The sequence below is a fragment of the Pseudomonas sp. 382 genome, assembly GCF_002759075.1.
GTDB lineage: Bacteria > Pseudomonadota > Gammaproteobacteria > Pseudomonadales > Pseudomonadaceae > Aquipseudomonas > Aquipseudomonas vlassakiae.
Genome location: NZ_PEMX01000005.1, coordinates 114569 through 172239, shown reverse-complemented (window position 1 = coordinate 172239; position 57671 = coordinate 114569). Strand labels below are relative to the sequence as shown.

Here is a 57671-nt window from a genome sequence, read left to right as displayed (position 1 = left end):
TTCCCAGTAGCGCTGCGCTTCTTCAGGGCTGATTTCGCGAAAATACACATGGGTACCGACGCATGCTTCTTCCCAACGCGTTCCATCGGTCACGGCCACGGCCGTGATCACCTGATGGCGGTCGCCGGAAAGCTTGGCGAGCATGGCCAAGGCGTCGTCACGGTCACGCGGTTTACCGAGGATTTCTCCGAGAGAAGACACCACCGTGTCAGCCCCCAACACCACGCCTGGTCCGTCCAGCCTGGCGAAACCGGCGGCAGCCTTGGCACGCGCCAAGCGCAAGGCATAGTCTGGAATGCCTTCGCCGGGCAGTGGCGTTTCATCGATGGGCGCACTGACAACAGTGAACGGCACGCCGATCTGGCCGAGCAGTTCACGCCGGCGCGGTGAGCCGGAGGCGAGGTAGAGTGGTTTCATCTGGACATCTCCCTGTCAGTGGCAGCGCCGTCAGTTGATGCGCAAACGTCGGCGCAGGTCGCGCAGGGCGAAGCTGATCCATGGCCAGAGCAAGGCACTGATCACGGCCGGCCAGACCAGCGCCAGGGTTGGCAGGCGATTGCCGGTGAGCGCACTGAGCCACAGCTGGATCAGCTGGGCGATACCGAAGATCACCAGGATCACCAGGCTCTGCTGCCACAGCGGGAACATGCGCAGGCGCTGCTGCAGCGACAGCACGAGGAACGTGATGAGCGTGAGGATGAGCGCGTTCTGCCCCAGCAAGGTGCCGTACAGTACGTCCTCGGCCAGCCCCAGAATGAAAGCGGTGGTCATGCCAACCTTGCCTGGCACGTTCAAGGTCCAGAACGACACCAGCATCGCCAGCCACATGGGCCGGAACACTTCAAGGAACTGCGGCATGGGTGAAACGCTGAGCAGCAGGCCGATGGCGAACGTCAGCCAGATGACCCAACCGTGATTACGGCGCGACTTGGCCATCATTGTCTCCGGGGATGGGCGGGGGCCGCAGGCGCGGCGGCAGGGCTGCCGGGCGCTGCAGCCGGGGGCGCTGCAGCCGGGGCCGCAGGCGCCTGACCCGTAGCGGCCGGCCCGGCTGGCTGTGCCGGGGCTGGGGCAACTGCCGGCTGCTCGGCATTGGCAGCAGGTTGGCCAGTGCCCTTGCGATCGGCCTCTTCCTGGGCGATGGCTGCTTCGGTGGCACGCTGCTCCGGTGTACGGCGGTCACTGAACACCAGCAACATGTAGCGGCTGCGGTTGAGCGCGGCGGTTGGAATGGCGCGGACGATGGCAAACGGCTGGCCGGAATCGTGGATCACTTCGTTGACCGTGGCCACCGGGTAGCCGGCCGGGAAACGCTGGCCCATGCCAGAGCTCACCAGCAGGTCACCTTCCTTGATGTCGGCGGTGTCGGCGACATGGCGCAACTCGAGACGCTCCGGGTTGCCGGTGCCGCTGGCGATGGCGCGCAGGCCGTTGCGGTTGACCTGCACCGGAATGCTGTGGGTCGTGTCGGTCAACAGCAGGACCCGCGAGGTATACGGCATCAGCTCGACCACCTGGCCCATCAGGCCACGGGCATCGAGTACCGGCTGCCCCAGGAACACACCATCGCGCTCACCCTTGTTGATCAGAATGCGGTGGGTGAACGGATTGGGGTCGACGCCGATCAGCTCGGCCACTTCGACCTTTTCGTTGACCAGCGCCGAGGAGTTGAGCAACTCACGCAAGCGCACGTTCTGCTCCGTCAGGGCCGCCAGCTTCTGCAGGCGCCCTTGAAGCAGCAGGGCTTCGGTCTTGAGTTTTTCGTTTTCAGCGATCAGCTCGGTGCGGCTGCCGAACTGGCCGGCCACGCCTTGCCACATCCGCTGCGGCAGGTCGGTGATCCAGTACGATTCCATGAGCACCAGGCCCATCTGGCTGCGCACCGGCTTGAGCACGTCGAAACGCGCGTCGACAACCATCAGCGCGACCGACAGCACTACCAGTACCAGCAGGCGAACGCCCAGCGAAGGGCCCTTGGAGAAAAGCGGTTTAATGGGCCGTTCCTCGTGGACGACTCAGGAGGTCATTGGACATGGGACAACGCACCAGCCTGGTTGCGGGTTGACGGAAACGACGCCGCGATGGACGCCAGCCAGCGCATACAGGTAGCACTGCGCGTGCTACCTGTAAACCGGGCTTTCGAAAGCAGCGGGGGATCACTCGCTGGAGAGCAGGTCCATCGCGTGCTTGTCCATCATCTCCAGGGCGCGACCACCGCCACGGGCGACACAGGTCAGCGGGTCTTCGGCGACGATCACCGGCAGGCCGGTTTCCTGCGCCAGCAGTTTGTCGAGGTCACGCAGCAGCGCGCCACCACCGGTCAGCACCAGGCCGCGCTCGGCGATGTCGGAGGCCAGCTCCGGCGGCGATTGCTCCAGGGCGCTCTTGACCGCCTGGACGATGGTCGCCAGGGATTCCTGCAGGGCTTCCAGGACTTCGTTGGAGTTCAGGGTGAAGGCGCGTGGTACGCCCTCGGCCAGGTTACGGCCGCGCACGTCGACTTCGCGCACCTCGCCGCCCGGGTAGGCGGTGCCGATTTCCTGCTTGATACGCTCGGCGGTGGATTCGCCGATCAGGCTGCCGTAGTTGCGGCGCACATAGGTGACGATGGCTTCGTCGAAGCGGTCGCCGCCAACCCGGACGGACTCGGCATAGACCACGCCGTTCAGCGAGATCAGTGCGATTTCGGTGGTGCCGCCACCGATATCGACGACCATCGAGCCACGGGCTTCTTCGACCGGCAGGCCGGCACCGATGGCAGCGGCCATTGGCTCTTCGATCAGGAACACTTCACGGGCACCGGCACCCAGGGCCGACTCGCGAATGGCGCGGCGCTCTACCTGGGTCGATTTGCACGGTACGCAGATGAGCACGCGTGGGCTCGGCTGCAGGAAGCTGTTCTCGTGAACCTTGTTGATGAAGTACTGCAGCATTTTTTCACAAACGCTGAAGTCGGCGATGACGCCGTCCTTCATCGGACGAATGGCAGCAATGTTGCCAGGCGTGCGGCCCAGCATGCGCTTGGCTTCGGTACCGACGGCGACGACGCTTTTCTGGTTGCCGTGGGTACGGATGGCAACAACCGAGGGCTCATTCAGGACGATACCGCGCTCACGCACGTAAATAAGGGTGTTGGCAGTACCCAGGTCGATGGAAAGATCGCTGGAAAACATGCCACGCAGTTTCTTGAACATGGGAAAGTGACCCTGGGGAAAGCGTGGGTAAAAAAGTGCGGCAAACTCTAACAATGGCAGGGATTTTGGGCAAGGAGCCAATATGTTAAATTGGCTGTTTTTCCGAGCACGCCAGCAGATGATCGCGGCCGTTGGACCGCCAAAATGCTGACATGTTCCTCACCGCGGACCCTATTCGGTTCTTTGTTTCCCCTGGAGATCACCATGGCGCTTGAACGCAGCGACGTGGAAAAGATTGCCCATCTGGCCCGTCTGGGCCTGAATGAAGGCGAACTGCCACGCATTACTGACGCCCTGAACAGCATTCTCGGCCTGGTCGACCAGATGCAAGCGGTCGACACCAACGGCATCGAGCCCCTGGCCCACCCCCTGGAGGCCAGCCAGCGCCTGCGTCCCGACCAGGTCACCGAAAGCAACCAGCGCGACGCCTACCAGGCCATCGCGCCAATGACCGAAAGCGGTCTGTACCTGGTTCCGAAAGTCATCGAGTAAGGGATAGAGCCTGCCATGCATGAATTGACCCTGGCCGAGATCGCCCGCGGACTCGCCGACAAGTCGTTTTCCTCCGAAGAGCTGACCGGCGCCCTGCTGGCGCGCGTCAAGCAGATCGACCCACAGATCAACAGTTTCATCAGCGTCACCGAAGAGCTGGCCCTGGGCCAGGCGCGTGCTGCCGACGCCCGTCGCGCCGCTGGCGAGAACGGTGCACTGCTCGGCGCACCGATTGCCCACAAGGACCTGTTCTGCACCCTCGGCGTGCGCACCAGCTGCGGCTCGAAGATGCTCGACAACTTCAAGGCACCGTACGACGCGACCGTGGTCGCCAAGCTGGCCGAAGCCGGCATGGTCACCCTGGGCAAGACCAACATGGACGAGTTCGCCATGGGTTCGGCCAACGAATCCAGCCACTACGGCGCGGTGAAGAACCCGTGGAACCTCGAGCACGTACCCGGCGGTTCGTCGGGGGGCTCGGCCGCTGCCGTGGCCGCACGCCTGCTGCCGGCCACCACCGGCACCGACACCGGCGGCTCGATCCGCCAGCCGGCGGCACTGACCAACCTCACCGGCCTCAAGCCGACGTACGGTCGTGTATCGCGCTGGGGCATGATCGCCTACGCCTCGAGCCTCGACCAGGGTGGCCCGCTGGCACGTACCGCCGAAGACTGCGCCCTGCTGCTGCAAGGCATGGCCGGCTTCGATGCCAAGGATTCCACCAGCATCGACGAGCCGGTGCCGGACTACAGCGCCGCCCTCAACGGCTCGCTGCAGGGCCTGCGCATCGGCCTGCCGAAGGAGTACTTCGGTGCCGGCCTCGACCCGCGCATTGCCGAGCTGGTCCAGGCCAGCGTCAAGGAGCTGGAAAAGCTCGGTGCGGTGGTCAAGGAAATCAGCCTGCCGAACATGCAGCATGCCATTCCGGCGTACTACGTGATCGCACCAGCAGAAGCCTCCTCCAACCTGTCGCGCTTCGACGGTGTGCGCTTCGGCTACCGCTGCGAAGAGCCGAAAGACCTGACCGACCTGTACAAGCGTTCCCGTGGCGAAGGCTTCGGTACCGAAGTGCAGCGCCGCATCATGGTCGGCACCTACGCCCTGTCGGCCGGCTACTACGACGCTTACTACATCAAGGCGCAGCAGATCCGCCGCCTGATCAAGAACGACTTCATGGCCGCCTTCGCCGAGGTCGACCTGATCCTCGGCCCGACCACGCCGAACCCGGCCTGGAAGCTTGGCGCCAAGAGCAGCGACCCGGTCGCCGCCTACCTGGAAGACGTCTACACCATCACCGCCAACCTGGCGGGCCTGCCAGGCCTGTCGATGCCAGCCGGCTTCGTCGATGGCCTGCCGGTCGGCGTGCAGCTGCTGGCACCGTACTTCCAGGAAGGCCGCTTGCTCAACGTCGCGCACCGTTACCAGCAAGTCACCGACTGGCACACCCGCGCCCCTAACGGCTTCTGAGGAATTCACACATGCAATGGGAAGTTGTGATCGGGCTGGAGATTCATACCCAGCTGTCCACCCAGTCGAAGATCTTCTCCGGCAGCGCCACCACCTTCGGCTCCGAGCCGAACACCCAGGCCAGCCTGGTTGACCTGGGGATGCCAGGCGCACTGCCGGTGCTGAACCAGGAAGCCGTGCGCATGGCCTGCATGTTCGGCCTGGCGATCGATGCCGAAATCGGCAAGCGCAACGTATTCGCGCGCAAGAACTACTTCTACCCGGACCTGCCCAAGGGCTACCAGATCAGCCAGATGGACCTGCCGATCGTCGGCAAGGGCCACCTGGACATCGCCCTGGAAGACGGCACCATCAAGCGCATCGGCGTCACCCGTGCCCACCTTGAGGAAGATGCCGGCAAGAGCCTGCACGAAGACTTCAGCGGCTCTACCGGCATCGACCTGAACCGCGCCGGCACGCCACTGCTGGAAATCGTCTCCGAGCCGGACATGCGCAGCGCCAAGGAAGCCGTGGCCTACGTCAAGGCTATCCACGCGCTGGTGCGCTACCTGGGTATCTGCGACGGCAACATGGCCGAAGGCTCGCTGCGCTGTGACTGCAACGTGTCGATCCGCCCGAAAGGCCAGGCCGAATTCGGCACCCGCTGCGAGATCAAGAACGTCAACTCGTTCCGCTTCATCGAGCGCGCGATCAACAGCGAGATCCAGCGCCAGATCGACCTGATCGAGGACGGCGGCAAAGTGGTGCAGGAAACCCGCCTGTACGACCCGAACAAGGATGAGACCCGCTCCATGCGCAGCAAGGAGGAGGCCAACGACTACCGTTACTTCCCCGACCCGGACCTGCTGCCGGTGGTGATCGAGGACAGCTTCCTCGAAACCGTCCGCGCCGGCCTGCCGGAGCTGCCACCGCAAAAGGTCGAACGCTTCCAGAGCCAGTACGGCCTGTCGGCCTACGACGCAAACGTGCTGGCTTCCAGCCGCGAACAGGCGGATTACTTCGAAGAAGTGGCGAAGATCGGTGGCGACGCCAAGCTGGCCGCCAACTGGGTCATGGTCGAGCTGGGCAGCCTGCTGAACAAGCTGGGCATCGAGATCGACCAGGCGCCGGTCAGCGCCGCACACCTGGGTGGCATGCTGCTGCGCATTCGCGACAACACCATCAGCGGCAAGATTGCCAAGACTGTGTTCGAGGTAATGGCAGCGGGCGAAGGCGATGCCGACAGCATCATCGAAAGCAAGGGCCTCAAGCAGGTGACCGACACCGGTGCGATCGACAAGATGCTCGACGAAGTGCTCGCTGCCAACGCCGAACAGGTCGAACAATATCGTGCCGCTGACGAGGCCAAGCGCGGCAAGATGTTCGGCTTCTTCGTCGGCCAGGCGATGAAGGCCTCCAAAGGCAAGGCCAACCCGGGGCAGGTGAACCAATTGCTCAAGGCCAAGCTCGAAGGGTGATTGTTTTACCCCTCTGAATCTTGCGAGGGCTTCGCCCTCGTTCGCGGGCACGCCCGCTCCCACAGGTGCAGCGCCGCTATCACATGCGGCGATATACCTGTGGGAGCGGGCGCGCCCGCGAATGGCCATATAGGAGAGCACCTGACTTGCTAAAACGTTCCCTCGGCACCCTGGCCCTGTTCTCCTTCCTGGCCGGCTGCGCCAGCCACGACATCGACCCCCGCGGTTACAACGAAACCGGCACCGCGTCCTACTACGGCTCGCGCCACCACGGCAAACGCACTGCCAGCGGCGAACCGTTCAACCAGCACGGCCTCACTGCCGCCCACCGCAGCCTGCCATTCGGCAGCCGCGTGCTGGTCACCAACCTGGCCAACGATCGCAGCGTGGTGGTCCGCATCAACGACCGCGGCCCGCATACCCGAGGCCGACTGATCGACCTGTCACGTGCTGCAGCAGAAAAAATCGGCATGCTCCGTAGCGGAACGGCGCGCGTCCGGGTACAAGGTCTGAGCGATTGACCTGCCACCTGCCCTGACTGGAGCCCCATCATTTTCGACCTGGCCACCCTCCCCACCTTCAGCCTGCTGCAAATGGGCGCTGCCCTGCTGCTGCTGATCGCCGGTGCCGAACTGCTGGTGCGTGCGGCGCTGCGCCTGGCCGAACGCCTGCGCGTGCGCCCCTTGATCATCGGCCTTAGCCTGGTGGCCTTCGGCAGTACCGCACCGCAGTTGACCGTGAGCCTGCAAGCCGCCTATCAAGGTGCGCCCGACGTGGCCGTGGGCAGCGTGATCGGCAGCAACATCTTCAACGTACTGGTCATCCTCGGCCTGGCCGCGCTGATCATTCCACTGCGGGTATCGCGCCAGCTGGTGCGCCTGGACATCCCGCTGATGATTGCCGCCAGCGCCCTGGTCTATGCGCTCTGTGGCAATGGCCACCTGGGCCGGGCCGAAGGGTTGCTGTTGCTGCTCGCCCTGGCGGGCTACCTGGCCATGCTCTGGCACCAATCGCGCCATTATGCCCGCACCTATCCGGCCCAGGATGCCAGCGCAGCGCGCGCTGGGCGCTTCTGGTCCGGGGCGCTGCTACAGGTGCTGTTCGGCCTTGGCCTGTTGAGCCTGGCCGGCCACCTGCTGCTGGAGGCGGCCATTGAAGTGGCCACCGATCTCGGACTGTCCGAGCGGGTCATCGGCCTGACGGTGGTCGCCGTGTGTACATCCCTGCCCGAGCTTGCCGCCGCGCTGATTGCCGCCATTCGCGGCGAGCGGGAGATTGCCGTCGGCACGGTGATCGGCAGTAATCTGTTGAACTTGCTGGGTGTGCTCGGCCTGACCGCACTGATAACACCCGAGCCGCTGACCATCTCGCCCAATGCGCTGGCATTCGACCTGCCGGTGATGCTGGGTGTCGCGGCCCTGAGCCTGCCGGTGTTCTATTCGGGCTACCGGATCACCCGCAGCGAGGGGCTGGTATTCCTCTGCCTGTACCTGGTCTATGGCCTGCATGTGGCAGCCTTCACCATGGGCATGCCACTGGCCGGGCGGCTGGAGCGGTTGATGCTGTTCTATGTGCTGCCGGTGCTGGGCACGGTGTTGCTGTACACCACCGCCCGAGCCTGGCGCAGGCAGCACTGACAGGCCAGGCCTGCTTTGACTATCTTCCCTGCCGAGCCTTCTTCAACTTGAAGGCCACCCACAGCACTGCAATCCACGCAGGGATCAGCATCACCGAGATGCGGATCGGCGGGGTCAGGTACATCACCACCAGAATCAGCACGATGAACGCCAGGCACAGGTAGTTGGTCAGCGGGTGCCCCCAGCTCTGGTAGAACGGGTTGACCCCGGCCGCCAACTTGGCCTTGCGGAACTTCAGGTGGGTGATGCTGATGCTGGCCCAGTTGATCACCAGCGCCGACACCGCCAACGCCATCAGCAGGCCGAACGCCTCGCCAGGCATCAGGTAGTTGATCAGCACGCACATGCCGGTCGCAAAGGCTGAAACAGCCAACGCCGTCAGGGGCACGCCGCTGCGGCTGACCTTGAGCAACTGGCGCGGCGCATCACCTTGGCTGGCCAGGCCGAACAGCATGCGACTGTTGGCGTACACACAGCTGTTGTACACCGACAACGCAGCGGTCAACACCACGATGTTGAGGATGGTCGCCACCAGGTCGCTGTCCAGTTCGTGGAAGATCATCACGAACGGGCTGCCGCCTTGCACCACCTTCTGCCAAGGGTACAGCGACAGCAGCACGGCCAGGGCACCGATGTAGAAGATCAGGATGCGGTAGACCACCTGGTTGGTTGCCTTGGGGATGCTCTGGCGCGGGTTGTCGGCCTCGGCGGCGGTAATGCCGACCAGCTCCAGGCCACCGAAGGAGAACATGATCACCGCCAGCGCCATCACCAGCCCGGTCACACCATTGGGGAAGAACCCGCCGTACTGCCACAGGTTGGCCACGCTGGCATCCGGGCCGCCGTGGCCGCTGGCGAGCATCCAGGCGCCGAAACCGATCATGCTGACGATCGCTACCACCTTGACCAAGGCGAACCAGAACTCCATTTCGCCATAGACCTTCACCTGGGTGAGGTTGATCAGGTTGATCACCACGAAGAAGATCGCCGCCGTGGCCCAGGTCGGGAACGCCGGCCACCAGTACTGCACATAGATACCCACGGCCGTGAGCTCGGCCATGCCGACCAGCACGTAAACCACCCAATAGTTCCAACCGGAAACGAACCCGGCGAACTCGCTCCAGTATTGGTGGGCGAAGTGGCTGAAGCTGCCGGCGACAGGCTCCTCGACCACCATCTCTCCCAATTGGCGCATGATGAAGAAAGCCATCAGACCGGCGATGGCGTAGCCCAGCAAAACGGCGGGACCCGCCAGCTGGATGGTCTGGGCGATGCCCAGAAACAGCCCGGTACCGACGGCGCCACCCAGCGCAATCAGCTGGATATGGCGATTCTTCAGCCCGCGCTTCAGCGGCTCGGGCGTGCTCTGGTCTTGCATGAAGTGTCCTTTGGCTCAGTGAGGCAGTGTTGTTGCTGTTGTTTTGCAGTCAAGGATCTAGATCCATCCGCCCCACTGCAAGATGAAAATACCAATATTGGTGGTGATCGCCGCCATTAACGTGGTTATCACGATGATCGAGGCCGCCAGTTCATGGTTGCCGTTGGCGGCGCGAGCCATGACGTAGCTGGCCGCCGCCGTCGGGCTGCCGATGTAGAGGAACAGGATGCCCAGCTCGGCCCCCCGGAAGCCGCACAACCAGGCACCCAAGGTGCCGATCAGCGGCAGCAGGACCATCTTCACCAGGCTCGCATCGATGGCCAGCCTGCCGCTGTCGCGCAGGGCCGCCAATGACAGGGTGCCACCGATGCAGATCAGCGCCAGCGGCAGGGTCATCTGCGCCAGGTAGTCGCCAGACGTCAGCAGCCAGTTCGGCAGCGGCACCTGGCCGTAGGCCAAGGGCGTGGCCACCAGCACACTGATGATCAGCGGATTGCTCAGGATGCTCTTGCAGATGCTCCACGGGTCGGACTTGAGGTCCGGGCTGTACACCGCCAGCACCACCGCCGACAGGGAGTTGTACATGAGGATCACCAGCCCGGCGAGCACCGCCCCCAGGGAGATGCCGTAATCGCCATAGAGGCTCGCAGCCAGGGCCAGGCCGATCACGCCGTTGTTGCCGCGGAACGCACCCTGGGTGTAGATGCCACGGTCGGCCAGAGGGCTGCGCCAGATGGCCATGCCCCAGGCCACGGCAAAGCCGACCAGGGTGGCGACCACGAAGTAGAGGATGACCCTGGGCTGTACCGCGGTGGCCAGGTCGGCGTGGTAGATGCCCAGGAACAGCAACGCTGGCATGCAGACGTTGAACACCAGCTGCGAGGCGACGCGGTTGAAGTTGTCGTCGATCAGGTGGATACGTTTGAGCAGCACGCCCATGAACAGCATGGCGAAGACGGGGGCCGTGATGTTCAACGTCTGGATAAGAAGGGCGAGCATGCGCAAGCGGTCCTGATGGGGTTGCCGTTAGGCGGCTAATGATACGCCAACGCGTCAGGAATTGCGGGGATCGAGCAGGACTTTAAACATGTTTCTGACTCTTCGCGGGCACGCCCGCTCCCACAGGGGATATGCGACCCTTGTGGGAGCGTGCATGCCCGCGAAGAAGCCAACGTCGGATCAGCGCCGAACGGGGCGCTTCTGCAGTTTGCGCTGCAGGGTGCGACGGTGCATGCCCAGCGCCCGCGCAGTAGCGGAGATATTGCCCTCGTGCTCATTCAGCACGCGCTGGATGTGCTCCCACTGCAGGCGGTCCACCGACATCGGGTTTTCCGGCACCAGCGAGTCCAGGTCGGCATGTTCCGACAGCAGTGCCGCCAGTACGTCGTCGGCGTCGGCCGGCTTGCACAGGTAGTTGCAGGCGCCGCGCTTGACCGCCTCGACGGCGGTGGCGATGCTCGAGTAACCGGTCAGGATCACCACGCGCATCTCCGGGTCCAGCTGCAGCAGCTTGGGCAGCAGCACCAGGCCCGAGTCGCCTTCCATCTTGAGGTCCAGCGTGGCGTAGTCCGGCAGGTCCTGCTGGGCCAGAAGCAGGCCTTCCTCGGCAGAGCTGGCAGTGCTCACACGGAAACCGCGGCGGCTCATGGCCCGGGCCATGACCCGGGTAAAGGTGGCGTCATCGTCCACCAGCAACAGGTGCGGCAGCTCTTCGCCTTCGACCTGGTTTTCTTCGCTCATCATTCATCTCCTCGCTTGCCATGGGGCAGGCGCAGTTCGGTCAGGGTGCCACCCTGTTCATGACTATAGAGTTTCACCGAACCGCCCGCACGGGTCACGCTGGCCTTGCTCAAGAACAGGCCCAGGCCGAAGCCTTTGCCTTTGGTGGTAATGAAGGGTTTGCCGATTGCTTCGGCGATGGCCGGCGGTACACCGGGGCCATGGTCGCGGATGCTGATCAGGATGTCCTGGGCGTCCCAGTCCAGGGTGACCTGCAGGTCATCGGGGCAGGCATCGGCGGCATTGTTCAACAGGTTCAGCAGCGCCTGGGTCAGGTCCGGTGGCGGCGTCAGGCGCGGTACCAGGCCGTCGCGCAGGCGCTGGAAGCGGTAGCTGGCCTCCGGGCGCATCAGGTGCCAGCGGTTCAACGCTTCGTCGAGCCAGGCGGTGACGTCCTGTTCGACCACCGCCAGACGGCGGTTGGCCTCGGCGGCGCGCACCAGTTGCTGCAGGGTTTCCTTGCACAGCTTGACCTGGTCCTGAAGGATCTGCAGGTCTTCCTGAAGCAGTGGGTCGGTGTGGTCCTGGCGCATTTCATTGAGCAGCACGCTCATGGTCGCCAAGGGTGTGCCCAGTTCGTGGGCCGCGCCGGCAGCCTGGGTGGCCACGGCCAGCAACTGTTCGTCACGCAGGCTTTCTTCGCGGCGCTCGGAGCGCAGTTGCTCCTGACGGCGCAGCTCTTCGGCCATGCGCGCGGCAAAGAAGGTGATCACGGCGGCGGCCAGGGCGATACTCAGCCACATGCCGTAGACCTGCATCTTGTCCCGCGCCATCGGCAGCCCCTCGAGCGGGTAGAACTGCACCAGCAGCAGGCTGTAGGCGGTCAGGGCGATGCCCGATAGGATCAGCGAATACAGCCACGGCAAGGTCACCGCAGCGATGGCCAGCGGCACCAGGTAATAGGACACGAACGGGTTGGTCGAGCCACCCGAGTAGTACAGCAAGGCACTGTGGATCAGCAGGTCGCAGGCCAGCTGCAAGGCATATTCGGTCTCGGTGACCGGCAGCGACAGGCGCAGGCGCAGGGCGGTGAAGGCGCAGAGCAGCGACGACAGGGCCAGGGTAGCAGCCAGCGAAAGCCACGGCAGCGGCAGCAGGTCGGTCCAGTAGGCGACGCCCACGGAGCCTGCCTGGGCGGCCAGGACCAGAACGCGAATGACAGTCAGGCGCCAGAGGTTCTGGCGTGTTGCGGACAACGGTTGTGCGGCGGCGAGCATGCGCTCTCCCGATGTGTGCTCCAGTAAAATCGGCTGGAGTATACCGAAGCCGGGCGCCCCACTGCAGCGATGCGGCAAAGCGCCACACTTTGTCACATGTTCATGGTGGCACTTTTGAACCAGCTACACGGGTTCCGGTCTGAAGGGCCATGCGTGGAAAGGATGACCTCAACCCACGCCTATCATTGCCAAGGAGTAACACATGCACATTCCACGTCGCGGCGCGGCCCTGATCCTGTCCTGTGGCCTGCTCGCCAGCCTGCCGGCCCTGGCGGCCGACGAACCGCGCTACAACCAGGTATCGCTGCGCGCCGAAGTCAGCAAGGAAGTGGCGCGCGACCTGATGGTCGTGACCCTCTACAGCGAAGCGCAGAATACCGACCCCGGCAAGCTCGCCAAGCAAATCACCGAAACCATGAACAAGGCCGTGCAGCAGGCGCGCCAGGTCAAGGACGTGAAAATCAGCCAGGGCAGCCGCAACAGCTACCCGGTGTATGACAGCAAGGGGCAGAAGATCACCGGCTGGCGTGAGCGCGCCGAGCTGCGCCTGGAAGGTGCCGATTTCCCGGCCCTGTCCCAGCTCACCGCCGACCTGCTGCAGGACCTGAAGATGGGCAGCATGGACTTCTCCATCGCCCCGGCCACGCGCAAGGCCAGCGAAGACGAGCTGCTCAAGGATGCGGTCAATGCATTCAAGGCCCGCGCACAGCTGGCCACCGAGGCACTGGGCGGCAAGGGCTATAAAGTGGTCAGCCTGAATCTGAACAGCTCCGGTTACCCGCGCCCTTACCTGCGTAGCGCGCCAATGGCGATGATGGCCAAAGGTGCGGACGAGGCGGCGCCTGCGCCGGATATCGAGGCGGGTACCAGTGAAGTCAGCATGAATGCCGATGGCCTGATCGAAGTGCAGATGCAGTAAGAGACTGGCAAGACCCTGTGGGAGCGGGAGTGCCCGCGAAGAAGCCACCGCGGTGGATGGCACGGGCTTCGCCCGTGTTCGCGGGCAAGCCCGCCCCACAGTGATCGCGTCAAATCATGAATTTGGGAATTTTCCTACGCACTATATAAGTGCGTCCTACATACTTTACGCCCCTGAAACATCCAGCAAAAAGCCATCATTTCGCCCGCGCAAACGTTCAACTTCGCTGAAAGTTATACGAATGCGACATCCATGTACGCTCGTACTACTTTTCTGACGCCAACTATCCTTCTCCCTGTTGCATTGGGAATACCCCCTGCATAAGTATCCGCAGGTCGGCTCACGAGGCCACCTCAACCCCAAAAATGACAACAATGAGGCCACCATGCTCAAACACGCAGTCATTCCGTTCCTGCTAGGTGCAGGCTTGCTCGCCGGTGCTCCACTGGCCCAGGCCGCGTCCAGCCTGGTGTTCTGCTCCGAAGGCAGCCCGGCCGGCTTCGACCCGGGGCAATACACCACAGGAACCGACTTCGACGCCTCGGCCGAGACCGTGTTCAACCGCCTGTCCCAGTTCGAACGCGGCGGTACCGCGGTAATCCCGGGCCTGGCGACCAGTTGGGACGTGGCCGACGAGGGCAAGACTTATACCTTCCACCTGCGCGAAGGGGTGAAGTTCCACACCACCGACTACTTCAAGCCGACCCGCGAATTCAACGCCGACGACGTGCTGTTCACCTTCAACCGCATGCTCGACAAGAATCACCCGTTCCGTAAGGCCTACCCCACCGAGTTCCCTTACTTCACCGACATGGGCATGGACAAGAACATCGCCAAGGTGGAGAAGCTTGACGATCACACGGTGAAGTTCACCCTCAATGAAGTGGACGCCGCGTTCATCCAGAACCTGGCCATGAGCTTCGCCTCCATCCAGTCCGCCGAGTACGCCGGGCAATTGCTCAAGGACGGCAAGGCCGCCGACATCAACCAGAAGCCGATCGGCACCGGCCCGTTCGTGTTCAGCAAGTACCAGAAGGACGCGCAGATCCGCTTCAAGGGCAACAAGGACTACTGGAAGCCCGAAGATGTGAAGATCGACAACCTGATCTTCGCCATCTCCACCGACGCCTCCGTGCGCATGCAGAAGCTGAAGAAGAACGAGTGCCAGGTTACCCTGTTCCCGCGGCCGGCCGACATCGAGCCGCTGAAGGCCGACAAGAACCTGCAGATGCCCCAGCAGGCCGGCTTCAACCTCGGCTACATCGCCTACAACGTGATGGACAAGATCAAGGGCAGCAACGAGCCTAACCCGATGGCCCGGCTGCAAGTCCGCCAGGCACTGGACATGGCCGTGGACAAGAAGAAGATCATCGAATCGGTCTACCAGGGCGCGGGCCAGCTGGCAGTCAACGCCATGCCGCCCACCCAGTGGTCGTATGACACCAGCATCAAGGACGCACCGTACGACCCCGAGAAGGCCAAACAACTGCTCAAGGAAGCCGGCATCAAGGAAGGCACCGAGATCACCCTGTGGGCCATGCCCGTGCAGCGCCCCTACAACCCCAACGCCAAGCTGATGGCCGAGATGCTGCAGTCCGACTGGGCCAAGATCGGTATCAAAGCGAAGATCGTCAGCTACGAGTGGGGCGAGTACATCAAGCGCTCCAAAGGCGGCGAACAGGGCGCCATGCTGATCGGCTGGAGCGGTGACAACGGTGACCCGGACAACTGGCTCGGCACCCTGTACGGCTGCGACGCCGTCGACGGCAACAACTTCTCCAAGTGGTGCTACAAGCCCTACGACGACCTGATCAAGCAGGCCAAGGCCACGTCCGACCAGGCCAAGCGCACCGAGCTGTACCAGAAGGCCCAGCACATCCTCAAGGAACAGGTGCCGATCACTCCGATCGCCCACTCCACGGTCTACCAACCGATGAGCGCCAAGGTGAAGGACTTCAAGATCAGCCCGTTCGGGTTGAACAGTTTCTACGGCGTCAGCGTGGATAAATAGGGTAGCTCCCCGCACCCGCCCTCGACGGCGGGTGCGCCTCACCACCAAGCATTTCGTGCCCCCTCCGACGCTACCCGCGACGGAGTCGGGAAACTGTTGCCGTCATTCGTACCCCGAAGCGGCTTGAACAGCTGGAAAAGGAATCGCCATGCGCCACGTCACTCGCCTTTCGACCCTGCTCGCCCTTGGCCTGCTGAGCCAGGCCCCTGCCCTTCAGGCCAAGAACCTGGTGTTCTGCTCCGAAGGCAGCCCGGCCGGCTTCGACACCGCCCAGTACACCAGCGCCACCGACAACGACGCCGCCGAGCCGATCTACAATCGCCTGGTGGAGTTCGAACGTGGCGGCACCGCCGTGCACCCGGCGCTGGCGACCCAGTGGGAAGTTTCCGAAGACGGCCTGCGCTACACCTTCCACTTGCGCCCCGGCGTGAAGTTCCATGCCAACAAGGCCTTCACGCCGAGCCGTGATTTCAATGCCGATGACGTGCTGTTCACCTTCAACCGCATGCTCGACAGGGACCAGCCGTTCCGTAAGGCCTACCCCACCGAATTCCCATATTTCGTCAGCATGGGACTGGACAAGAACATCACCCGGGTCGAGAAGACCGACCCCATGACCGTGGTGTTCACCCTGAACAAGGTCGATGCCGCGTTCATCCAGAACCTGGCGATGAGCTTCGCCTCGATACTCTCGGCCGAGTACGCCGAAACGTTGCTGGCCAGCGGGCGCCCCAGCGACATCAACCAGCAACCGATCGGCACCGGGCCGTTCGTGTTCCAGCGTTACCAGAAGGATTCGCAGATCCGCTTCAAGGGCAACCAGGAGTACTGGGCGCCTGATGAAGTGAAGATCGACAACCTGGTGTTCTCGATCAATACCGACCCATCGGTGCGCATCCAGAAGCTGCGCCGCAACGAATGCCAGGTCACCCTGCACCCGCGCCCGGCCGACCTGCCGGCGCTCAAGGCCGACGGCAAGCTGCAGGTCATGCAACAGCCCGGCTTCAACCTCGGCTATATAGCCTATAACACCCAGCACCCACCGTTCGACCGCCTCGAAGTGCGCCAGGCCATGGACATGGCGGTGAACAAGCAGGCCATCATCCAGGCGGTGTACCAGGACTCCGGCCAGTTGGCAGTCAACGCCATGCCGCCAACCCAGTGGTCCTACGACAACAGCCTCAAGGACGCGCCGTACGACCCGGAAAAAGCCAAGCGGTTACTGCAGCAGGCAGGGGTCAAGCCCGGCACCGAGATCACCCTGTGGGCCATGCCGGTACAGCGCCCTTACAACCCCAACGCCAAGCTGATGGCCGAGATGCTCCAGGCCGACTGGGACAAGCTCGGCTTCAAGGTGCGCATCGTCAGTTACGAATGGGGCGAATACCTCAAGCGCATGAAGAGTGGCGAACACGACATCGCCCTGATCGGCTGGACGGGCGACAACGGAGACCCGGACAACTGGCTCGGCACCCTCTACAACTGCGACGCCATCGGCAGCAACAACTATTCGCTGTGGTGCGACCCGCAATACGACCGCCTGGTCAAGCAGGCCAAGCAGGTGACCGACCGCGAGCAACGCACGGCGCTTTATCAGCAGGCCCAGCAGCGCCTCAAACAGCAGGTGCCGATCACCCCGGTAGCGCATTCCACGGTGAACCAGCCGTTGAGCATCAAGGTGGCCGATTTCAAGGTCAGCCCGTTCGGGCGCAATGACTTTTCCGGTGTGAGTGTTGATTAGGCGTTAACCAGGGCCGGCCTCTTCGCGGGCTCGCCCGCTCCCACAGGAGCTCCTTAGGTTCGGAATTAGCGCCGTACCTGTGGGAGCGGGCGTGCCCGCGAAGAGGCCGGCATAGCCAACAAAAATCCCCCGATTTTGCCCGGCAACCCCGGGCAACCCTGGCAACACCGCAGCAAGCAACCCGGCCCACAAGGCCAGGTGATAACTAAAAGAACAGAAAGGGAGCTTTAACTTTGAGACTATTCACCTTGACCGCTTTGGCCTTATCCATCGGCACCTTTTCCGCCGTGACAGAGGCCGACACCCAGAGCCAGGACTACATCCCGTTCAGCCTGAAATCCAGCAGCGAACAGGACCAGGCCAACGGCTTCATCGACGGCCAGAGCCTGTCCGGCAGCACCCGCAACTGGTATGCCCACGAACGTGCCACCCGCGCACCGCTTTGGAAGTACTACAAGGGCGACGGCACCCGCCACGACACCCATAGCCGCGACAACTGGGTGCAGGGCACCATCCTCAACTACAGCTCGGGCTTCACCCAGGGCACTGTCGGCTTTGCCGTCGAGGCCGCCGGCTACAACGCAATCGCCCTGCAACAGGGCCGCGCCGCGATCGCCGGCCCGAACAACCGGACGCTCACCCACAGCGACGGCGACCCGGTCGGCCAGTGGAGCAAGATGGGCCTGGCCAACGTCAAGGCGCGTGTCTCCAATACCACCCTCACCGTCGGCCGCCAGTCAGTGGACACGCCGATGATCGCCTACATCGGCAACCGTGCGTTGCCGTCGAGCTTCCAGGGCGCATTCCTGCACAGCGCCGAATTCGACAACCTGTCGCTCGACCTGGGTACCTTCGACCGCGTTTCGCCACGCACCGAACAGAGCCTGAGCAAGTTCCGCAGCGAATATGGCGCCACCGGCGTCGAGACCGACCGCGCCAGCACCGCCGGGGTCAATTACCAGCCGTTCAAGAGCCTGACCACCAGCCTGTACGCCACCAAGGTCGACGACTTCTGGAACCAGTACTACTTCGGCGCCAGCCATGTACTCGGCGACAACGCCGTGCTCGCCCTGACCACCGGCCTGAACTACTACAAGACGGTGGACGAAGGCAGCAAGAAGATGGGAGAGATCGACAACGACACCTACAGCCTGTCGTTCGGCCTGACCCACCAGGCGCACACCCTCACCGCGTCGTGGCAGCAAGTCAACGGCAACGAGTATTTCGACTACCTGCACGAAACCAACGGCATCTACCTGGCCAACTCGCTGCTGTCGGACTTCAACGGCCCCAACGAGAAATCCCTGCAGATCTCCTACGTGCTGAACATGGCGCCGTACGGCGTACCGGGCCTCAAGTTCAACCTGTACAACGCCCGTGGCTGGGGCATCGACGGCACCCATTACCGGGGCACCGCCTATGACGTCAACGGCCTGGATGGCGAAACCCACTACGAGTGGGGCATCGGCACCAGCTATGCCGTGCAGAGCGGGCCGTTCAAGGACACCAGCATCCGCGCCACCTACACCGCCCACCGCGCCAGCAAGGCGCAGGCCGATGGCAGCCTCGACGAGTTCCGCTTGGTGACCACCATTCCATTCAACATTCTTTGACCGATGGCGCCATGGCCCGCTTCAACCCGGGCCGTGGCGGCTACGCTGGAATCATTGCAAGCAGGGAGTTTCCATGACATCGCTACCGCTCCGCGCTGCCCTGGCAGCGGTCATCCTGGGCGCCGCCGGCAACCTCGCGGCCAAGCCGCTGGTGGTGTGCACCGAAGCCAGCCCGGAAGGCTTCGACATCGTCCAGTACACCACGGCAGTCACCGCCGATGCCTCGGCCGAGACGGTGTTCAACCGTCTGGTCGACTTCAAGCCTGGCACCACCGACATTCAGCCGGCCCTGGCCGAACGCTGGGACATTTCAGCGGACGGGCTGACCTACACCTTCCACCTGCGTGAAGGGGTGAAGTTCCACAGCACCGACTATTTCAAGCCAACCCGCGAGTTCAACGCCGATGACGTGCTGTGGAGCCTGAATCGACAGCTCGACCCAAGCCATCCGTGGCACGACAAGACCAGCGTCGGCTACCCGTACTTCGAGAGCATGGCCTTCAAGGAATTGCTCAAGTCGGTGACCAAGACCGACGACCACACCGTGGTGATCACCCTGACCCGCCCGGAAGCCCCCTTCCTGCGCGACATGGCCATGGCCTTCACCTCGATCTATTCCGCCGAATACGGTGACCAGTTGCTCAAGGCTGGCAAGACCGGCGACCTCAACAGCAAGCCGATCGGCACCGGCCCATTCATTTTCCAGCGTTACAACAAGGACGCCCAGGTCCGCTACAAGCCCAACCCGGACTATTTCCGCGGCAAGCCGCCGGCCGATGCGCTGGTGTTCGCCATCGCCACCGACAGCAACGTGCGCCTGCAGAAGCTGCGTGCCAACGAATGCCAGGTGGCGCTGTATCCCAAGCCCGATGACGTACCGCTGATCAAGGACGACCCGACACTCAAGGTCGACGAAATCGAAGCTTTGGTCACCGGCTACATTTCGATGAACACCGAACACAAGTACCTGAGCGACGTGCGTGTGCGCAAAGCCATCAACATGGCCTTCGACCGCCAGACCCACGTCGATCAGCTGTTCGGCAAGGGCAACGCACTGGTCGGCGTGAACCCCTACCCCCCCACCATGATCGGCTACAACACCGAGAACAAGAACCCGCCCCGCGACCTGGCCAAGGCCCGCCAGCTGCTCAAGGAGGCTGGCGTGCCGGAGGGCACGGTGATCACCCTGTTCACCCGCAACGGCGGCGGCCCGACCAACCCCAACCCGCGGCTTTCCGCGGAAATGCTCCAGGCAGACCTCAAACAGATCGGCCTGAAGCTGGACATCCGCGTGATGGAATGGGCCGAGATGCTGCGCCGCGCCAAGAAGGGTGAGGCGGACCTGGTCTCCACCGGCTGGGCCGGCGACAACGGCGACCCGGACAATTTCCTCAGCCCGCTGCTCAGTTGCGATGCCGCCAAAAGCGGCGAGAACTATGCACGCTGGTGCAACCCTAAGTTCCAGGAACTGATCACCCGCGCCCGCGAGGTGATCGACAGCGACCAACGCGCCAGGCTCTATGCCGAGGCTTTGAAGGTGTACGATGACGATCAACCCTGGATCAGCATGGCCCATCCGAAGATGTTCACCGCCATGCGTGACAACGTGGAGGGCTATGTGATCAACCCTCTGACCAACAACAACTTCGCCACCACCCGGGTGAAGTAGAACAACAACGACCGCCGGGGCCCCACACGGGCACCGGCGGCACTGCCCTGACCGGCTGATGAGGTAACCCCGACAATGTTGAGTTTTATTGCCCGGCGCCTGGGCCTGCTGATACCGACCTTCTTCGGTATCACCTTGCTGACCTTCGCGCTCATACGCCTGATCCCCGGCGACCCGGTGGAAGTCATGATGGGCGAGCGCAGGGTCGACCCCGAAATGCACGCCCTGGCCATGGAGCGCCTGGGCCTGAACAAGCCACTGCCGGTCCAGTATCTGGACTATGTCGGCAAGCTGGCCCAGGGCGACCTCGGTGAATCGCTGCGCACCCGCGAGAGCGTGTGGACCGAGTTCCTCACCCTGTTCCCCGCCACCCTGGAGCTGGCCATGGCCGCCCTGCTGTTCGCCGGCATCGTCGGCCTGCTGGCCGGGGTGATCGCCGCGCTCAAGCGCGGTTCGCTGTTCGACCACGGGGTGATGGGGATCTCCCTGGCCGGCTATTCCATGCCGATCTTCTGGTGGGGCCTGATCCTGATCATGTTCTTCTCGGTGAGCCTGGGCTGGACCCCGGTGTCGGGGCGTATCGACCTGCTTTACGACATCGAGCCGAAGACCGGCTTCATGCTCATCGACACGCTGCTCAGCGACGAGGAAGGCGCGTTCAAGGACGCGGTGATGCACCTGATCCTGCCGGCCATCGTGCTCGGCACCATCCCCTTGGCGGTGATCGCCCGCATGACCCGCTCGTCGATGCTCGAAGTGCTGCGCGAGGACTACATCCGCACCGCCCGCGCCAAGGGCCTGTCGCCGGCCCGCGTGGTGTTCGTGCATGGCCTGCGCAACGCGCTGATCCCGGTGCTGACCGTGTTCGGCCTGCAGGTCGGCACGCTGCTGGCCGGCGCCGTGCTGACCGAAACCATCTTCTCCTGGCCGGGCATCGGCAAATGGCTGATCGAAGCCATCGGCGCCCGTGACTACCCCGTGGTCCAGAACGGCATCCTGTTGATTGCCTGCCTGGTGATCCTGGTCAACTTCGTCGTGGATATCCTCTACGGCCTGGCCAACCCACGCATCCGTCATCAGCGCTGAGGCCTTCCATGACTAGCCCGATTCCGAAATCCGTCGCACCGGCCAGCCCGGTGGACCAGAGCCTGCTCTACCCTTCACCGTACAAAGAATTCTGGCAGGCCTTCTCGCGCAACAAGGGCGCGGTAATGGGCCTGGCCTTCATGTGCCTGGTGGTGTTCTGCGCGTTGTTCGCACCGTGGGTCGCCCCCCATGACCCGAGCGAGCAGTACCGCGACTTCCTGCTGACCCCGCCGGTGTGGCTGGAGGGCGGCAGCTGGCAGTTCATCCTCGGCACCGACGAACTCGGCCGCGACCTGCTGTCACGGCTGATCCAGGGCGCGCGGCTGTCGCTGCTGATCGGCCTGTCGTCGGTGGTGATGTCGCTGATCCCGGGGATCCTGCTGGGCCTGCTGGCCGGGTTCTTCCCGCAGGTCCTCGGCCCGTCGATCATGCGCCTGATGGACGTGATGCTGGCCCTGCCGTCGCTGCTGCTGGCGGTGGCCATCGTCGCCATTCTCGGCCCAGGCCTGATCAACACGGTAATCGCCATCGCCATCGTGTCCTTGCCGTCCTACGTGCGCCTGACCCGCGCTGCGGTGATGGGCGAACTGAACCGCGACTACGTTACTGCCGCTCGCCTGGCCGGTGCCGGGCTGCCACGGTTGATGTTCGTCACCGTGCTGCCCAACTGCATGGCACCGCTGATCGTGCAGGCGACCCTGAGCTTCTCCTCGGCAATCCTCGACGCCGCCGCGCTGGGTTTCCTTGGCCTTGGCGTGCAACCGCCAACGCCCGAGTGGGGCACCATGCTGGCCTCGGCCCGTGACTACATCGAGCGCGCCTGGTGGGTGGTGAGCCTGCCGGGTCTGACCATTCTGCTCAGTGTGCTGGCAATCAACCTGATGGGCGACGGCCTGCGCGATGCGCTGGACCCGAAACTCAAGAACGCCGCCTGAGGAGAACGCCATGTCACTGTTGCAGATCAACAACCTGAACGTGCGCTTCGGCGACACCGATGCCGTCCCCGTGGTCGATGGCCTGGACCTGGCGGTGGACGCCGGTGAGATCCTGGCCATTGTCGGTGAGTCCGGCTCGGGCAAATCGGTCACCATGATGGCCCTGATGGGCCTGATCGACGCCCCTGGGCGCATCACCGCCGATTCGCTGACCTTCGACGGCACCGATATGCTCAAGCTCAGCGGCCGCCAGCGGCGCAAGGTGGTGGGCAAGGACATCGCCATGGTCTTCCAGGACCCGATGACCGCGCTCAACCCCAGCTATACCGTGGGCTACCAGATCGAGGAAGTCCTGCGCCAGCACCTCGGCCTGAAGGGCAAGGCTGCACGCCAGCGGGCCCTGGAGCTGTTGAAGAAAGTGGAAATCCCGGCTGCGGAAAGCCGCCTGGACGCCTACCCGCACCAGCTCTCCGGCGGCATGAGCCAGCGCGTGGCCATCGCCATGGCGATTGCCGGCGAACCCAAACTGCTGATCGCTGACGAACCGACCACCGCGCTGGACGTGACCATCCAGGCGCAGATCATGGAGCTGCTGGTCAACCTGCAGAAGGAGCGCAACATGGCGCTCATCCTGATCACCCACGACCTGGCCGTGGTTGCCGAAACTGCCAGGCGCGTATGCGTGATGTACGCCGGCCAGGCCGTGGAAGTGGGCCAGGTACCGGAGCTGTTCGACGTGCCCGCCCACCCGTACAGCGAAGCGCTGCTGGCGGCGATCCCCGAGCACAGCGTCGGCGCCGAGCGCCTGGCCACCCTGCCCGGCATAGTTCCCGGCCGCTATGACCGCCCGGTTGGCTGCCTGTTGTCGCCGCGCTGCCCTTACGTGCAGGACAACTGCCGCCATCAGCGCCCACCTCTCGACCCGCAGGCCCACAGCCTGGTGCGTTGCTTCTACCCGCTGAACCAGGAGGTGGCGTGATGGCCGTCGTTCTCACTGCCCGGGAGCTGACCCGGCATTACGAAGTTTCCCGCGGGCTGTTCAAGGGCCACGCCCTGGTACGCGCGCTCAATGGCGTGTCGTTCGAGCTGGAGGCCGGCAAGACCCTGGCCGTGGTCGGTGAGTCCGGCTGCGGCAAGTCGACCCTGGCCCGCGCCCTGACACTGATCGAAGAACCCTCCTCCGGCTCGCTGCAGATCGCCGGCACCGAGGTGAAGGGCGCCAGCAAGTCCGAGCGCAAGCAACTGCGCCGCGACGTGCAGATGGTGTTCCAGAGCCCCTACGCCTCGCTGAACCCGCGGCAGAAGATCGGTGATCAGCTGGCCGAGCCGCTGTTGATCAACACCTCGCTGAGCAAAGCCGAGCGGCGGGAGAAAGTGCAGAAGATGATGGAACAGGTCGGCCTGCGTCCGGAGCATTACCAGCGCTACCCACACATGTTCTCCGGTGGTCAGCGCCAGCGCATTGCCCTGGCCCGGGCGATGATGCTGCAACCGAAGGTGCTGGTGGCGGATGAGCCGACTTCGGCGCTGGACGTGTCGATCCAGGCCCAGGTGCTGAACCTGTTCATGGACCTGCAGAAAGAGTTCAACACCGCCTACGTGTTCATCTCGCACAACCTGGCGGTGGTGCGGCACGTGGCCGATCAGGTCCTGGTGATGTACTTGGGGCGCCCGGCAGAGATGGGGCCGAAGGAGGACATCTACGAGAAGCCGCTGCATCCGTATACCCAGGCACTGCTGTCGGCGACACCGGCGATTCACCCGGATCCGCTGAGGCCGAAGATCCGCATTGCCGGGGAGCTGCCCAACCCGCTCAATCCGCCGGACGGGTGTGCGTTCCACAAGCGGTGCCCGTATGCGACCGAGCGCTGTGCCAAGGAAGTGCCGGCGTTGCGGCAAGTGAGTACGCGACAAGTGGCCTGTCACTATGCGGAGCAGTTTCTCTAGATCGGTGTGAGCTTTTTCGCGGGCCAGCCCGCTCCCACAGGTACTGCACGAGGCTTGAGACTTGTGCAGGACCTGTGGGAGCGGGCTGGCCCGCGAAGGGCCGCAAAGCGGCCCCAACGATCTCAATGCATGAAGAACCAGATCAGGATAATCACCGGAATCGGCACCCCAATCATCCAAAGCAGTATCGAGCGCATGGCGTTTCTCCTTGTTCGAGGGTGAACAATTCCGTGCACCCGCCATGCCACTCGTATCAAAAAGTTACTTCATTTAAAAACAATGACTTATGCGCGTAGCCGCTTGACGAAACCGTGCAAATTGCCAGATGACGCCCCTTGCACGTGGGTGTTCTGCAATGCACTATCGAGCCCATGACCGCCCTCACTATCCCCGACGGCCCCGAGCAGGCCCCGCTCACCGCCGACACCGTGCTGCGCTACCACCTCTGCTGGAAGCACCGTGACCTCGACGGCGTGATCGCGCTCTACCACCCCGATATCCAGTATCACGACTTTTTCCAGAACCGCGTGCTCGGCTATGTCGAGCTGCGCGACTACGTGCGCGCCTGCCTGCCCCATGAAGCCGGCGAGGAAATCGTCCACAGCGACCGCATCCGCGTCGACGGCTGCACCGCGTTCATCCAGTATCAGGTCACGGTGCAAGGCGGCGAAGGCCTGGTGGCGTTCCAGTCCAGCGAAGCGATCACCGTCAAGGACGGCCTGATCTGGCGGGTCAACGAGTACGCCACCCTGGTCAGACAGAACAGCGTCGCCCGGGCCAGCAGCGGCCCACGCCCGGCCACCAGCCGGCTGGGCCTGTCACCTCGGCAGCTGTCGACCATGGCCCAGGACCTGGAACACTACTTCCAGCGCCAGCGCCCGTACCTCGACCCGGAACTGGGCCTGCAGCAAGTGGCTGATGCCAGCGGCTACAGCCGCAACCAGATTTCCTACCTGCTCAACCAGGTGCTCGGGCAAAGCTTCTACCGCTACGTCAACCAGGCACGCCTGCAACACCTGATGGCCAGCCTTGACGACGACAGTGTGGAAGCATCGATCGACGACCTGGCGTTCAATGCCGGTTTCAATTCGCTTTCGGCGTTCTACAAGTGCTTCCGCGAGCACACCGGCCTCACCCCCAAGGCCTATCTCAAGCAAATTTCCCTGCGTGCACGCACGTAAGACAGGCGCTGGTCGACACCACTAGCATCGCCCACAGACCTTGATGGATGTGGAGCAAAACCCGATGCAACCCCTGCGCACGCTCAGCCTGTGGATGGACCAGCTCGACGAGCCGCTGTGCGCGCGCCCGGCCTTGCGCCAAGACCTTGAAGTCGATGTGTGCATCATCGGTGCCGGCTACACCGGGCTGTGGACGGCCTATTACCTCAAGCGCCAGGCGCCGCAACTGAACATTGCGCTGATCGAGGCGAACATTGCCGGCTTCGGCGCCTCGGGGCGCAACGGTGGCTGGCTGATGGGCAACATGCTCGGCGAAGACCGCCTGCTGGCCACCCTGTCGCCGCAACAGCGCCGCGCCAGCATCGATTTGCTGCATGGCATCCCTGATGAAGTGCAAAACGTGCTGCAGCGCGAAGGCATCGATTGTGATTACCGCAAAGGCGGCGTGCTGTATTGCGCTGCGCGTTATCCAGAGCAGGAACGCAGCCTGCGCGCCTATCTCGACGACCTCTATCGCCAGGGCATGACCGAGGACGACTACCGCTGGCTGCGCCCCGAGCAGCTGGACGCGCAATTGCGGGTCAGCAATGCCTATGGCGCGATCTACAGCCCGCACACCGCGACCATCCACCCGGCCAAGCTGGCCCGTGGCCTGGCCCGGGCGGTGGAAGCGCTGGGCGTGACCATCTACGAGAACACCCCGGCCATCGACTGGCAGCCCGGCGAAGTGCGCTCGCCCCTGGCGCGCATCCGCTGCCAGTGGATGGTTCCGGCGGTTGAAGGCTACGCCGCCAGCCTGCCGCCACTGGGCAGGCATCAGTTGCCGGTGCAGAGCCTGCTGGTGGCCACCGAGCCGCTGCCGGAGTCGACTTGGGAGCAGATCGGCCTGAGCCAGGGCCAGGCCTTCAGCGAGAGCAGCCGCCAGGTCACCTACGGCCAGCGCACCGCCGACAACCGCCTGGTGTTCGGCGCCCGCGGCGGCTACCGCTTCGGCGGCCGGCTGCGCGAAAACTTCAACCTTGACCAGCACGAGATCGAACTGCGTCGCTATCTGTTCAGCGAACTGTTCCCGCAGCTCAGGCACGCACGCATCACCCACACCTGGGGCGGCAACCTGGGCATGGCGCGGCGCTTCCGCCCGCACATGCTCTGCGACCGCCAGCGCGGCATCGCCCTGGCCGGCGGCTACGGCGGCGAAGGTGTCGGCGCCACCAACCTTGGCGGGCGCACCTTGGCGGCGCTGATCCTCAACCAGCACAACGCGCTGACCGCGCAACCCTGGGTACTCGACAACCGCCCGCTTGCGAGCCTGGCCAGCTGGCCGCCGGAGCCCTGCCGCTGGCTCGGTTACAACGCAATCATCCAAAGCTTCGTCCACGAGGACCGGACCCTCGCCAACCCCTCCAGCGCGCCCTGGAGGCGGCGCCTGGCCAGCTCGTTAGCGGACTTCATGGAAGGCTTCATGCACTGACTTCCCTTTCCCCGACACAGGATCCACCGGTCATGAGCATCACCCACTTCAAACACACAGACAGCGCCGTGCTCGATAGCTCCAACCCGGTCGCGGTGCCGCTTGGCGAACCCGTTGCAGTGGCTTCGGTCACCTGCGTGGAGCGCAATGATGGCGTCGAAACCGGCATCTGGGAGTGCACCCCCGGACGCTGGCGCCGGCAGATCGTGCAGCAGGAGTTCTGCCATTTCATCAAGGGCCGCTGCACCTTCACCCCCGACGGTGGCGAAACCCTGGTCATAGAAGCCGGAGACGCACTCATGCTACCGGCCAACAGCACCGGCACCTGGGACATCCAGGAGACCGTGCGCAAGACCTACGTTCTCATCTTCTGATCCGCTGATCGCCTGCCTTCGATAACAACAGACAAAGCAAGGTATCCCGATATGCGCATGTTCCTGTTCGCCCCCCTGATGCTGGCCGCCAGCGTGGCCAGCGCCGCCGAAACGGTGAAGATCTACAACTGGTCCAGCTACGTCGCGCCCGACACGCTGAAAAACTTCCAGCAAGCCAGCGGCATCGTGCCGACATACGACGTGTACGACAGCAACGAGACCCTCGACGGCAAGCTGATGACCGGCAACTCCGGCTACGATGTGGTGTTCCCGTCCAACCACTTCATGGCCCGGCAGATCCAGGGCAAGGCCCTGAAGCCGCTGGACAAGTCGCAGCTGCCCAACTGGCACAACCTCAACCCGGTGCTGATGAAGGCGCTGGAGGTCAACGACCCGGGTAACCAGTACGGCTTCCCGTACCTGTGGGGCAGCACCGGCATCGGCTACAACATCGACAAGGTCAAGGCGGTGCTCGGCGACAATGCACCCGTTGATTCCTGGGACCTGATCTTCAAGCCCGAGTACATGAGCAAGCTGAAGAGCTGCGGCGTCGCGGTACTGGACAACGGCCCCGAACTGCTGCCGATCGCCCTGCACTACCTGGGCCTGCCGCACCACAGCCAGAACCCGGCCGACTACGACAAGGCCAAGGCGCTGCTGATGCAGGTGCGGCCGTACATCAGCTACTTCCACTCATCGAAGTACACCGGTGACCTTGCCAATGGCGATATCTGCGTGGTGGTGGGTTTCTCGGGGGATGTGCTGCAGGCGAAGAACCGCGCCGAAGAGGCGAAGAACGGGGTGAAGGTGGGGTATTCGATCCCCAAGGAAGGTGCGCCGATGTGGTTCGACATGGTGGCCATGCCAGCCGATGCACCGGATGAGAAGGCCGGATACGCCTACATGAATTACCTGCTGCAGCCAGAGGTGATGGCCAACATCAGCAACCATGTGCAGTACGCCAACGGCAACCTCAAGGCGGACGGCCTGGTAGAGCCGGCGATGAAGGCCAATACGATGATTTACCCGAGCGAGGATGTGATGGGCAAGCTGTATGCCCTGGAGGCGATGCCGGCCAAGATCGACCGCATCAGGACCCGGATCTGGACCAGTATCAAGGCCGGTAACTGAATGGGGCCGCTTTACGGCCCTTCGCGGGCGCGCCTGCTCCCACAGGAAATCGCATAGTCCTGTGGGAGCGGGCGTGCCCGCGAAGGGCTGCAAAGCAGCCCCAATTCAATACTTAGTGGTGCTCGCGGGTAGCGCGGAACTTGATGTCCGGCCAGCGCTCTTCCATCAGCGCCAGGTTGACCCGGGTCGGCGCCAGGTAGGTCAGGTGACCGCCACCGTCGATAGCCAGGTTTTCCATGGCCTTGTTCTGGAATTCCTCGAGCTTCTTCTTGTCGTCGCAGCCGATCCAGCGGGCCGACCAGACGGTGATCGGTTCGTAGGCGCACTCGACCTTGTACTCTTCCTTCAGGCGGCTGGCGACCACGTCGAACTGCAGCACACCGACCGCACCAAGGATGATGTCGTTGCTGCGCTCAGGGAAGAACACCTGGGTCGCGCCCTCTTCGGCCAACTGCTGCAGGCCTTGGCGCAGCTGCTTGGATTTCAGCGGATCCTTCAGGCGCACGCGGCGGAACAGCTCCGGCGCGAAGTGCGGGATACCGGTGAAGCCCAGCGCCTCGCCTTCGGTGAAGGTGTCGCCGATCTGGATGGTGCCGTGGTTGTGCAGGCCGATGATGTCGCCGGCATAGGCCTCTTCCAGTTGCTCACGCTCGGAGGAGAAGAAGGTCAGCGCGTCGCCGATACGCAGGTCCTTGTTGATACGCACGTGGCGCATCTTCATACCCTTCTCGTACTTGCCCGAGCAGATGCGCATGAAGGCAATACGGTCGCGGTGCTTCGGGTCCATGTTCGCCTGGATCTTGAACACGAAGCCGGTGAATTTCTCTTCCACAGGCTCGACGGTTCGCTCATGGGCCACGCGACCCAGCGGGCGCGGCGCCCAGTCGACGACGGCGTCGAGCACGTGGTCGACACCGAAGTTGCCCAGCGCGGTACCGAAGAACACCGGGGTCAGCTGACCGTTGATGAACTCTTCCTGGTTGAATTCATGGCAGGCACCCTGCACAAGCTCCAGTTGTTCCACGAACGAGTCGTACTGGTCGCCCAGGTGTGCGCGGGCCTCGTCGGAGTCCAGCTTCTGGATGATCTTGGCTTCGGTGCGCTCGTGGCCATGGCCCGGGGTGTAGACCACGATGTAGTCGCCGGTCAGGTGATACACACCCTTGAAGTCGCGGTAGCAACCGATCGGCCAGGTGATCGGCGCGGCCTTGATCTTCAGGACGGCTTCGATCTCGTCGAGCAGCTCGATCGGGTCACGGATGTCACGGTCGAGTTTGTTGATGAAGCTGACGATCGGCGTGTCGCGCAGGCGGCAGACGTCCATCAGGGCGATGGTCCGCGGCTCTACGCCTTTACCGCCGTCGAGCACCATCAGCGCCGAGTCCACCGCGGTCAGGGTGCGGTAGGTGTCTTCCGAGAAGTCTTCGTGGCCGGGGGTGTCGAGCAGGTTGATCATGTGCTCGCGGTACGGGAACTGCATCACCGAGGTAGTGATGGAGATGCCGCGCTGTTTCTCCATTTCCATCCAGTCGGAGGTGGCGTGGCGGTCGGACTTGCGCGACTTCACGGTACCGGCGACGGCAATGGCCTTGCCCATCAGCAGCAGCTTCTCGGTGATGGTGGTCTTACCGGCGTCGGGGTGGGAAATGATTGCGAAAGTGCGGCGCTTCGCGACTTCGGCGGCCTGGTTGGTCATGGGAAATCGCCTGACTGGGGGATTTAAAAGGGGCGATATCATACCTGAAGTTGGGCGGGGACCAAAACCTGAGGAATGAGTGGCACCTGTGCCGGCCCTTTCGCGGGTAAACCCGCGAAGAGGCCGGAACAGACGCCACAAATTCAACAAACAATCGCTTTATCACGACAAAAGGCCGCAGGGCAGTTATTTCAACGCCTACAGCGCATTAATGCACTGTTTTTTCTCGCCATATTTGCCAAGACCCCAGTGATTAACGCTGGCCAAATGCCGCCTCAGATGGGAACCTTTACCGCCACGGAGACGTCCATCCCCCTGCAACCCGCTTCGGTTGGGGGGCTAGTGTCATCAGCTTTTTCGGGCCCGACGGGGTTCGGCTCATGGCCTGAGCGCAGCCTGCGGCTGCTTCACGCTGCTACTCGCGAACACACCCACCGCCGCCAACCAAGGGCGGCAATAAAAGAAGTGTGCTCGCCGACAACACAAGGAGTCCGCCTGTGGCTACACGCTACGGAAAAGGGCTGTTGGGATGGGCCGCCGTGCTCGTCATCCTGGCCCTGCTGATCCACTGGATCGGTATCGACACGATCGCGCGTTATCGCGACGATCTTGGGTTCTACCTGCAAGCGCACCTGGTCCTGGTGCTGGCTTCGATGGCGGCGGCGCTGGCCGTGGGCATCCCCGCCGGCATTGCGCTGAGTCGACCGCACCGGGTCGACAAAGCCGAGCGCTTCATGCAGTTCTTCAACGTTGGCAACACCATCCCCCCCCTGGCCGTTCTGGCCATCGCCCTGAGTATCCTGGGCATCGGCGCCGGGCCTGCGATCTTCGCGCTGTTCCTCGCCTCTCTCCTGCCTATCGTGCGCAACACCTACGAGGGCCTGAAAAACGTGCCCGCCTCGCTCAAGGAAGCCGCCACCGGCATCGGCATGACCCCACGCCAACAACTCTGGCAGGTGGAACTACCCAACGCCGTGCCGATCATCGTCGGTGGCGTGCGTGTGGCCCTGGCGCTGAACGTCGGCACCGCACCGCTGGCGTTCCTGATCGGCGCCAACAGCCTGGGCAGCCTGATTTTCCCCGGCATCGCCCTGAACAACCAGCCACAACTGCTGCTCGGCGCCGCCTGCACCGCCTTGCTGGCGCTGGTGCTGGACGCTGCGGTGAGTTTCTCCAGCAAGCGCTGGCTGGAACGTGGCCTGGCTGGATAACACGAGGGAACCCATGACCAAGAGAATCGCCTTGCTGCTGGGCGCGGCCCTGTTGTTTGCAGGATTTGCCCAGGCAGCGGAAAAACCACTGATCCGCATCGGCGCGCGGGTGTTCACCGAACAGACCGTACTTGCCGAAATTACCGCGCAGTACCTGCGCGCCAATGGCTTCGACGTACGTGTCACCTCCGGCCTGGGCAGCAGCATCGCACGCCAGGCCCAGGAAACCGGCCAGCTCGACCTGATGTGGGAATACACCGGCGTGTCGCTAGTCTCGTACAACCACATCGACGAGCGCATGCCCAGTGCCGAAGCCACCTACGCCAAGGTCAAGGAACTGGACGCGAAGAAGGACCTGATCTGGCTGACCCCATCTAAGTTCAGCAACACCTACGCCCTGGGCTTGCCCAAGCAGGTGGCCGAGGCTTATCCACAGGTCAACACGATCAGCGATCTCAACCAGGTGCTGCGTGACGAAAGCCAGCGCAAGCACCTGGTGGCGCTGGACACCGAGTTCGCCAACCGTCCGGACGGGCTGGTCGGCCTCAAGGCGATGTACGACTTGCAAGTGGGCCGCGCCAACATCCGCCAGATGGATGCCGGGCTGGTCTACACCGCCATGCACAACAACCAGGTGTTCGCGGGCCTCGTGTACACCACCGACGGCCGCCTGAGCGCGTTCAACCTCAAGCTGCTGGAAGACGACAAGCACTACTTCCCCGACTACACCGCCGCCCCGGTGGTGCGCAAACAGGTGCTCGACGCCAACCCGAAACTGGCCGGCCTGCTCAAGCCGCTGGCCGAGCGACTGGATGACGAAACCATGCGCCAGCTCAATGCCAAGGTCGATGTCGCGCATCAGAGCCCGACCACGGTGGCCGCCGCCTTCCTGCGTGAGCACCCACTGCAAAGCGAGGTACAGCCATGAGCCTGCTCGACACATTCGCCCACCTCGATTGGGCCCAGGTGCTGCAGCTGACCTGGCAACACATCATGCTGGTTGGCATCGCCGTGGGCCTGGCGATCATCGTCGGCGTGCCGCTGGGTATCCTGATGACGCGCTTCCCGGCCGTCGCCGGCCCGCTACAGGCCAGTGCCACAGTGCTGCTGACCATCCCGTCGATCGCCCTGTTCGGCCTGCTGCTGCCGTTCTACTCGAAGTTCGGCCAAGGCCTCGGGCCGCTGCCGGCGATCACCGCGGTGTTCCTCTATTCGCTGCTACCGATCCTGCGCAACACCTACCTGGCGCTGACCAACGTCGAGCCCGGCATCCGTGAAGCAGCGCGGGGCATCGGCATGACCTTCGGCCAGCGCCTGCGCATGGTCGAGCTGCCGATCGCGGTGCCGGTGATTCTCGCCGGCGTGCGCACCGCCGTGGTGATGAACATCGGCGTCATGACCATCGCCGCCACCATCGGCGCTGGCGGCCTGGGCGTGCTCATCCTCACCTCCATCAGCCGCAGCGACATGTCGATGCTGCTGGTCGGTGCCGTTTTGGTCAGCCTGCTGGCGATCATCGCCGACCTGCTCCTGCAAACCCTGCAACGTGCCCTGACTCCAGAAGGACTGCGCTCATGATCGAACTCAAGAACCTCAGCAAAACCTTCAACGTCAACGGCAAGGACGTCAAAGCCGTCGACTCTGTAAGCCTCACCGTCAACGAAGGTGAAATCTGCGTATTTCTCGGCCCATCGGGCTGCGGCAAAAGCACCACGCTGAAGATGATCAACCGCCTGATCGCACCCACATCGGGCCGGGTGCTGATCAACGGCGAAGACACCAGCGCCCTCGACGAAGTGACCCTGCGCCGGCACATCGGCTACGTGATCCAGCAGATTGGCCTGTTCCCCAACATGACCATCGAAGAGAACATCACCGTGGTCCCGCGTCTGCTCGGCTGGGACAAGCAGAAGTGCCACGAGCGCGCCCGCGAGCTGATGCACATGATCAAGCTCGAACCCAAGCAGTACCTGCAGCGCTACCCCCGCGAGCTGTCCGGTGGCCAGCAGCAGCGCATCGGCGTGATCCGGGCGCTGGCCGCAGAAGCGCCGGTGCTGCTGATGGACGAGCCGTTCGGCGCGGTCGACCCGATCAACCGCGAGATGATCCAGAACGAGTTCTTCGAGATGCAGCGGGCGCTGAACAAGACCGTGATCATGGTCAGCCATGACATCGACGAGGCGATCAAGCTGGGTGACAAGATCGCCATCTTCCGCGCTGGCAAGCTGCTGCAGCTGGACCATCCGGATACCTTGCTGGCGCACCCGGTGGATGACTTCGTGAGCAACTTCGTCGGCCAGGACAGCACGCTCAAGCGCCTGTTGCTGGTACGTGCCGAGGATGCAGCGGACAACGCGCCTTCGGTAAGCCCGCAGACGCCGGTGAGCGATGCGCTGGAGCTGCTCGATGAGCACGACCGCCGCTACGTGGTGGTGACCGACGGGCAGAACAAGGCGCTGGGTTATGTGCGCCGGCGTGACATGCACCGCCAGCAAGGCACCTGTGGCGACTTCCTGCGGCCGTTCAATGCCACGGCGTCGCATGACGAGCACCTGCGCATCCTGTTGTCGCGGATGTACGAATTTAACCGGGCGTGGTTGCCGGTGCTGGATGCCGAGCAGGTGTTCCTGGGTGAGGTGACGCAGGAGTCGATTGCGGCTTACCTGAGCTCGGGGCGCTCGCGTGGGGCGAAGACCAGCATTGTTTCGCCGGCCGAGGCGGTGGCTTCGTAATCGCTGGGGGCGCTTGGCGCCCCTTTCGCGACACAAGGCCGCTCCTACAGGAAATCGCGTTCCTCTGTAGGAGCGGCCTTGTGTCGCGAAAGGGCCGCATAGCGGCCCCGGCGATCTTGGCTCAGAACCCTACACTGGCCTGCACATAGAAGGTCCGCGGCTCACCCACATAGATGCCGGCATTGTTGTCACTGGAGCGGGTGAAGTACTGCTTGTCGAACAGGTTCTTCACCCCCGCCGCCAGCTTCAGGTTGGACATCTGCGGCCCGAACGCGTATCCACCACGGGCATGCCAGGTCACATACCCCGGAATATCACCATACTGCCCATCGGCACTCGGCTCGGTGATGTAATCACCCGTGAAGCTGCCATCGGCATTGATCCCGGTCCCCGGCGCACGCTGTTTGGACTGGGCATAGGCATCCAGATTCCAGGTCCAGCGGTTGATCGCATAGCGCACCCCGGCCGTGGCCACCTGACGTGAATAGAACGGCAGGTCTCGGCCCTTGAAGCCCGGAATATCCCCTTCATACGTCGCGCGGGTATAGGTGTAGCCACCGCTCACCGACAGGCCGTCCAGACGCGGGTCCAACCCGGCCAGGTCATAGCGCACCGACGCCTCGATACCCTGGTGCTTGGTCGCGCCGAGGTTGGTCCATCCCACGTCGTTGCTGATGTACTGCAGTTCGTCGTCGAAGTCGATGTAGAACGCAGTCAGCTCACCGGCGAAGCCGCCGTTGTCATAACGGGTCCCCAACTCGTAGGTCTTGGCTTTTTCCGGCTCCAGGCCGTTGGCCGTGCTGTTGCCGGTGCCGCCCTGGCCCAGCTGGAAGTACTGCAGGCTGCCGAACGAGGTCTCGTAGTTGGCGAACACTTTCCACGCATCGGAGATGTGGTACATCACGCTCAGCGCCGGCAATGGCTCGTTGCTGGTGATGCTGCGGTTCCTTTCCGCTACCGGCTGGCCGTTGGCACCGAGCACCGGGCGGTCGCGCCAGTCGGTATTGATGTGTTCGAAGCGGATGCCAGGGGTAATGGTCCAGTTGCCGACATCGATCTTGTCATCGATATAGTAGGCACTGGCTTCGGTGCCACCGCTGCGGTCCTGGAACACGTGACCGTCGGAGGTCGGCGTGGGCGTCGGCACATTATCGATCAGCGCCAGGCGGGTCGACTGCTCGCGCATGGCTTCTTTCAGGTAGCGATAGCCGACACTGACTTCCTGGGTGGTAGGGCCGGCGAAGAAGATCCGCGACACCCGTGGCTCGATGGCGAAGGTGTGGTAGTTGCGCGGGTAAGACGACAGGGTCTTCATGTCACGAGCGGCGATGGCGCTGCCACGGAAGCTGTCGGTGTAGTAGGTCAGCACTTCGAACTGGGTGGCATCGTCGAGCTGGCGCTGCCACTTGAACGACACGTCCTTGCGCCGGCCGGCGAAGTAATCGTAGTCGCGCAGCGACTGATACGGGTTGCTGTCGTACTGGGCCTGGGTCAGACCACCGGGCATGTCGGCACGGCCATCGTAGTAGTGGAAGTTGAGCCAGAACTCGTCGACGTCGGTCGGTGCCCAGTGGGTCTTGAGGATGACGTCGTCGATGTCGTTGCCGTTGTTGCTTTCCCGATAGCCGTTGCCGTTCACACCGGTATAGAGCAAAGCCACACCCATGCCATTGTCGGCGGTGCCGCCAACGAACGCCGACTCGGTGTGCTTCCAACCGCCATGCTGAGAGGTTTCCAACGTGGTGGAAAGCTCAGCCGAGGCCTTTTCGGGAATCGCCCGGGTCACGAAGTTGATCACCCCGCCGACGTTCTGCGGGCCATAACGAACAGAACCCGCACCGCGTACCACGTCGATGCTGTCGAGGTTGCCCGAGGAGATCGGTGCCATCGACAGCTGCGGCTGGCCATAGGGCGCAAAGGCTGCCGGAATGCCGTCGATCAGTACGGTCGAGCGCGGCGACAGGCGCGAGGTCAGGCCACGCACACCCACGTTCAGCGACAGGTCACTGCCACCGGTGCCGTTGCTGTCCTGCACCTGCACCCCCGGGATGCCGCGCAGCACGTCACGCACGTTCATCGCGCCCTTCTCTTCCATCGCCTCGCGGCGAACCACGGTACGTGCGCCAGGGTGGTTCTGCACCACGGCCTGGTCGGCATCACCCAGCCAGTCACCGACCACCTTCACATCGGTAGGCGCCAGCTCCAGGCTGCCGGTGGTGAGCGTGCCGGCAGCCTGGGCCGGTTTCACCACTACCGTGTCTTCGGACTTCTCGTAGGTCAGGCCGCTACCCTGCAGCAGTTGCTGCAGGGCCTGCTCGGGCGCCAGGTTGCCGGACACCGCCGGGGCCTGCTTGCCGGCTACCAGTTCGGGGCTGAAGAACAGCTGCAGGTCAGTCTGCTGGCCCAACTGGCTCAGCGCCGAGGCCAACGGCTGCGCCTGGATCTGGATTGTGCGCTCGGCCTGTTCGGCCTGAACGTTCACGGTCACGGCGCTGACCGCCAAGGCCAGCGCCAGAGCGCTCAGGCGTGGAAACGGTTTGTTGTTGTTCACGTCGTCGAAACATCCTGAAGAAGGAATAAACGCCAACCGCGTGCGAATGTAAATGCTTGGCAGTTGCAGCTGGCGGGGAAGACGAACGAGCGGAAAAAAACCTGAATCTATTTCGCGATTATTTCGCGAGAGCCGTCTTCATGGGCCTTGATCGCCACCGGCAGGATGCTCGGCAAGGCGCGCAGCAGCGCGTCCGTGTCATCGGTGCTGAAGGTGCTGGAGAGGCGCAACTGGGCGACCTTGCCAGGTGCCACGCGCAGCGGTTGGGCACGGTAGCGCGATACTTCGGCCACGACCTCGGCGAGGGTAGCGTTGTCGAACACCAGCTTACCCTGGCGCCAGGCGGTCAGTGCGCTGGCGTTGACTGCATAAGGAGCGGCGACCTTGCCGTGCGTGTCGATGTGGGAACCTTGGCCAGCACTCAGTTGCGCCAGCGAGGCATCGCTGCCCTGCACACGCACCGAGCCCTGCTCGACCGCCACCCGGGTAGCGGCCGGGTCCAGGCGCACATCGAAGCGGGTGCCGGTCACGGTCACGCTGCCCTGGGCGGTGTCGACCACGAACGGGCGGCTGCTGTCGTGGGCGACAATGAACATCGCCTCACCTGCGTTCAACTGGATGTGCCGACGGCCTGGACTGAAATCGACGCGCAGCTGGGTGGCGCCGTTGAGTTCGAGGTGCGAACCATCGGGCAACTCGACCTGGCGGCGCTCGCCAAAGGCCGTCTGCAACCGATCCTGGTGATTGAGCTGCTGGTAGTGCCAGCCCGTCCAGCCCAGCCCCAACGCTACCACCGCCACACTCGCCGCCAGCGCCAGGCGCAACAAGCGCCGCTCTGGCAGCTGGCGTACCGGGTCCGGCTCGCACAGCGCTTCGAGGCGCTGGCGCGGGATCAGCTGCGCCGCGCTCCAGACCGTGGCCAGGGCATCGTACTCGGCACGGTGGCTGGGGTCGGCAGCCAGCCAGGCACGTAGCTGCCTTTGCAGCGCGGCATCGCGCGGCGCGTCCTGCATGCGCACGAACCACTCGGCCGCCTGCTCACGGACGGTCTCGGAACCGTGCTGATTCATGGGAAAGGTCTCCTGACTCATCGTGCTGACACATCCAGGTGCTCACGCAGATGTCGGAGCGTGCGAATCATATACTTTTCGACCATGTTCTTGGTCAAACCCATGCGCTCGGCAATCTCGGCCTGGCTCAGGCCTTCAAGCTTCTGCCAGATGAACACCCGGCGGCAGTTCAGCGGCAACTCGGCCAACGCCCGCTCGACGCTGTCGGCCAGTTCCAGGGCATGGACGTAGGCTTCCGGATCGTCGCTGGTAGCCACGCCTTCATCGAAGGCCTCCAGCGCCAGGCTCTGGCGCCGGTCTTCGCGACGGAAACCATCCACGGCGATGTTGCGGGCGGTCTGGTGCAGGTAGGCACGGGGCTGCCCGACCTGTTCGCGCGGGTTTTCCAGTACCCGGACAAAGGCATCGTGGGTGAGGTCCTCGGCCTGCTGACGACTGCGCAATTTGCGCGTCCAGGTGCCGATCAGCTCATGGTAGTGGTCGAGGAAGCCTTTGTGTCCGGACACGGTCGGGGTCGTCAGGGAGGCGGATAAGGGTGCGAATAGTAATGTTTCTCATCCATAACGGCAAATCTGCCCGACGGTAACAAAAAATTTATCGTGTTTTTCATGTACGGCAGTGCCAGGAAAATGTGGCCATAAATATGAACACCACAGGCCCCATCGCGGGTGAACCCGCTCCCACAGGAATTGCGAAAACCCTGTAGGAGCGGGTTTACCCGCGAAGGGGTCAACGCGATCCATTCCACAATTTTTTACGCTTGAAACACCCAGGGGAACATCAGGTGGTCATGCGAGTCGGTTATTCATCGGGTAGGGCGCCGTTCCACGACGATCGCCCCCGGATTGCCTGTTGATTCTGCATTCTTCACGCCCTAAAGTGCGCGCCGAACGTCCATGCTGGAAACGATCCATCCGGCTCAAGTACTGAGTAGGCGAACCAAAGTGGGGATACGGAGGACGTTCAGTTTGCAGCCACTTAATCATTCAGTTTGCCCATGGAGTCCCTGAGCATGTCGATCCAGGTCGAAGACTATTTCGCGCGTGACACCTTCCAGAAAATGAAGGCGTTCGCCGACAAGCAGGAAACCCCGTTCGTACTCATCGACACCCAGATGATCAGCCAGGCCTATGACGACCTGCGTGCTGGTTTCGAATTCGCCAAGGTGTACTACGCGGTCAAGGCCAACCCGGCCGTCGAGATCATCGACCTGCTCAAGGAGAAAGGTTCGAGCTTCGACATCGCCTCGATCTACGAGCTGGACAAGGTCATGGGCCGTGGTGTCAGCGCCGACCGCATCAGCTACGGCAACACCATCAAAAAATCCAAGGACATCCGCTACTTCTACGAGAAGGGCGTGCGCCTGTACGCCACCGACTCGGAAGCCGACCTGCGCAACATCGCCAAGGCCGCACCGGGCTCGAAAGTGTACGTGCGTATCCTCACCGAGGGCTCGACCACGGCCGACTGGCCACTGTCGCGCAAATTCGGCTGCCAGACCGACATGGCCATGGACCTGCTGATCCTTGCCCGTGACCTGGGCCTGGTGCCTTACGGCATCTCCTTCCACGTCGGTTCGCAACAGCGCGACATCAGCGTGTGGGACGCGGCCATTGCCAAGGTCAAGGTCATCTTCGAGCGCCTGAAAGAAGAAGACGGCATCGAGCTGAAGCTGATCAACATGGGTGGCGGCTTCCCGGCCAACTACATCACCCGTACCAACAGCCTCGAGACCTACGCCGAAGAGATCATCCGCTTCCTGAAGGAAGACTTCGGTGACGACCTGCCAGAGATCATCCTCGAGCCAGGCCGTTCGCTGATTGCCAACGCCGGTATCCTGGTCAGCGAAGTGGTGCTGGTCGCTCGCAAGTCGCGCACCGCCGTCGAGCGCTGGATCTATACCGACGTGGGCAAGTTCTCCGGCCTGATCGAAACCATGGACGAAGCCATCAAATTCCCGATCTGGACCGAAAAGAAAGGCGAAGCCGAAGAAGTGGTCATCGCCGGTCCGACCTGCGACAGCGCCGACATCATGTACGAGAACTACAAGTACGGCCTGCCGCTGAACCTGGCCATTGGTGACCGTCTGTACTGGCTGTCGACGGGTGCCTACACCACCAGCTACAGCGCAGTGGAATTCAACGGCTTTCCGCCGCTGAAGGCTTACTACCTGTAATGCAGAACGGGGCCGAAAGGCCCCGTTTTCATTTTGTGCTCTCCTGTGCCGGCCCCTTCGCGGGCAAGCCCGCTCCCACAGGATTAGTGTTTGCCTCAGGTCGGTCACCGTACCTGTGGGAGCGGGCTTGCCCGCGAAGAGGCCGGTACAGGCGAAATCAGGCCTGGCGCCGCTGCAGCTCTTCGGCATAGCTCCCGGCAAAGGCCATCAACATGGGTCCCGCCCCCTGCAAGGTCACCAGGGCACTGCGCAGGAAGTTCTCATTCCCCTCGACTCGCGCCCGCTCCAGCCAGGTCCCGGCCTCGGCCAGCTCACCTCGCTCGATCAGCACCATCGCCAGGCTGAACATCCCACGAAAATCCCCCGCCTCGGCCGAACGCCGATACCAGCGCACCGCCCGCACCGGGCTCGGCGCCGTGGCGATACCATGCTCCAGGTAACGCCCATACAGGTTCATCGACTTGGCATGGCCCATCTGCGCCGCCTTTTCGTAACAGGTCAGCGCCTGGGCCTGGTTGGCCGGCAGGCCACGCCCGGTGGCCAGCAGGTTGCCCAGGTTGTACAGCCCCCAATCCAGCCCGGCATCGGCCGCCCGTGCATAGTGAATGGCCGACTGTGCCAGGTCCACCTCGCCACCCCAGCCATGCTCCAGGCAACGACCGAGCATGTTGTGCGCCATGGCGCTGCCGCCCTGCGCGGCAATGCCGAACCAGCGCCGGGCAACACCGGCATCCTGCTCGATGCCACGCCCGTCGAGCAGAATCTGCCCGAGCAGCAACTGCGCCTCGACCATGCCCTCCCCCGCTGCCGCCAGGATTGCCTGGGCCGCCTTGCCGGGGCTGTGTTCGAGCATGGCCTGCAGGCCGGCAGCATCCACCACTTCTTCACGACGCAGCTGATAGGACACGGCTCAGACCTCGGCCCAGCGGCGCAGCAGGTTGTGGTAGGTGCCGGTCAGTTGCAGCAAGGACGGGTGGTCCGGCACATCGGCGGTCAGTTGCTGGATGGCATTGTCCATCTCGAACAGCAACGCCCGCTGGCTGTCCTCGCGCACCAGGCTCTGGGTCCAGAAGAACGCCGCGTAGCGCACGCCACGGGTTACCGGGTTGACCTTGTGCAGGCTGGTGCCCGGGTACAGCACAAGGTCGCCGGCCGCCAGCTTCACCTGCTGCACGCCATAGGTGTCCTGTATCACCAGTTCACCGCCGTCGTAGCTGTCCGGTTCGCTGAGGAACAAGGTCGAGGACAGATCGGTGCGCACCCGTTCCGGGCTGCCCTTGGGCTGGCGCAGGGCGTTGTCGATGTGGAACCCGAAGTTGCCGCCTTCGCGGTAGCAGTTGATCAGCGGCGGAAACACCTTGTGCGGCAAGGCCGCCGACATGAAACGCGGGGTCTGCCACAAGCGGTCGATCAGGGCGCTGCCGATTTCCTTGGCCAGCGGGTGCCCTTCCGGCAGTTGCAGGTTGTGCTTGGCTTTAGCCGACTGGTAACCGGCCGTGACCTTGCCATCGGCCCAGTCGGTTTGCGCCAGTGCCTCGCGGATACGGGCCAGTTCATCGGCGTCGAACAACCCTGGGATATGAAGCAGCATGCGGCAGCACCGTCAAGATCTGTAAAGGCTCAATGATATTGATTCCCTTTTACGCAGCACAAGGCCTGACTGTGCCTTAGACGATTCAGTGTCCATAAATCGTAAAGAGAATATGTAAAGATTGTAAATTTATAGCGAATGGTAACGAGTCTCAATTGTGCCTTACAATCCCTTACATTAACATCCGCGGCCTTCACACCTTGGGGAAGGCCTACAACAATGCGTCACGTACCATCTGCAGTGAGTTCACCACGCCTGATCGTCACAGCCATCGGTGTCGCCTTCAGCGCTTGCGGCGCCTATGCCGCCGATCCGGCCGCCAGCACCGCCATCACCCTCGACGCCACCAGCGTCGATGGCAAGGCTGAGCCAGCCAGCACCGATTACAAGGTGGAAAAGGCCTCCTCGCAGAAGTACACCGCCCCGCTGGTAGACACCCCGCGCTCGGTCACCGTGATCCCGCAGCAAGTGATCAAGGACACCAACGCCCTGACCTTGCAGGACGCCCTGCGCACCGTGCCCGGCATCACCTTCGGTGCCGGCGAAGGCGGCAACCCGCAAGGCGACCGGCCGTTCATCCGCGGCTTCGACGCCCAGGGTGACACCTACCTGGACGGCGTGCGTGACACCGGCGCCCAGACCCGCGAAATCTTTGCCATCGAATCGGTCGAAGTGGCCAAGGGCCCGAACTCGGCCGTTGGCGGCCGCGGCGCTGCCGGCGGCACCATCAACCTGGTGAGCAAGCGCGCACACTTGGGCAACTCGCTCGACGGCGCCTGGACCTGGGGCAGCGACCAGACCCAGCGCTACACCTTCGATGGCAACTACCAGTTCAGCGATACCGTTGCCGGCCGCCTGAACCTGATGACCCACGAAAGCAACGTCGCCGGCCGTGACAAGGTCAATTACGACCGCTGGGGTATCGCCCCGTCGCTGGCCTTCGGCCTGGGCACCGCGACCCGCGTCAACCTCGATTACTACCACCTGGAAAGCGACGACCTGCCGGACTCGGGTATTCCGTACAGCATCCCGACCGCTGGCAGCGCCGCGCGTACCTCGGCTCACCCGAGCAAGCCGAACGACGGTGGCGACAGCGACAATTTCTACGGCCTGACCGACCGCGACTTCCGCAAGACCCGTGTCGACATCGCCACCTTCTCCATCGAGCACGACCTGACCGATGCGCTGACCATCAAGAACACCTTCCGTCACGGCAACAGCATGCAGGACTACATCCTGACCCAGCCCGACGACAGCAAGGGCAACGTCAACAACGGCAGCGTCTGGCGACGCGCCAATACCCGTGTTGGCAACACCTCCACGACCACCAACCAGACCGACCTGTTCGGTGAGTTCTACCTGGGTGGCCTGAAGAACAGCTTCTCCACCGGTATCGAGCTGAGCCGTGAAGAAAGCGAGCGTGAAACCTACAACGTCGACACTGACACCGTCCCAGGTGGCGCCGCAAACACCAATTGCACCCCGGGCATGATCGGTGCTACCAGCGGCTACAACTGTACTTCGCTGAGCAATCCGAACCCGGATGATCCGTGGAACGGTGCAATCTCGCGCAACTACGCCGGTACCAACACCAAGAGCAACACCCGGGCCATCTACGTGTTCGATACCCTCGAACTGTCGCCACAGTGGCTGCTGAACATGGGCCTGCGCTACGACCACTTCGACACCCAGTACCGTGGCTACAACGCCGACGGCAGTACTGCGGTAAGTTCCAAGGGCATCGTCTCCAAGGGCAAGGACACCAGTGAGTTCGTCACCGGCCAGCTGGGCCTGGTGTGGAAGCCGGCCGACAACGGCAGCATCTACGTGTCCTACGCTACCTCGGCCACCCCGCCAGGCGCCTACCTCGGCGAAGGCATGGAAGGCAACCCGCTGGGCAACACCACCGACCGCAGCGGCAACCTGCTCTCCAGCGACATGGAGCCGGAAGAAACCACCAACTACGAAATCGGTACCAAGTGGGACCTGTTCAACGAGCGCCTGTCCCTGGCTGCGGCACTGTTCCGTACCGAGAAAGAAAACGCGCGCGTGCAGGTGAACACCACCACCTACGAAAACGTCGGCGAAACCCGCGTGCAGGGTATCGAGCTGTCCGCCAGCGGCAAGATCACCGACAAGTGGCAAGTGTTCGCCGGCTACACCTACATGGAAGCGCGCCAGATCGACGGCGGCCCGCTGGGCGCGGCCAACGACGGCAACCAGCTGCCGAACACGCCGAACAACAGCGCCAGCCTGTGGACAACTTATTCCATCACGCCGAAGCTGACCGTCGGTGGCGGTGCGTTCTATGTGGATGACGTGTACGGCAGCGTGGCCAACACCACCATGGTCGACAGCTATGTCCGCTACGACGCCATGGCCGCTTACAAGTTGACCAAGAACGTCGACCTGCAGCTGAACGTGCAGAACCTGACGGACAAGGTGTACTACGACAAGGCCTTCTCCACCCACTTCGCCAACCAGGCGGCCGGGCGGACTGCACTGTTGACCACCAGCGTCCACTTCTGACGAAACACCGCCGAGCCCCGTTCATACCTGTGAGCGGGGCTTTTGCGTATCAAGGCATAATGCCCGCGCTGCGGTCCGCGGCATCAAGCAACACAAGGTGATGGATGTGGTGAAGAAAACGCTGTTCCAACTGCACTGGTTGTTTGGCATCACCGCCGGGCTGGTGCTGGCATTGATGGGCATCACCGGTGCGCTGTACTCGTTCCAGGAGGAGCTGTTGCGCACCTTCAACGCCGATGTGCTCAAGGTCGAGGTACGCGCCGAAGGCGTGCTGCCAATGGGCGAACTGGTGCGCCGCGTCGAGGCCGAGCAAGGCGACAAGGTGTCGATGCTGTCGGTCGACGTGCGCGAAGGCAACGCCGCGCGGGTGTTCTTCACCCCGCCACCGGGCGAGCGCCGCGGCGCGCTGCGCTATGCCGACCCGTATACCGGCGAACTCAAGGGTGATGCGGCCGGGCAAGGCTTCTTCAACCTGATGCTGACCCTGCACCGCTTCCTCGCCATGGGCGACACTGGCCGGCAGATTACCGGGGCCTGTACCCTGATGCTGGTGTTCTTCTGCCTGTCCGGCCTGTACCTGCGCTGGCCGCGCAAGGCGCTGAACTGGCGCACCTGGCTGGCCCTCGATTGGGCCAAGAAAGGCCGTGCCTTCAATTGGGACCTGCACGCCGTGGCCGGTACCTGGTGCCTGCTGTTCTACCTGCTGTTCGCGTTGACCGGGCTGTTCTGGTCCTACGAATGGTACCGCTCTGGCCTGAACAAACTGCTGGCTGACCAACCCGCTGCCGGGCAGCAACAAAAGCGTGGCGAAGGCCGTGGCCGCCATGGGCAGCCCAAGGTCGACAAGAACGCGCCGCCACTGGTGGTCGACTACGACGCCATCTGGGCCAACCTGAAGGACGCCGCCGGCCCAGGCCTGGCCATGTACAACCTGCGCCTGCCGCCGGCAGGTGGCCAGCCGGCCAACCTGTTCTACCTGCTCGAAGGCGCCGCCCACCCGCGCGCGTTCAACACCCTGGTGCTCGACCCGGCCACTGGCCAGGTGAAAAGCCACGACCGCTACAGCGACAAGTCATTCAAGGCCCAGCTGCTGCAGAGCGTCTACGCCTTGCACGTTGGTGAATACTTCGGCCTGCCGGGTCGCATCATCGTCACCCTGGCCAGCCTGACCATGCCGCTGTTCTTCGTCACCGGCTGGCTGCTGTACCTCGACCGCCGCCGCAAGAAGCGCCAGGTGCGCGCCGCCCGCAGCATCGTCGATGGCAACCAGGCCAGCGGCGACAGCTGGCTGATCGGCTTCGCCAGCCAGAGCGGCTTCGCCGAGCAACTGGCCTGGCAAAGTGCCGGGCAGTTGCAGGCAGCAGGTTTGCCGGTTCAGGTTCGAGCCCTTGGCGACCTGCGCGAAGAAGACCTGCGTCAGTCCCGCCGTGCGCTGTTCGTGGTCAGTACCTTCGGTGATGGCGAGGCGCCCGACAGTGCCCGTGGTTTCGAACGCAAGATCCTCGGCCAGCCGTGGGCACTGAACAATCTCAGCTATGCCCTGCTCGCCCTTGGCGACCGCCAGTATCCGCACTTCTGTGGCTTCGCCCGGCGCCTGCAGGCGTGGCTTGGCGAGCGCGGTGCCAGCAGCGCATTCAGCCCGGTCGAAGTGGACAACGCCGACCAGGCCGCACTGCAACAGTGGCAGCAGGAACTGGCGCAACTGACCGGTGCTCAACCGGTAAGCGCCTGGCAACCGCCAAGCTTCGGCAACTGGACCCTGGTGCAGCGCGATCTGCTCAACCCGGGCAGCCAAGGCCAGCCGGTCTACCTGCTGGGCTTGCAACCTGAAGAGCCCGCCCGCTGGGAAGCCGGTGACCTGGTGGAGATCCTGCCGCTCAATGGCCAGCCACGGATCGACGCGTTCCTTCACGGCATGGCATTGGACGCCATGGCCAGCGTACAGGTCGAGGGCCTGCAGCAGACCTTGAGCCAGGCATTGGCTGGCCGTCAGCTACCGAGCCGTCGCGATCACCTGCTTGGCCTGCATCCGCAGGCACTGGTCGATGCGCTGGTGCCGATCGGTAGCCGCGAGTACTCGATCGCGTCGATCGCCAGCGATGGCGTGCTGGAGCTGATCGTGCGCCAGGAGCGCCATGCCGACGGCAACCTCGGCCTGGGCTCCGGCTGGCTGACCGAGTACTTGCCGCTGGGCGGCAGCTTGAGCCTGCGCCTGCGCCGCAACAGTGGCTTCCATCTACCCGAGATGCCAGCACCGATGATCCTGATCGGCAACGGCACCGGCCTGGCCGGCCTGCGCAGCCTGATGCGCGCGCGGATCAATGCTGGCGAGCAACGCAACTGGCTGCTGTTCGGCGAGCGCAACCGGGCACACGACCTGCTGTGTGGCGCAGAGCTGCAGGGCTGGGTCGAGAGTGGCGACCTGGCGCGGCTGGACCTGGCGTTTTCGCGGGATCAGGCCGAGAAAGTGTATGTGCAGGATGTGTTGCTGCAGCACGCCGAGGAATTCAAGCGCTGGGTGGCTGACGGGGCCTGCGTGTATGTCTGCGGTAGCCTGCAAGGCATGGCTGCCGGGGTTGATGCGGCGCTCAACGGCTTGCTGGGAGAAGAAGCAGTACAGCAGTTGATCGAGGATGGGCGCTATCGGCGGGATGTGTACTAAACAGCAGCACTGATCTGTGTGGGAGCGGCCTTGTGTCGCGAAAGGGCCGCAAAGCGGCCCCATCAATATCTGCAGTTATGCTGAAATCCTGGGGCTGCTTCGCAGCCCTTTCGCGACACAAGGCCGCTCCCACAACGGGCCAGTCTGGCTTTAGTGCAACTCGAAGGTATCGGCATCCAGGTTGGCCGGGAACTTGGTGCGGTACGCGCCCAGCTCTGCAGCACTCAACACCGCAGTGAATACCCCGTCCGCCTCCCCTGCGCTGAGCAGGCTCTCACCCTGGAAGTCCAGCACCTGGCTGTCCCCGGAGTAGGCAAAGCCCTTGCCGTCGGTCCCCACCCGGTTCACCGCCGCCACGTAGCACAGGTTCTCGATGCCCCGCGCCGGCAGCAGGCGGTTCCAGTGCTGGCGCCGCGCTGCCGGCCAGTTGGCGGTATACAGCAGCAGGTCAGTGTCCTGGGCATCACAGCTCCACACCGGGAAGCGCAGGTCGTAGCAGATCAGCGGGCGCACCCGCCAGCCCTTGACCTCGAACTGCACTTGGCGCTCACCTGGTGTGTAGTGCTTGTGCTCGCCCGCCATGCGGAACAGGTGACGCTTGTCGTAATGCAGGATTTCGCCATCCGGCCGCGCCCACAGCAAGCGGTTGCGGTGGCTGCCGTCGGCGGCCTGGATGATCACGCTGCCGGTGATCACCGCGTCGATGCGTTTGGCCTGTGCCTTGAGCCACTTGTAGGTCGGGCCGTTCTCAGGCTCGCACAGGGTTTCCGACTGCATGGAAAAACCCGTGGTAAACATCTCGGGCAAGACCACCAGATCGCTGCCGCGGGCCTGCTCCAGCAGCACCTCGAAATGCGCGTAGTTGGCCTCACGGTCATGCCAGGCCAGCGTGGTCTGGACCAGGGCGACTTTCAGGTTGGGCAGTGCACTCAGATCGCGCATAGTTTTTCCGCTGCCTGACGCAGCGTCTCCTCACGTTTGGCAAAGCACAGGCGCACCAGGCGTTGCTCGGGGATGGGTTGCTGGTAGAACACCGACACCGGAATGGTCGCCACGCCGTGCTCACGGGTGAGCCACAGGGCCATGTCGACATCGTTCAGGTCCGGGCGGATCTGCGAATAGTCCACCAGCTGGAAATAGGTGCCTGCCGTGCGGGTAAAGCTGAAACGCGAGCCTTCGAGCAGGTCGCAGAACAGGTCGCGTTTGGCCTGGTAGAAGGCCGGCAATTCGTCGATGTGCTCCGGGTGCTCGGCCATGAAGTCGGCCAGTGCGCATTGCAGCGGTGTCACGCCGCAGAAATTGACGTATTGATGCACCTTGCGCAGTTCGGCGCTCAAGGCCGGCGGCGCAATCACGTAGCCGGTCTTCCAGCCGGTGACGTGGTAGGTCTTGCCAAACGAGCTGACCACGAACGCCCGTGAATACAGCTGCTCGTGGGCCAGCACGCTGGCATGGCGCACACCGTCGTAGACCAGGTGCTCATAGACTTCGTCGCTGACCAGATAGATGTCGCGATCGGCGATCAGACCGGCCAGTTGGTCAAGGTCTTCGCGACTGATCAGCGCGCCACTGGGGTTGTGCGGCGAATTGAGAATGACCATGCGCGTGCGTGGGCTCAAGGCATCGCTGAACTTCTGCCAGTCGATGCGGAAGTCACCGTCGCTCAGTTGCACATGCACGCAGCGCCCGCCCGCCAGTTCCACCGACGGCTCGTAGCTGTCGTAGCAAGGGTCGAAGACGATCACCTCGTCACCAGCGTGGATCAACGCCTGGATGGCGCAGAAAATCGCCTCGGTGGCGCCCGGGGTGATGGTCACCTCCTGATCGGCATCCACCTGCGCGCCGTACAGCCGCGCAACCTTGGCCGCCACCTGCTGGCGCAGGGCCGGCAGGCCGGTCATCGGCGAATACTGGTTATGCCCGGCGGCGACATGGCGGCCGACTGCATCGAGCAACGCCTGCGGGCCATTGAAGTCGGGGAAGCCTTGGGACAGGTTCAGCGCGCCGGTCTGCATGGCGAGCTGGGACATGGTGGTGAAGATGGTCGTGCCGACATTCGGCAGTTTGCTGCGGATCATGGAGCCCTCTTTCCTGGGGTGTATCCGGCACGGGGTGGAGTCCGAGCATAGCGGATCGAGCGGTCAGGAAAAAGGTTCAAACAACCCAGGGATTGCGCTGGATCAACGGGCCTCTTCGCGGGCTCGCCCGCGAAGAAGCAGACGCGGAATCAGCGCTTGTCGCGGCGCTTCTTCTCGGCCTTCTTGTGGTGTGACATCAAGCGGCGCTTCTTGTTGACCTGGCGATCGGTGAGGGTGTTCTTCTTGCCCTCGTACGGGTTCTCACCGCCCTTGTACTCGATGCGGATCGGCGTACCGACCAGCTTCAGCACGCGACGGTAGGTGTTCTCCAGGTAACGCGAGTACGACTTCGGAATCTTGTCGGTCTGGTTGCCATGGATCACGATAAGCGGCGGGTTGGCACCACCGAGGTGGGCATAGCGCAGCTTGATGCGGCGACCGTTGACCAGCGGTGGCTGGTGCTCGCTCACGGCATCTTCGAGGATCTGCGTCAGGCGGCTGGTCGGCCAGCGGGTGACCGCCGACTTGAACGCGGCCTGTACCGACTTGTACAAGTGGCCGACGCCCGTGCCGTGCAGGGCCGAGATGAAGTGGATGTCGGCGAAGTCGACGAAGAACAGCCGGCGCTCCAGCTCAGTCTTCACGTAGTCGCGTTCACCCGACTCCATGCCATCCCACTTGTTGAGGGCGATGACAATGGCGCGGCCGGCTTCCAGGGCGAAGCCCAGCAGGTTGAGATCATGGTCGACCACACCTTCGCGGGCGTCCATGACAAAGATCACCACGTTGGCGTCCTTGATCGCCTGCAGGGTCTTCACCACCGAGAACTTTTCGACTTCCTCGTGGATCTTGCCGCGCTTGCGCACGCCAGCGGTGTCGATGAAGGTGTACTTCTCGTCATCACGCTCGAACGGGATGTAGATACTGTCGCGGGTCGTGCCCGGCTGGTCGTACACCACCACACGCTCTTCGCCGAGCATGCGGTTGACCAGGGTCGACTTGCCCACGTTCGGGCGGCCGATGATGGCGATCTTGATGCCATCTTTCTCGCTTGGGCCCGGGATACGTACCGCTTCCTCGCCTTCGGCCACTTCAGCGTCCAGCGCTTCCTCGACCTGGTCACGCGGGATGTGGCCGAGCACAGCCTCCATCAGCGCGTTGATGCCACGGCCCTGGGAGCCGGCTACCGGAATGGCATTGCCCATGCCCAACGGCGAGAACTCGGCGCGAGCGACGTCGGCGTCGATGTTGTCGATCTTGTTGGCGACCAGGATGGCCGACTTGTTGCGCTTGCGCAGGTGCTCGGCAATCATCTGGTCGGCGGCGGTCATGCCGGCGCGAGCATCGACCAGGAACAGCACGTAGTCGGCTTCCTCGATGGCCATCAGCGACTGCTCGGCCATCTTCTCGTCCATGCCCACTTCGTCCCCGGTGATACCGCCGGTGTCGATGAGGATGAAGGAACGACCCTGCCAGGTGGCATCACCGTACTGGCGATCACGGGTCAGGCCCGACAAGTCACCGACGATGGCATCGCGGGTCTTGGTCAGGCGGTTGAACATGGTGGATTTGCCGACGTTCGGGCGGCCCACCAGGGCGATTACGGGAACCATGCGGCTCTCCACTCTTGAATTCTTGAAAATGCAAAGGCCGCTGCAAGGCAGCGGCCGGAGTTCGGGCGGCGTGTCCTACGCCGCGGCCTGAAGCCGCCAAGGCTCCAAGCATAGCTTCAGCGGACGGTCAGTGCCTCGAGCTTGCCGCTGTTGCCGAAGACGTAGATGGTGTCGCCGACCACAAGTGGGCGGGCGCGCAGGCCATCGCTGTCGATACGCTCACGGCCGACAAAGCGGCCATCGACCTGGCTCAGCAGGTGCAAGTAACCCTCGAAGTCACCCACAGCCACGTAGCTGGAGAACACTTCAGGCGCGGTCAGCTGACGGCGGGCCATCGAATCGTTGGTCCACAGCGCGCTGGAGGAGCGCTCGTCGACACTTTCAACGGTACCGCTGGCTTCGCTGACATAGACGTTGCCGTAACCCTGGGCGACACCCACGTAGCTGGAAGCATCGCGCTGCCACAGCACACGGCCGCTTTCCAGGTCCAGGCCCGCCACGCGGCCCTGGTAAGTGCTGACGTACAGGGTACCACCGGACAGCAGCAGGCCGCCGTCGATGTCGACCACGCGGTCCAGCTCGGAACGGCCCTGCGGGATGGCCACGCGGCTTTCCCACACCGGCACGCCGTTGTTGATGTCCACCGCCACCACCTTGCCTGTGGACAGGCCGGCCACGGCCAGACGGTTGGTGGCGATCGGCGCGCCGGTACCACGCAGGGTCAGCACGGCCGGGGTGTTTTCATAGATCCAGCGGCGGTCGCCAGTGGCGGCATCCAGGCCGATCAGGCGGTCGTCCTGGGTCTGTACCACCACAACGTCGCCGTTGTTGGCCGGTGGCGCCAGCACTTCACTGGTAACACGCGAGCGCCAGCGCTCTTCGCCCGTGCTGGAATCCAGCGCGATGACTTCACCCTTGAGGGTGCCGAGCATCACCAGGCCGTAGCCTACGCCGACAGCGCCGGAGACCGGCAGCTCGAGGTCCTTCTTCCACACCACGTCACCGGTGATGCGGTCGAGGGCGAAGACTTCGCCATTGACGTCGGAGGCGTAGATACGGTCGTTCTCGATTGCCGGAACCAGGGTGTTGTAGGTTTCACCCTGGCCGTCACCGATCGAACGGCTCCACTGCTTCTTCAGCACCACTTCCTCGGTGAACTTGGTCAGCTCGGCCGGAGGCAGTTCCTTCTTGCTGTTGCTGCTGCAACCTGCGGCCAGCACGGCCAGGGTCAGCACTGCTGCTTGTTTCCAACCGATCACTTACGCGTCCCCTTTGGCCAGGTCATCCAGCTTCAGTTGCAGGCCACCGACTGCTGCTTCATCAGACAGCGCGGCCTTGGCTTTCTCGTAGGCACTGTGGGCATCGTCGCCACGACCCAGTTGCACCAGCAGATCACCTTTCAGTTCCTCACGGCTGGCCAGGAATGCCTTGTCGGCATCACCGTCGAGCAGCTTGAGGGCTTCTTCGGCCTTGTTCTGGGCGGCGAGCACGCGTGCCAGGCGCTGGCGCGAGATTTCGCCCAGGGTGACGTCGGCCGGTTTGTCCAGCACGCTTTTCAACTCGGCAGCAGCGTCGTCGAGCTTGCCGCTCTCGACCGCGACCTTGGCCACGAACAGGCTGCCGTACTGGGCGTACGCAGTACCGCCGAACTCGCTCTTGAGTTTGCCGGCCAGCTCCGCGACCTTGGTTGCGTCTGGCTGGCCATTCGGCGTCAGGCTGGTCTCAAGCAGGGCCTGATACAGCTGCGAGGCACCTTGCGACTGGTTGCTCTGGTACTTGTGCCAGGTATTCCAGCCCAACACCACCACGCCAGCCAGCAGGGCACCGGTCAGCAGCGGCTTGCCGTTGCGGTTCCACCAGTCCTTGACCCCTGCCAGTTCATCATCGGTACTCGACACCCCAATACTCCTTTTCGCCTATTCGCTTGTTGAACCGCGTTACGCCTGAGCGATCGCGGTTTCCAGGTGCTCAGCCAGAGCATCCCAGGCAATGTTCTGTTGTTCGCCCTGCCCACGCAGGGGCTTCAAGCCGATCTCTTGCTTGGCCAGTTCGTCGTCGCCGAGGATCAGGGCGAACAGTGCGCCGCTCTTGTCGGCTTTCTTGAACTGGCTCTTGAAGCTGCCTCCGCCGGCGTTGACCGCCAGGCGCAGGGCCGGCAAGCGATCGCGCAGGCCTTCGGACAGGCGCAGGCCGGCCAGCTCCGCCTGCTCGCCGAAGGCGCACAGGTAGACGTCGATGGTGCGGTTGATCGACTCGGGGACCTTGCCAAGGGTTTCCAGCAGCAGGATCAGGCGCTCGATGCCCATGGCGAAACCAACGCCAGGGGTCGGCTTGCCGCCCATCTGCTCGACCAGGCCGTCGTAACGGCCACCGGCGCAGACGGTGCCCTGGGCACCGAGCTTGTCGGTGACCCACTCGAACACGGTCTTGCTGTAGTAGTCCAGGCCACGGACCAGCTTGGTGTTGATCACGAACGGAATGCCAGCGGCATCGAGGCGTGCCTTGAGGCCCTCGAAGTGCACGCGGGAATCTTCGTCCAGATAATCTTCCAGCTTCGGTGCGCCGACCAGCACCGCCTGGGTACCCTGGTCCTTGCTGTCGAGGATACGCAGCGGGTTGCTCTTGAGGCGACGCTGGCTGTCTTCGTCGAGCTGCTCCAGGCGCGCCGAGAGGAACTCGACCAGCGCGTCACGGTAACGGGCTCGGGCTTCGCTGGTGCCCAGGCTGTTGAGTTCGAGCTTGACCGCATCCTGGATGCCCAGCAGGCCCCACAGGCGCCAGGTCAGCATGATCAGCTCGGCGTCGATGTCCGGGCCGTCCAGGTTGAACACTTCCACACCGATCTGGTGGAACTGCCGATAGCGGCCCTTCTGCGGGCGCTCGTGGCGGAACATCTGGCCGATGTACCAGAGCTTCTGCACCTGGCCGTTGCCGGTGATGCCATGTTCCAGCACAGCCCGCACACAGGCGGCGGTGCCTTCTGGGCGCAGGGTGAGCGAATCGCCGTTGCGGTCCTCGAAGGTGTACATCTCTTTTTCGACGATGTCGGTGACTTCACCAATGGAGCGCTTGAACAGCTCGGTGAACTCGACGATCGGCGTGCGGATCTGGCTGTACCCATAGGTGTCCAGCAGGCCGGCGACGGTGCCTTCGAAGTAGCGCCAGAGTGGCGACTGCTCTGGCAGGATGTCGTTCATGCCACGGATGGCTTGCAGCGATTTGCTCACGAAAAGTCCTTACGAATCTGTGTGTCAGCTGCGGGCGATCAGCGCCGCGTCAGCCTCGACCTTTTCGGCCGCTTTCTGGCGGATGAGCTTTTCCAGCTCATCGACCAGGTTGTCATTGGTCAGCTTCTGCGCCGGCTTGCCGTCGATGTAGACCAGGTTCGGCGTACCACCGGTCAACCCCACGTGGGACTCCTTGGCTTCGCCAGGGCCGTTGACCACGCAACCGATCACCGCCACGTCCAGCGGCACCAGCAGGTCTTCCAGGCGCCCTTCGAGCTCGTTCATGGTCTTGACCACGTCGAAGTTCTGCCGCGAGCAGCTCGGGCAGGCGATGAAGTTGATGCCCCGCGAACGCAGGTGCAGCGACTTGAGGATGTCGTAGCCGACCTTCACTTCCTCGACCGGGTCGGCCGCCAGCGAGATACGAATGGTATCGCCGATGCCTTCGGCCAGCAGCATACCGAGGCCGACGGCAGATTTCACTGTCCCCGAGCGCAGGCCTCCGGCTTCGGTGATCCCCAGGTGCAGCGGCTGGATGATCTGCTTGGCCAACAGGCGATAGGCCTCGACGGCCATGAACACGTCGGAGGCCTTGACGCTGACCTTGAAGTCCTGGAAGTCCAGGCGATCGAGGTGCTCGACGTGACGCAGGGCCGACTCGACCAGCGCGGCCGGGGTCGGCTCACCGTACTTCTTCTGAAGGTCCTTCTCCAAAGAACCGGCGTTGACGCCGATGCGGATCGGGATACCACGGTCGCGGGCAGCGTCGACCACCGCGCGCACGCGGTCTTCACGGCCGATGTTGCCCGGGTTGATGCGCAGGCAGTCGACGCCAAGCTCGGCCACGCGCAGGGCGATCTTGTAGTCGAAATGGATATCGGCAACCAGCGGCACGCTGACCAGCTGCTTGATCTTGCCGAACGCCTCTGCGGCGTCCATGTCGGGTACCGAGACGCGAACGATGTCGACGCCGGCATCGACCAGGCGCTGGATCTGCGCCACGGTAGCCAACACATCGTTGGTGTCGGTGTTGGTCATGCTCTGCACCGCGATGGGGGCATCACCACCCACCGGCACATTGCCGACCCAGATTTTGCGGGATTCGCGACGTTTGATCGGAGATTCGCCGTGCATGACTTACTGTCCCAACTTCAGGCGAGCGGTCTCGCCACTGGTGAACGGGGCAACATCGACGGCCTGGCCGTTGTAGCTGACCTGGGCGCCACGGGCAAAGCCCAGGCGGACCGCGAACGGCGGCTTGCCGGTCAGCTCGAGGTTGTCCCCCTTGCGCTTGATGGCGCTGAACAGCACCTTGCCGTTGCCATCGGACACCTGGGTCCAGCAATCGGCGGTGAACTGGATTGCAACCTTGGCGCTGCCGGCCGGCACGGCCACAGGCGCGGCAGGCTCAGCGGCGGTGGCCGGCACGCTGGCGACTGGCGCGGCCGACGTTAACGGTGCCACCGGAGCCGCAGGGGCCGGTGCGGGCGCGGCAGCATGGACCGGTGCCTGCTGCACCTGAACAGGAGCAGGCGCGGGTGCAGGCGTAGCAGTCGCAGCCGGGGCGGCCTCGCTGGTGGTTTCGGCTGCCGCCTCGGCGGGGGCCTGCTCCAGCGCCAGCGGTGCGCTTTCAGGCTGCTGGCCCGCGGTCACTGCCTGGTCTTCAGGTTCGTCCAGCGGATGAATCTGGGTGGTGCCGTCGGCACTTTCGACTTCCACGTGCTCCAGCGCCATCTTGGCCAGGTCCTTGCCTTTCAAGCTGCCCTGATCCTGCCACCAGATGAAGCTGCCGCCGACCACTGCAACCAGAAGCAGCAAGGTGACGCCACGCATGATGTTGTGGGAAAGCCGCACCGGCTCTTCGATACGGCCCAGGGAGTGCACATCACTGCCCTTGGCATGAGTACCGGTGTACTGGTCGAAGGCCTCGACCAGCGGCGCTTGGTCCATGTCCATCAACTTGGCGTAGGCGCGGATGTAACCACGCGCGAAGGTATGCCCTGGCAGCTTGTCGAAGGCACCGGTTTCCACGTGGTTCAGCGAACTTACGGTGAGGTTGAGCTTGCGGGCCACCTCGGCTTGCGACCACTCCCGTTTCTCGCGGGCCTGGCGCAACAGCTCACCGGGGTTCTGGCCAGTCGCTGCTGCTACTTCGGGATGCGCGGCTTTCATCGTTGCTCCGACAGGTATTGCTGATATTCCGGCGTACCGGGATAAAGTCGTTGTAATTGCTGGCCCAGATCGGCCAGGGTGCCCTGCTCGCCGAATACCCGGGCAAGGCGGCTGCCCAGCAAAAGGCTACGGGCGTTGTGATCGCTCAATTGGCTGAAACGATCGTAGTAATCCCGGGCCGGCACATAATGCCTGTTTTCGAAGGACAACTCAGCCATTTCCAGCAGCGCTCTGGGCTGGCGTCGGTTGAGTTGCAGGGCCTTGGTCAGATACGCATGTGCCTGATCGCGCTTGTCGAGCTCCAGGGCCGTCAGGCCAAGGTTCTCGTACACCCGCGAACGCTCAGGATACAGGGTATCGGCACTGGCCAGGCGAAACATCTGCTCGGCTTCGGCGAAACGTTGCTGAGCATATAGGAAACTGCCGTAGTTGTTGCGAATTCGCGTATCACCCGGGCGGGCTGCAAGGGCTTTCTCGAAGTGCGCCTGGGCAAGAGCTGGCTCGCCTTCGGCCTGGAACACCAGGGACATGGCGGCGTGAGCGTCGGCATCCGCAGCATCCAGCGCCAAGGCCTTGGCCAAGGGGGCCTTGGCCTGCTGGGTCAAACCTTGTTGCAAATAACCCAGGCCAAGCTGCGTATAGGCATGCGCTGCCTCTGCCCGCCCCTGACGGTTGGCCAGGGGATCGCTCGCGCCGCCCGACACGCAGCCGGCGAGCAGCGAAAGCGCAAGGATCGACAGCGCGGCGCGCAGGCTCATGGCAAGGCCAGACTCAGTGACGCACGGCGCTGTCTTGCAGCTCGGCGTCAGCGGACAGCTGGCGGACGGCGATGTAGCGCTCGCTGCGGCGGGTGCGGTCGTTGACCTGGCCGACCAGCTGACCACAGGCGGCGTCGATATCGTCGCCACGGGTGGTACGGGTGGTAACGTTGAAACCACCGTGGTGCAGCAGGTCCTGGAAGCGGCGGATGGCGTTGTTGCTCGGCCGCTCGTAACCCGAATGCGGGAACGGGTTGAATGGGATCAGGTTGATCTTGCACGGAACGTCGCGCAGCAGCTCGATCATCTGCGCCGCATGCTCGGGCTGGTCGTTGACGTCCTTGAGCAGGGTGTACTCGATGGTCAGCACACGCTTGCCGCCCAAGGTCGACATGTAGCCCATGCACGACTCCAGCAGCATCTTCAGCGGGTACTTCTTGTTGATCGGCACCAGCTGGTTGCGCAGTTCGTCGTTCGGCGCATGCAGCGACAGCGCCAGGGACACGTCGATGTGCTTGGCCAGTTCGTCGATCATCGGCACCACGCCCGAGGTGGACAGGGTGACGCGACGCTTGGAAATGCCATAGCCCAGGTCATCCATCATGATGTGCATGGCGGCAATGACGTTGTCGAAGTTCAGCAGGGGCTCGCCCATGCCCATCATGACCACGTTGGTAATTGCGCGGTCGATCTTGGCCGGGACGGTCCCGAAGGATTTGTTCGCAAGCCACACCTGGCCGATCACCTCGGCGGCGGTGAGGTTGCTGTTGAAGCCTTGCTTGCCGGTGGAGCAGAAACTGCAGTCCAGGGCGCAGCCGGCTTGCGACGAGACGCAGAGGGTACCGCGGTCGTCGGTAGGGATGTAGACGGTCTCGACGCAGCTGCCGGAGGCAACGCGGATCACCC

General features: G+C 63.4%; 49 protein-coding genes (2 of these 49 running past the window's edge). 25 read left to right on the top strand and 24 right to left on the bottom strand.

The window, feature by feature from the left end:
• The 4 genes from CQW31_RS08710 to mreB form a co-directional block, all read right to left on the bottom strand.
• Positions 1-417: the 5' portion of a nucleoside triphosphate pyrophosphatase gene (locus CQW31_RS08710; RefSeq protein ID WP_054887194.1), read on the bottom strand. Its footprint begins 183 nt before the window's first position; the window shows 417 of its 600 coding nt (coding positions 1-417); it begins with the start codon at positions 415-417; its stop codon lies beyond the left edge, outside the window.
• A 30-nt stretch (positions 418-447) separates the two neighbouring features.
• Positions 448-936: a rod shape-determining protein MreD gene (gene mreD, locus CQW31_RS08705; protein ID WP_054887193.1), complete on the bottom strand. Its 489-nt coding sequence runs from the start codon at positions 934-936 to the stop codon at positions 448-450.
• Positions 936-1994 (bottom strand): rod shape-determining protein MreC, encoded by a 1059-nt coding sequence (gene mreC, locus CQW31_RS08700; protein ID WP_099814308.1) that lies wholly within the window; start codon positions 1992-1994, stop codon positions 936-938. The genes mreD and mreC overlap by 1 nt, the downstream gene beginning before the upstream one ends.
• Before the next feature lie 162 nt (positions 1995-2156).
• Positions 2157-3194 (bottom strand): rod shape-determining protein MreB, encoded by a 1038-nt coding sequence (gene mreB / locus CQW31_RS08695; RefSeq protein ID WP_003255163.1) that lies wholly within the window; start codon positions 3192-3194, stop codon positions 2157-2159.
• A 204-nt stretch (positions 3195-3398) separates the two neighbouring features.
• Here mreB and gatC point away from each other — a divergent pair, with 204 nt between their 5' ends.
• The 5 genes from gatC (at position 3399) to CQW31_RS08670 (ending at position 8247) form a co-directional block, all read left to right on the top strand.
• The gene (gatC, locus tag CQW31_RS08690; RefSeq protein ID WP_054887192.1) at positions 3399-3686 is read left to right on the top strand and encodes an Asp-tRNA(Asn)/Glu-tRNA(Gln) amidotransferase subunit GatC; all 288 of its coding nucleotides are present in this window, start codon (positions 3399-3401) and stop codon (positions 3684-3686) included.
• 15 nt (positions 3687-3701) lie between these two features.
• Positions 3702-5153: an Asp-tRNA(Asn)/Glu-tRNA(Gln) amidotransferase subunit GatA gene (gene gatA / locus CQW31_RS08685; RefSeq protein ID WP_054887191.1), complete on the top strand. Its 1452-nt coding sequence runs from the start codon at positions 3702-3704 to the stop codon at positions 5151-5153.
• Between the two features lie 11 nt (positions 5154-5164).
• Complete coding sequence (gatB, locus tag CQW31_RS08680) at positions 5165-6610, top strand: Asp-tRNA(Asn)/Glu-tRNA(Gln) amidotransferase subunit GatB (RefSeq protein ID WP_099814307.1); 1446 nt, start codon at positions 5165-5167, stop codon at positions 6608-6610.
• Positions 6611-6756: 146 nt separating this feature from the next.
• Entirely contained in the window at positions 6757-7131 is a 375-nt protein-coding gene (locus CQW31_RS08675; protein ID WP_082433675.1) for a septal ring lytic transglycosylase RlpA family protein, read from the top strand.
• Between the two features lie 72 nt (positions 7132-7203).
• On the top strand, positions 7204-8247 hold the full coding sequence (locus tag CQW31_RS08670; protein WP_099814306.1) for a calcium/sodium antiporter: 1044 nt from the start codon (positions 7204-7206) through the stop codon (positions 8245-8247).
• A 19-nt stretch (positions 8248-8266) separates the two neighbouring features.
• On the opposite strand, the gene CQW31_RS08665 is transcribed toward CQW31_RS08670, so the two are convergent.
• The 4 genes from CQW31_RS08665 to CQW31_RS08650 form a co-directional block, all read right to left on the bottom strand.
• Positions 8267-9625: an amino acid permease gene (locus CQW31_RS08665; protein WP_099814305.1), complete on the bottom strand. Its 1359-nt coding sequence runs from the start codon at positions 9623-9625 to the stop codon at positions 8267-8269.
• Positions 9626-9682: 57 nt separating this feature from the next.
• Positions 9683-10624: an AEC family transporter gene (locus CQW31_RS08660; RefSeq protein WP_054886989.1), complete on the bottom strand. Its 942-nt coding sequence runs from the start codon at positions 10622-10624 to the stop codon at positions 9683-9685.
• Positions 10625-10804: 180 nt separating this feature from the next.
• The gene (locus CQW31_RS08655) at positions 10805-11365 is read right to left on the bottom strand and encodes a response regulator transcription factor (RefSeq protein WP_054886988.1); all 561 of its coding nucleotides are present in this window, start codon (positions 11363-11365) and stop codon (positions 10805-10807) included.
• Entirely contained in the window at positions 11365-12621 is a 1257-nt protein-coding gene (locus tag CQW31_RS08650; RefSeq protein WP_054886987.1) for an ATP-binding protein, read from the bottom strand. The genes CQW31_RS08655 and CQW31_RS08650 overlap by 1 nt, the downstream gene beginning before the upstream one ends.
• A gap of 202 nt (positions 12622-12823) precedes the next feature.
• Here CQW31_RS08650 and CQW31_RS08645 point away from each other — a divergent pair, with 202 nt between their 5' ends.
• From CQW31_RS08645 to CQW31_RS08580, 13 genes are all read left to right on the top strand, one after another.
• Positions 12824-13540 (top strand): SIMPL domain-containing protein, encoded by a 717-nt coding sequence (locus CQW31_RS08645; RefSeq protein WP_099814304.1) that lies wholly within the window; start codon positions 12824-12826, stop codon positions 13538-13540.
• Between the two features lie 385 nt (positions 13541-13925).
• Positions 13926-15551, top strand: coding sequence for an ABC transporter substrate-binding protein (locus CQW31_RS08640; RefSeq protein WP_054886985.1), 1626 nt, complete (start codon positions 13926-13928; stop codon positions 15549-15551).
• Between the two features lie 148 nt (positions 15552-15699).
• Positions 15700-17292 (top strand): ABC transporter substrate-binding protein, encoded by a 1593-nt coding sequence (locus tag CQW31_RS08635; RefSeq protein WP_054886984.1) that lies wholly within the window; start codon positions 15700-15702, stop codon positions 17290-17292.
• Positions 17293-17525: 233 nt separating this feature from the next.
• Positions 17526-18905, top strand: coding sequence for an OprD family porin (locus tag CQW31_RS08630; protein WP_054886983.1), 1380 nt, complete (start codon positions 17526-17528; stop codon positions 18903-18905).
• Between the two features lie 73 nt (positions 18906-18978).
• Positions 18979-20574, top strand: coding sequence for an ABC transporter substrate-binding protein (locus CQW31_RS08625; protein ID WP_099814303.1), 1596 nt, complete (start codon positions 18979-18981; stop codon positions 20572-20574).
• 75 nt (positions 20575-20649) lie between these two features.
• Entirely contained in the window at positions 20650-21660 is a 1011-nt protein-coding gene (locus CQW31_RS08620) for an ABC transporter permease subunit (protein WP_099814302.1), read from the top strand.
• 8 nt (positions 21661-21668) lie between these two features.
• Complete coding sequence (locus CQW31_RS08615) at positions 21669-22595, top strand: ABC transporter permease subunit (protein ID WP_054886980.1); 927 nt, start codon at positions 21669-21671, stop codon at positions 22593-22595.
• Between the two features lie 10 nt (positions 22596-22605).
• Positions 22606-23574: an ABC transporter ATP-binding protein gene (locus CQW31_RS08610; RefSeq protein WP_054886979.1), complete on the top strand. Its 969-nt coding sequence runs from the start codon at positions 22606-22608 to the stop codon at positions 23572-23574.
• On the top strand, positions 23574-24542 hold the full coding sequence (locus CQW31_RS08605) for a peptide ABC transporter ATP-binding protein (protein ID WP_099814301.1): 969 nt from the start codon (positions 23574-23576) through the stop codon (positions 24540-24542). Before CQW31_RS08610 ends, CQW31_RS08605 begins: the two co-directional genes overlap by 1 nt.
• A gap of 371 nt (positions 24543-24913) precedes the next feature.
• Complete coding sequence (locus CQW31_RS08595) at positions 24914-25723, top strand: nuclear transport factor 2 family protein (RefSeq protein ID WP_099814300.1); 810 nt, start codon at positions 24914-24916, stop codon at positions 25721-25723.
• Between the two features lie 64 nt (positions 25724-25787).
• Positions 25788-27194: an FAD-binding oxidoreductase gene (locus CQW31_RS08590; protein WP_099814299.1), complete on the top strand. Its 1407-nt coding sequence runs from the start codon at positions 25788-25790 to the stop codon at positions 27192-27194.
• 32 nt (positions 27195-27226) lie between these two features.
• Positions 27227-27568, top strand: a complete 342-nt coding sequence (locus CQW31_RS08585) for a cupin domain-containing protein (protein WP_054886975.1) — start codon at positions 27227-27229, stop codon at positions 27566-27568.
• Positions 27569-27619: 51 nt separating this feature from the next.
• Positions 27620-28699: a polyamine ABC transporter substrate-binding protein gene (locus tag CQW31_RS08580; protein ID WP_099814298.1), complete on the top strand. Its 1080-nt coding sequence runs from the start codon at positions 27620-27622 to the stop codon at positions 28697-28699.
• Positions 28700-28811: 112 nt separating this feature from the next.
• On the opposite strand, the gene CQW31_RS08575 is transcribed toward CQW31_RS08580, so the two are convergent.
• Positions 28812-30395, bottom strand: coding sequence for a peptide chain release factor 3 (locus CQW31_RS08575; protein ID WP_054886973.1), 1584 nt, complete (start codon positions 30393-30395; stop codon positions 28812-28814).
• Between the two features lie 497 nt (positions 30396-30892).
• On the opposite strand from CQW31_RS08575, the gene CQW31_RS08570 reads away from it, so the two are divergent.
• From CQW31_RS08570 to CQW31_RS08555, 4 genes are read left to right on the top strand one after another with little or no spacing between them, the layout of a single operon-like run.
• Entirely contained in the window at positions 30893-31606 is a 714-nt protein-coding gene (locus CQW31_RS08570) for an ABC transporter permease (RefSeq protein WP_054887588.1), read from the top strand.
• A 13-nt stretch (positions 31607-31619) separates the two neighbouring features.
• The gene (locus CQW31_RS08565) at positions 31620-32534 is read left to right on the top strand and encodes a glycine betaine ABC transporter substrate-binding protein (RefSeq protein WP_099814297.1); all 915 of its coding nucleotides are present in this window, start codon (positions 31620-31622) and stop codon (positions 32532-32534) included.
• Complete coding sequence (locus CQW31_RS08560; RefSeq protein ID WP_054887586.1) at positions 32531-33184, top strand: ABC transporter permease; 654 nt, start codon at positions 32531-32533, stop codon at positions 33182-33184. The genes CQW31_RS08565 and CQW31_RS08560 overlap by 4 nt, the downstream gene beginning before the upstream one ends.
• The gene (locus tag CQW31_RS08555) at positions 33181-34338 is read left to right on the top strand and encodes a betaine/proline/choline family ABC transporter ATP-binding protein (RefSeq protein WP_099814296.1); all 1158 of its coding nucleotides are present in this window, start codon (positions 33181-33183) and stop codon (positions 34336-34338) included. The genes CQW31_RS08560 and CQW31_RS08555 overlap by 4 nt, the downstream gene beginning before the upstream one ends.
• Before the next feature lie 121 nt (positions 34339-34459).
• On the opposite strand, the gene CQW31_RS08550 is transcribed toward CQW31_RS08555, so the two are convergent.
• From CQW31_RS08550 to CQW31_RS08540, 3 genes are all read right to left on the bottom strand, one after another.
• Positions 34460-36889: a TonB-dependent siderophore receptor gene (locus tag CQW31_RS08550; RefSeq protein ID WP_099814295.1), complete on the bottom strand. Its 2430-nt coding sequence runs from the start codon at positions 36887-36889 to the stop codon at positions 34460-34462.
• Between the two features lie 107 nt (positions 36890-36996).
• Positions 36997-37959: a FecR family protein gene (locus CQW31_RS08545; protein WP_099814294.1), complete on the bottom strand. Its 963-nt coding sequence runs from the start codon at positions 37957-37959 to the stop codon at positions 36997-36999.
• A 17-nt stretch (positions 37960-37976) separates the two neighbouring features.
• On the bottom strand, positions 37977-38465 hold the full coding sequence (locus CQW31_RS08540; RefSeq protein WP_054887582.1) for an RNA polymerase sigma factor: 489 nt from the start codon (positions 38463-38465) through the stop codon (positions 37977-37979).
• A gap of 506 nt (positions 38466-38971) precedes the next feature.
• Here CQW31_RS08540 and CQW31_RS08535 point away from each other — a divergent pair.
• Positions 38972-40135 carry a type III PLP-dependent enzyme gene (locus tag CQW31_RS08535; RefSeq protein WP_054887581.1) on the top strand — a complete coding sequence of 388 codons (1164 nt, stop codon included), beginning with the start codon at positions 38972-38974 and terminating at the stop codon, positions 40133-40135.
• A 157-nt stretch (positions 40136-40292) separates the two neighbouring features.
• On the opposite strand, the gene CQW31_RS08525 is transcribed toward CQW31_RS08535, so the two are convergent.
• A complete protein-coding gene (locus CQW31_RS08525) occupies positions 40293-41042 on the bottom strand; it encodes a tetratricopeptide repeat protein (protein ID WP_099814293.1) in 750 nt (249 codons plus the stop codon).
• Between the two features lie 3 nt (positions 41043-41045).
• A complete protein-coding gene (locus CQW31_RS08520) occupies positions 41046-41726 on the bottom strand; it encodes a Fe2+-dependent dioxygenase (RefSeq protein ID WP_054887579.1) in 681 nt (226 codons plus the stop codon).
• 219 nt (positions 41727-41945) lie between these two features.
• Between CQW31_RS08520 and CQW31_RS08515 the strand changes: the two genes are divergently transcribed.
• Together CQW31_RS08515 and CQW31_RS08510 are read left to right on the top strand one after the other, a co-directional pair.
• A complete protein-coding gene (locus CQW31_RS08515; RefSeq protein WP_054887578.1) occupies positions 41946-44255 on the top strand; it encodes a TonB-dependent siderophore receptor in 2310 nt (769 codons plus the stop codon).
• A gap of 106 nt (positions 44256-44361) precedes the next feature.
• Positions 44362-46917, top strand: a complete 2556-nt coding sequence (locus CQW31_RS08510) for a sulfite reductase flavoprotein subunit alpha (RefSeq protein WP_099814339.1) — start codon at positions 44362-44364, stop codon at positions 46915-46917.
• A 150-nt stretch (positions 46918-47067) separates the two neighbouring features.
• On the opposite strand, the gene CQW31_RS08505 is transcribed toward CQW31_RS08510, so the two are convergent.
• The 10 genes from CQW31_RS08505 to rlmN form a co-directional block, all read right to left on the bottom strand.
• Positions 47068-47859 carry an amidohydrolase gene (locus tag CQW31_RS08505; RefSeq protein WP_054887577.1) on the bottom strand — a complete coding sequence of 264 codons (792 nt, stop codon included), beginning with the start codon at positions 47857-47859 and terminating at the stop codon, positions 47068-47070.
• Positions 47847-48995, bottom strand: a complete 1149-nt coding sequence (locus CQW31_RS08500; RefSeq protein ID WP_099814292.1) for a pyridoxal phosphate-dependent aminotransferase — start codon at positions 48993-48995, stop codon at positions 47847-47849. Before CQW31_RS08500 ends, CQW31_RS08505 begins: the two co-directional genes overlap by 13 nt.
• A 149-nt stretch (positions 48996-49144) precedes the next feature.
• Complete coding sequence (gene der, locus CQW31_RS08495) at positions 49145-50608, bottom strand: ribosome biogenesis GTPase Der (RefSeq protein ID WP_054887575.1); 1464 nt, start codon at positions 50606-50608, stop codon at positions 49145-49147.
• Positions 50609-50724: 116 nt separating this feature from the next.
• Positions 50725-51867, bottom strand: a complete 1143-nt coding sequence (bamB, locus tag CQW31_RS08490) for an outer membrane protein assembly factor BamB (RefSeq protein ID WP_099814291.1) — start codon at positions 51865-51867, stop codon at positions 50725-50727.
• Positions 51868-52506, bottom strand: coding sequence for a tetratricopeptide repeat protein (locus CQW31_RS08485; RefSeq protein WP_054887573.1), 639 nt, complete (start codon positions 52504-52506; stop codon positions 51868-51870).
• A 39-nt stretch (positions 52507-52545) separates the two neighbouring features.
• Positions 52546-53835: a histidine--tRNA ligase gene (gene hisS / locus CQW31_RS08480; protein WP_099814290.1), complete on the bottom strand. Its 1290-nt coding sequence runs from the start codon at positions 53833-53835 to the stop codon at positions 52546-52548.
• A 24-nt stretch (positions 53836-53859) separates the two neighbouring features.
• Positions 53860-54969, bottom strand: a complete 1110-nt coding sequence (ispG, locus tag CQW31_RS08475; RefSeq protein ID WP_054887571.1) for a flavodoxin-dependent (E)-4-hydroxy-3-methylbut-2-enyl-diphosphate synthase — start codon at positions 54967-54969, stop codon at positions 53860-53862.
• A gap of 3 nt (positions 54970-54972) precedes the next feature.
• Entirely contained in the window at positions 54973-56007 is a 1035-nt protein-coding gene (locus CQW31_RS08470; protein ID WP_054887570.1) for a RodZ domain-containing protein, read from the bottom strand.
• The gene (gene pilW / locus CQW31_RS08465; RefSeq protein ID WP_099814289.1) at positions 56004-56765 is read right to left on the bottom strand and encodes a type IV pilus biogenesis/stability protein PilW; all 762 of its coding nucleotides are present in this window, start codon (positions 56763-56765) and stop codon (positions 56004-56006) included. The genes CQW31_RS08470 and pilW overlap by 4 nt, the downstream gene beginning before the upstream one ends.
• Before the next feature lie 13 nt (positions 56766-56778).
• On the bottom strand, positions 56779-57671 hold the 3' portion of the coding sequence (gene rlmN, locus CQW31_RS08460) for a 23S rRNA (adenine(2503)-C(2))-methyltransferase RlmN (protein ID WP_054887568.1). 253 nt of this gene lie beyond the right edge of the window; the window shows 893 of its 1146 coding nt (coding positions 254-1146); the start codon falls outside the window, past its right edge; the stop codon is at positions 56779-56781.

What these genes read in the sequence shown, in the direction of transcription:
- mreD (WP_054887193.1), bottom strand. Translation starts at nt 936, where the DNA reads ATGGCCAAGTCGCGCCGTAATCACGGTTGGGTCATCTGGCTGACGTTC.
- mreB (WP_003255163.1), bottom strand. Translation starts at nt 3,194, where the DNA reads ATGTTCAAGAAACTGCGTGGCATGTTTTCCAGCGATCTTTCCATCGAC.
- gatC (WP_054887192.1), top strand. Translation starts at nt 3,399, where the DNA reads ATGGCGCTTGAACGCAGCGACGTGGAAAAGATTGCCCATCTGGCCCGT.
- gatA (WP_054887191.1), top strand. Translation starts at nt 3,702, where the DNA reads ATGCATGAATTGACCCTGGCCGAGATCGCCCGCGGACTCGCCGACAAG.
- gatB (WP_099814307.1), top strand. Translation starts at nt 5,165, where the DNA reads ATGCAATGGGAAGTTGTGATCGGGCTGGAGATTCATACCCAGCTGTCC.
- CQW31_RS08670 (WP_099814306.1), top strand. Translation starts at nt 7,204, where the DNA reads ATGGGCGCTGCCCTGCTGCTGCTGATCGCCGGTGCCGAACTGCTGGTG.
- CQW31_RS08665 (WP_099814305.1), bottom strand. Translation starts at nt 9,625, where the DNA reads ATGCAAGACCAGAGCACGCCCGAGCCGCTGAAGCGCGGGCTGAAGAAT.
- CQW31_RS08660 (WP_054886989.1), bottom strand. Translation starts at nt 10,624, where the DNA reads ATGCTCGCCCTTCTTATCCAGACGTTGAACATCACGGCCCCCGTCTTC.
- CQW31_RS08655 (WP_054886988.1), bottom strand. Translation starts at nt 11,365, where the DNA reads ATGAGCGAAGAAAACCAGGTCGAAGGCGAAGAGCTGCCGCACCTGTTG.
- CQW31_RS08650 (WP_054886987.1), bottom strand. Translation starts at nt 12,621, where the DNA reads ATGCTCGCCGCCGCACAACCGTTGTCCGCAACACGCCAGAACCTCTGG.
- CQW31_RS08645 (WP_099814304.1), top strand. Translation starts at nt 12,824, where the DNA reads ATGCACATTCCACGTCGCGGCGCGGCCCTGATCCTGTCCTGTGGCCTG.
- CQW31_RS08640 (WP_054886985.1), top strand. Translation starts at nt 13,926, where the DNA reads ATGCTCAAACACGCAGTCATTCCGTTCCTGCTAGGTGCAGGCTTGCTC.
- CQW31_RS08635 (WP_054886984.1), top strand. Translation starts at nt 15,700, where the DNA reads ATGCGCCACGTCACTCGCCTTTCGACCCTGCTCGCCCTTGGCCTGCTG.
- CQW31_RS08625 (WP_099814303.1), top strand. Translation starts at nt 18,979, where the DNA reads ATGACATCGCTACCGCTCCGCGCTGCCCTGGCAGCGGTCATCCTGGGC.
- CQW31_RS08620 (WP_099814302.1), top strand. Translation starts at nt 20,650, where the DNA reads ATGTTGAGTTTTATTGCCCGGCGCCTGGGCCTGCTGATACCGACCTTC.
- CQW31_RS08615 (WP_054886980.1), top strand. Translation starts at nt 21,669, where the DNA reads ATGACTAGCCCGATTCCGAAATCCGTCGCACCGGCCAGCCCGGTGGAC.
- CQW31_RS08610 (WP_054886979.1), top strand. Translation starts at nt 22,606, where the DNA reads ATGTCACTGTTGCAGATCAACAACCTGAACGTGCGCTTCGGCGACACC.
- CQW31_RS08605 (WP_099814301.1), top strand. Translation starts at nt 23,574, where the DNA reads ATGGCCGTCGTTCTCACTGCCCGGGAGCTGACCCGGCATTACGAAGTT.
- CQW31_RS08595 (WP_099814300.1), top strand. Translation starts at nt 24,914, where the DNA reads ATGACCGCCCTCACTATCCCCGACGGCCCCGAGCAGGCCCCGCTCACC.
- CQW31_RS08590 (WP_099814299.1), top strand. Translation starts at nt 25,788, where the DNA reads ATGCAACCCCTGCGCACGCTCAGCCTGTGGATGGACCAGCTCGACGAG.
- CQW31_RS08585 (WP_054886975.1), top strand. Translation starts at nt 27,227, where the DNA reads ATGAGCATCACCCACTTCAAACACACAGACAGCGCCGTGCTCGATAGC.
- CQW31_RS08580 (WP_099814298.1), top strand. Translation starts at nt 27,620, where the DNA reads ATGCGCATGTTCCTGTTCGCCCCCCTGATGCTGGCCGCCAGCGTGGCC.
- CQW31_RS08575 (WP_054886973.1), bottom strand. Translation starts at nt 30,395, where the DNA reads ATGACCAACCAGGCCGCCGAAGTCGCGAAGCGCCGCACTTTCGCAATC.
- CQW31_RS08565 (WP_099814297.1), top strand. Translation starts at nt 31,620, where the DNA reads ATGACCAAGAGAATCGCCTTGCTGCTGGGCGCGGCCCTGTTGTTTGCA.
- CQW31_RS08560 (WP_054887586.1), top strand. Translation starts at nt 32,531, where the DNA reads ATGAGCCTGCTCGACACATTCGCCCACCTCGATTGGGCCCAGGTGCTG.
- CQW31_RS08555 (WP_099814296.1), top strand. Translation starts at nt 33,181, where the DNA reads ATGATCGAACTCAAGAACCTCAGCAAAACCTTCAACGTCAACGGCAAG.
- CQW31_RS08545 (WP_099814294.1), bottom strand. Translation starts at nt 37,959, where the DNA reads ATGAATCAGCACGGTTCCGAGACCGTCCGTGAGCAGGCGGCCGAGTGG.
- CQW31_RS08535 (WP_054887581.1), top strand. Translation starts at nt 38,972, where the DNA reads ATGTCGATCCAGGTCGAAGACTATTTCGCGCGTGACACCTTCCAGAAA.
- CQW31_RS08520 (WP_054887579.1), bottom strand. Translation starts at nt 41,726, where the DNA reads ATGCTGCTTCATATCCCAGGGTTGTTCGACGCCGATGAACTGGCCCGT.
- CQW31_RS08515 (WP_054887578.1), top strand. Translation starts at nt 41,946, where the DNA reads ATGCGTCACGTACCATCTGCAGTGAGTTCACCACGCCTGATCGTCACA.
- CQW31_RS08505 (WP_054887577.1), bottom strand. Translation starts at nt 47,859, where the DNA reads ATGCGCGATCTGAGTGCACTGCCCAACCTGAAAGTCGCCCTGGTCCAG.
- CQW31_RS08500 (WP_099814292.1), bottom strand. Translation starts at nt 48,995, where the DNA reads ATGATCCGCAGCAAACTGCCGAATGTCGGCACGACCATCTTCACCACC.
- der (WP_054887575.1), bottom strand. Translation starts at nt 50,608, where the DNA reads ATGGTTCCCGTAATCGCCCTGGTGGGCCGCCCGAACGTCGGCAAATCC.
- ispG (WP_054887571.1), bottom strand. Translation starts at nt 54,969, where the DNA reads ATGCACGGCGAATCTCCGATCAAACGTCGCGAATCCCGCAAAATCTGG.
- CQW31_RS08470 (WP_054887570.1), bottom strand. Translation starts at nt 56,007, where the DNA reads ATGAAAGCCGCGCATCCCGAAGTAGCAGCAGCGACTGGCCAGAACCCC.
- pilW (WP_099814289.1), bottom strand. Translation starts at nt 56,765, where the DNA reads ATGAGCCTGCGCGCCGCGCTGTCGATCCTTGCGCTTTCGCTGCTCGCC.